The 53,860-nt window shown below is 71.0% G+C and carries 59 protein-coding genes, 1 tRNA gene and 1 riboswitch (1 of these 61 running past the window's edge); of the genes, 23 read left to right on the top strand and 37 right to left on the bottom strand.

The window, feature by feature from the left end; genetic code table 11:
• From O3X23_RS05585 to O3X23_RS05555, 7 genes are all read right to left on the bottom strand, one after another.
• A protein-coding gene (locus tag O3X23_RS05585) for an ABC transporter permease (RefSeq protein WP_269269994.1) crosses the window boundary here: on the bottom strand, positions 1-774 show its 5' portion. 24 nt of this gene lie to the left of the window's left edge; only the first 774 of its 798 coding nucleotides appear in the window; its start codon is at positions 772-774; its stop codon lies off the left edge, out of view.
• Positions 761-1,642, bottom strand: coding sequence for a 2-aminoethylphosphonate ABC transporter permease subunit (locus tag O3X23_RS05580; protein ID WP_269270098.1), 882 nt, complete (start codon positions 1,640-1,642; stop codon positions 761-763). Before O3X23_RS05580 ends, O3X23_RS05585 begins: the two co-directional genes overlap by 14 nt.
• Position 1,643: 1 nt before the next feature.
• Positions 1,644-2,774, bottom strand: coding sequence for an ABC transporter ATP-binding protein (locus O3X23_RS05575; RefSeq protein ID WP_269269993.1), 1,131 nt, complete (start codon positions 2,772-2,774; stop codon positions 1,644-1,646).
• Positions 2,771-3,484, bottom strand: coding sequence for a phosphonatase-like hydrolase (locus O3X23_RS05570; RefSeq protein ID WP_443047774.1), 714 nt, complete (start codon positions 3,482-3,484; stop codon positions 2,771-2,773). Before O3X23_RS05570 ends, O3X23_RS05575 begins: the two co-directional genes overlap by 4 nt.
• Positions 3,485-3,501: 17 nt before the next feature.
• The gene (locus O3X23_RS05565; RefSeq protein WP_269269990.1) at positions 3,502-4,620 is read right to left on the bottom strand and encodes a TIGR03364 family FAD-dependent oxidoreductase; all 1,119 of its coding nucleotides are present in this window, start codon (positions 4,618-4,620) and stop codon (positions 3,502-3,504) included.
• 138 nt (positions 4,621-4,758) lie between these two features.
• Entirely contained in the window at positions 4,759-5,505 is a 747-nt protein-coding gene (locus O3X23_RS05560; protein ID WP_269269989.1) for a GntR family transcriptional regulator, read from the bottom strand.
• Between the two features lie 33 nt (positions 5,506-5,538).
• Entirely contained in the window at positions 5,539-6,708 is a 1,170-nt protein-coding gene (locus O3X23_RS05555; protein WP_443047773.1) for an ROK family transcriptional regulator, read from the bottom strand.
• Here O3X23_RS05555 and O3X23_RS05550 point away from each other — a divergent pair.
• Both O3X23_RS05550 and O3X23_RS05545 read left to right on the top strand, forming a co-directional pair.
• On the top strand, positions 6,707-7,777 hold the full coding sequence (locus tag O3X23_RS05550; protein WP_269269987.1) for a Gfo/Idh/MocA family oxidoreductase: 1,071 nt from the start codon (positions 6,707-6,709) through the stop codon (positions 7,775-7,777). The two genes, O3X23_RS05555 and O3X23_RS05550, sit on opposite strands and share 2 nt — an antisense overlap.
• The gene (locus tag O3X23_RS05545) at positions 7,774-8,244 is read left to right on the top strand and encodes a heme-degrading domain-containing protein (protein ID WP_269269985.1); all 471 of its coding nucleotides are present in this window, start codon (positions 7,774-7,776) and stop codon (positions 8,242-8,244) included. Before O3X23_RS05550 ends, O3X23_RS05545 begins: the two co-directional genes overlap by 4 nt.
• 284 nt (positions 8,245-8,528) lie before the next feature.
• Here the strand turns inward: O3X23_RS05545 and O3X23_RS05540 are convergent, their stop codons facing one another.
• The 5 genes from O3X23_RS05540 to O3X23_RS05520 all read right to left on the bottom strand — a co-directional run bounded on the left by O3X23_RS05540 (position 8,529) and on the right by O3X23_RS05520 (position 12,872).
• Positions 8,529-9,383 carry a fumarylacetoacetate hydrolase family protein gene (locus tag O3X23_RS05540; protein ID WP_269269984.1) on the bottom strand — a complete coding sequence of 285 codons (855 nt, stop codon included), beginning with the start codon at positions 9,381-9,383 and terminating at the stop codon, positions 8,529-8,531.
• A gap of 84 nt (positions 9,384-9,467) precedes the next feature.
• Complete coding sequence (locus O3X23_RS05535) at positions 9,468-10,205, bottom strand: YidC/Oxa1 family membrane protein insertase (protein ID WP_269269983.1); 738 nt, start codon at positions 10,203-10,205, stop codon at positions 9,468-9,470.
• An 84-nt stretch (positions 10,206-10,289) separates the two neighbouring features.
• Positions 10,290-10,598 carry a DUF6412 domain-containing protein gene (locus O3X23_RS05530; protein ID WP_269269982.1) on the bottom strand — a complete coding sequence of 103 codons (309 nt, stop codon included), beginning with the start codon at positions 10,596-10,598 and terminating at the stop codon, positions 10,290-10,292.
• 75 nt (positions 10,599-10,673) lie between these two features.
• Positions 10,674-11,492 carry a class E sortase gene (locus tag O3X23_RS05525; RefSeq protein WP_269269981.1) on the bottom strand — a complete coding sequence of 273 codons (819 nt, stop codon included), beginning with the start codon at positions 11,490-11,492 and terminating at the stop codon, positions 10,674-10,676.
• Positions 11,493-11,516: 24 nt separating this feature from the next.
• Positions 11,517-12,872, bottom strand: a complete 1,356-nt coding sequence (locus O3X23_RS05520) for a DUF445 domain-containing protein (protein WP_269269980.1) — start codon at positions 12,870-12,872, stop codon at positions 11,517-11,519.
• Between the two features lie 140 nt (positions 12,873-13,012).
• Between O3X23_RS05520 and O3X23_RS05515 the strand changes: the two genes are divergently transcribed.
• Positions 13,013-14,155, top strand: a complete 1,143-nt coding sequence (locus tag O3X23_RS05515; RefSeq protein ID WP_269269979.1) for an aminotransferase class V-fold PLP-dependent enzyme — start codon at positions 13,013-13,015, stop codon at positions 14,153-14,155.
• Here O3X23_RS05515 and O3X23_RS05510 read toward each other — a convergent pair.
• From O3X23_RS05510 to O3X23_RS05500, 3 genes are all read right to left on the bottom strand, one after another.
• Positions 14,144-15,145: an ABC transporter ATP-binding protein gene (locus O3X23_RS05510; protein ID WP_269269978.1), complete on the bottom strand. Its 1,002-nt coding sequence runs from the start codon at positions 15,143-15,145 to the stop codon at positions 14,144-14,146. The two genes, O3X23_RS05515 and O3X23_RS05510, sit on opposite strands and share 12 nt — an antisense overlap.
• 11 nt (positions 15,146-15,156) lie before the next feature.
• Positions 15,157-15,921 (bottom strand): ABC transporter permease, encoded by a 765-nt coding sequence (locus O3X23_RS05505; protein WP_269270097.1) that lies wholly within the window; start codon positions 15,919-15,921, stop codon positions 15,157-15,159.
• A gap of 97 nt (positions 15,922-16,018) precedes the next feature.
• Positions 16,019-16,828, bottom strand: a complete 810-nt coding sequence (locus tag O3X23_RS05500) for an ABC transporter permease (protein WP_269269977.1) — start codon at positions 16,826-16,828, stop codon at positions 16,019-16,021.
• Positions 16,829-17,117: 289 nt separating this feature from the next.
• On the opposite strand from O3X23_RS05500, the gene O3X23_RS05495 reads away from it, so the two are divergent.
• Positions 17,118-19,394: a transglycosylase domain-containing protein gene (locus O3X23_RS05495; RefSeq protein WP_269269976.1), complete on the top strand. Its 2,277-nt coding sequence runs from the start codon at positions 17,118-17,120 to the stop codon at positions 19,392-19,394.
• A gap of 5 nt (positions 19,395-19,399) precedes the next feature.
• Here the strand turns inward: O3X23_RS05495 and O3X23_RS05490 are convergent, their stop codons facing one another.
• The 3 genes from O3X23_RS05490 to O3X23_RS05480 form a co-directional block, all read right to left on the bottom strand.
• The gene (locus O3X23_RS05490) at positions 19,400-19,720 is read right to left on the bottom strand and encodes a DMT family transporter (RefSeq protein ID WP_269269974.1); all 321 of its coding nucleotides are present in this window, start codon (positions 19,718-19,720) and stop codon (positions 19,400-19,402) included.
• A 32-nt stretch (positions 19,721-19,752) separates the two neighbouring features.
• Positions 19,753-19,819: riboswitch (guanidine-III (ykkC-III) riboswitch) on the bottom strand.
• The gene (locus O3X23_RS05485; RefSeq protein ID WP_250980180.1) at positions 19,820-20,122 is read right to left on the bottom strand and encodes a GroES family chaperonin; all 303 of its coding nucleotides are present in this window, start codon (positions 20,120-20,122) and stop codon (positions 19,820-19,822) included.
• Between the two features lie 49 nt (positions 20,123-20,171).
• Positions 20,172-20,495 (bottom strand): DUF3618 domain-containing protein, encoded by a 324-nt coding sequence (locus O3X23_RS05480; RefSeq protein ID WP_269269973.1) that lies wholly within the window; start codon positions 20,493-20,495, stop codon positions 20,172-20,174.
• Positions 20,496-20,627: 132 nt separating this feature from the next.
• On the opposite strand from O3X23_RS05480, the gene bcp reads away from it, so the two are divergent.
• From bcp to O3X23_RS05460, 4 genes are all read left to right on the top strand, one after another.
• Positions 20,628-21,095, top strand: coding sequence for a thioredoxin-dependent thiol peroxidase (gene bcp / locus O3X23_RS05475; protein ID WP_269269972.1), 468 nt, complete (start codon positions 20,628-20,630; stop codon positions 21,093-21,095).
• A 297-nt stretch (positions 21,096-21,392) separates the two neighbouring features.
• Positions 21,393-22,019: an HNH endonuclease signature motif containing protein gene (locus O3X23_RS05470; RefSeq protein WP_269269971.1), complete on the top strand. Its 627-nt coding sequence runs from the start codon at positions 21,393-21,395 to the stop codon at positions 22,017-22,019.
• Positions 22,016-22,852, top strand: coding sequence for an HNH endonuclease (locus O3X23_RS05465; RefSeq protein WP_269269970.1), 837 nt, complete (start codon positions 22,016-22,018; stop codon positions 22,850-22,852). The genes O3X23_RS05470 and O3X23_RS05465 overlap by 4 nt, the downstream gene beginning before the upstream one ends.
• 47 nt (positions 22,853-22,899) lie before the next feature.
• Positions 22,900-22,972, top strand: a tRNA-Leu gene (locus tag O3X23_RS05460).
• A gap of 64 nt (positions 22,973-23,036) precedes the next feature.
• Here O3X23_RS05460 and rdgB read toward each other — a convergent pair.
• The 4 genes from rdgB to O3X23_RS05440 all read right to left on the bottom strand — a co-directional run bounded on the left by rdgB (position 23,037) and on the right by O3X23_RS05440 (position 25,238).
• Entirely contained in the window at positions 23,037-23,639 is a 603-nt protein-coding gene (gene rdgB, locus O3X23_RS05455; protein ID WP_269269969.1) for an RdgB/HAM1 family non-canonical purine NTP pyrophosphatase, read from the bottom strand.
• A 35-nt stretch (positions 23,640-23,674) separates the two neighbouring features.
• Positions 23,675-24,064 carry a hypothetical protein gene (locus O3X23_RS05450; RefSeq protein ID WP_269269968.1) on the bottom strand — a complete coding sequence of 130 codons (390 nt, stop codon included), beginning with the start codon at positions 24,062-24,064 and terminating at the stop codon, positions 23,675-23,677.
• Positions 24,065-24,190: 126 nt separating this feature from the next.
• A complete protein-coding gene (gene rph, locus O3X23_RS05445) occupies positions 24,191-24,913 on the bottom strand; it encodes a ribonuclease PH (protein ID WP_269269967.1) in 723 nt (240 codons plus the stop codon).
• Positions 24,914-24,998: 85 nt separating this feature from the next.
• Positions 24,999-25,238 (bottom strand): glucose PTS transporter subunit EIIB, encoded by a 240-nt coding sequence (locus tag O3X23_RS05440; protein ID WP_138356607.1) that lies wholly within the window; start codon positions 25,236-25,238, stop codon positions 24,999-25,001.
• A 246-nt stretch (positions 25,239-25,484) separates the two neighbouring features.
• On the opposite strand from O3X23_RS05440, the gene O3X23_RS05435 reads away from it, so the two are divergent.
• From O3X23_RS05435 to O3X23_RS05425, 3 genes are all read left to right on the top strand, one after another.
• Positions 25,485-26,786, top strand: coding sequence for a PTS transporter subunit EIIC (locus O3X23_RS05435; RefSeq protein WP_269269966.1), 1,302 nt, complete (start codon positions 25,485-25,487; stop codon positions 26,784-26,786).
• 230 nt (positions 26,787-27,016) lie between these two features.
• Positions 27,017-28,267 carry a PTS transporter subunit EIIC gene (locus O3X23_RS05430; protein WP_269269965.1) on the top strand — a complete coding sequence of 417 codons (1,251 nt, stop codon included), beginning with the start codon at positions 27,017-27,019 and terminating at the stop codon, positions 28,265-28,267.
• 78 nt (positions 28,268-28,345) lie between these two features.
• Positions 28,346-28,894 (top strand): Uma2 family endonuclease, encoded by a 549-nt coding sequence (locus O3X23_RS05425; RefSeq protein ID WP_269270096.1) that lies wholly within the window; start codon positions 28,346-28,348, stop codon positions 28,892-28,894.
• Between the two features lie 34 nt (positions 28,895-28,928).
• Here O3X23_RS05425 and O3X23_RS05420 read toward each other — a convergent pair whose 3' ends face one another.
• Positions 28,929-29,681, bottom strand: a complete 753-nt coding sequence (locus O3X23_RS05420; RefSeq protein ID WP_269269964.1) for an MBL fold metallo-hydrolase — start codon at positions 29,679-29,681, stop codon at positions 28,929-28,931.
• A gap of 224 nt (positions 29,682-29,905) precedes the next feature.
• Between O3X23_RS05420 and O3X23_RS05415 the strand changes: the two genes are divergently transcribed.
• Positions 29,906-30,370: a type II toxin-antitoxin system PemK/MazF family toxin gene (locus O3X23_RS05415; RefSeq protein ID WP_269269963.1), complete on the top strand. Its 465-nt coding sequence runs from the start codon at positions 29,906-29,908 to the stop codon at positions 30,368-30,370.
• A 136-nt stretch (positions 30,371-30,506) separates the two neighbouring features.
• Here O3X23_RS05415 and O3X23_RS05410 read toward each other — a convergent pair whose 3' ends face one another.
• The 7 genes from O3X23_RS05410 to clpS all read right to left on the bottom strand — a co-directional run bounded on the left by O3X23_RS05410 (position 30,507) and on the right by clpS (position 35,130).
• On the bottom strand, positions 30,507-31,457 hold the full coding sequence (locus O3X23_RS05410; RefSeq protein ID WP_269269962.1) for a PLP-dependent cysteine synthase family protein: 951 nt from the start codon (positions 31,455-31,457) through the stop codon (positions 30,507-30,509).
• Entirely contained in the window at positions 31,457-31,753 is a 297-nt protein-coding gene (locus tag O3X23_RS05405) for a MoaD/ThiS family protein (RefSeq protein ID WP_269269961.1), read from the bottom strand. The genes O3X23_RS05410 and O3X23_RS05405 overlap by 1 nt, the downstream gene beginning before the upstream one ends.
• 91 nt (positions 31,754-31,844) lie before the next feature.
• Positions 31,845-31,949 carry a putative leader peptide gene (locus O3X23_RS43920; RefSeq protein WP_331283879.1) on the bottom strand — a complete coding sequence of 35 codons (105 nt, stop codon included), beginning with the start codon at positions 31,947-31,949 and terminating at the stop codon, positions 31,845-31,847.
• A 59-nt stretch (positions 31,950-32,008) separates the two neighbouring features.
• Positions 32,009-32,419, bottom strand: coding sequence for a M67 family metallopeptidase (locus O3X23_RS05400; protein WP_269269960.1), 411 nt, complete (start codon positions 32,417-32,419; stop codon positions 32,009-32,011).
• Positions 32,420-32,540: 121 nt separating this feature from the next.
• Entirely contained in the window at positions 32,541-34,019 is a 1,479-nt protein-coding gene (locus tag O3X23_RS05395) for an amino acid permease (RefSeq protein ID WP_269269959.1), read from the bottom strand.
• Between the two features lie 263 nt (positions 34,020-34,282).
• Positions 34,283-34,816 carry a DUF2017 domain-containing protein gene (locus O3X23_RS05390; RefSeq protein ID WP_269269958.1) on the bottom strand — a complete coding sequence of 178 codons (534 nt, stop codon included), beginning with the start codon at positions 34,814-34,816 and terminating at the stop codon, positions 34,283-34,285.
• Positions 34,816-35,130: an ATP-dependent Clp protease adapter ClpS gene (gene clpS / locus O3X23_RS05385; RefSeq protein ID WP_269269957.1), complete on the bottom strand. Its 315-nt coding sequence runs from the start codon at positions 35,128-35,130 to the stop codon at positions 34,816-34,818. The genes O3X23_RS05390 and clpS overlap by 1 nt, the downstream gene beginning before the upstream one ends.
• Positions 35,131-35,232: 102 nt before the next feature.
• On the opposite strand from clpS, the gene O3X23_RS05380 reads away from it, so the two are divergent.
• Together O3X23_RS05380 and O3X23_RS05375 are read left to right on the top strand one after the other, a co-directional pair.
• Positions 35,233-36,561 carry a nicotinate phosphoribosyltransferase gene (locus O3X23_RS05380; protein ID WP_269269956.1) on the top strand — a complete coding sequence of 443 codons (1,329 nt, stop codon included), beginning with the start codon at positions 35,233-35,235 and terminating at the stop codon, positions 36,559-36,561.
• Positions 36,562-36,690: 129 nt separating this feature from the next.
• The gene (locus tag O3X23_RS05375) at positions 36,691-37,281 is read left to right on the top strand and encodes an isochorismatase family protein (protein WP_269269955.1); all 591 of its coding nucleotides are present in this window, start codon (positions 36,691-36,693) and stop codon (positions 37,279-37,281) included.
• A gap of 60 nt (positions 37,282-37,341) precedes the next feature.
• Here the strand turns inward: O3X23_RS05375 and O3X23_RS05370 are convergent, their stop codons facing one another.
• Both O3X23_RS05370 and O3X23_RS05365 read right to left on the bottom strand, forming a co-directional pair.
• The gene (locus O3X23_RS05370) at positions 37,342-37,650 is read right to left on the bottom strand and encodes a hypothetical protein (RefSeq protein WP_269269954.1); all 309 of its coding nucleotides are present in this window, start codon (positions 37,648-37,650) and stop codon (positions 37,342-37,344) included.
• 68 nt (positions 37,651-37,718) lie between these two features.
• Positions 37,719-40,091, bottom strand: a complete 2,373-nt coding sequence (locus O3X23_RS05365; protein ID WP_443047772.1) for an immune inhibitor A domain-containing protein — start codon at positions 40,089-40,091, stop codon at positions 37,719-37,721.
• A gap of 352 nt (positions 40,092-40,443) precedes the next feature.
• Between O3X23_RS05365 and O3X23_RS05360 the strand changes: the two genes are divergently transcribed.
• Complete coding sequence (locus O3X23_RS05360; protein WP_269269953.1) at positions 40,444-40,734, top strand: hypothetical protein; 291 nt, start codon at positions 40,444-40,446, stop codon at positions 40,732-40,734.
• Positions 40,735-40,829: 95 nt separating this feature from the next.
• Here O3X23_RS05360 and O3X23_RS05355 read toward each other — a convergent pair whose 3' ends face one another.
• Both O3X23_RS05355 and O3X23_RS05350 read right to left on the bottom strand, forming a co-directional pair.
• Entirely contained in the window at positions 40,830-41,573 is a 744-nt protein-coding gene (locus O3X23_RS05355) for an RDD family protein (RefSeq protein ID WP_269269952.1), read from the bottom strand.
• Positions 41,574-41,708: 135 nt separating this feature from the next.
• Complete coding sequence (locus O3X23_RS05350) at positions 41,709-43,061, bottom strand: RDD family protein (RefSeq protein WP_269269951.1); 1,353 nt, start codon at positions 43,059-43,061, stop codon at positions 41,709-41,711.
• 268 nt (positions 43,062-43,329) lie between these two features.
• Here O3X23_RS05350 and O3X23_RS05345 point away from each other — a divergent pair, with 268 nt between their 5' ends.
• On the top strand, positions 43,330-43,803 hold the full coding sequence (locus O3X23_RS05345) for an SsgA family sporulation/cell division regulator (protein WP_269270094.1): 474 nt from the start codon (positions 43,330-43,332) through the stop codon (positions 43,801-43,803).
• A 102-nt stretch (positions 43,804-43,905) separates the two neighbouring features.
• Here O3X23_RS05345 and O3X23_RS05340 read toward each other — a convergent pair whose 3' ends face one another.
• Positions 43,906-45,273, bottom strand: a complete 1,368-nt coding sequence (locus O3X23_RS05340; RefSeq protein ID WP_269269950.1) for an FAD-binding oxidoreductase — start codon at positions 45,271-45,273, stop codon at positions 43,906-43,908.
• A gap of 79 nt (positions 45,274-45,352) precedes the next feature.
• Positions 45,353-46,498, bottom strand: coding sequence for a 4-hydroxyphenylpyruvate dioxygenase (gene hppD / locus O3X23_RS05335; RefSeq protein ID WP_269269949.1), 1,146 nt, complete (start codon positions 46,496-46,498; stop codon positions 45,353-45,355).
• Between the two features lie 123 nt (positions 46,499-46,621).
• On the opposite strand from hppD, the gene O3X23_RS05330 reads away from it, so the two are divergent.
• The 7 genes from O3X23_RS05330 to O3X23_RS05300 all read left to right on the top strand — a co-directional run bounded on the left by O3X23_RS05330 (position 46,622) and on the right by O3X23_RS05300 (position 53,011).
• Positions 46,622-47,095: an Lrp/AsnC family transcriptional regulator gene (locus O3X23_RS05330; RefSeq protein WP_269269948.1), complete on the top strand. Its 474-nt coding sequence runs from the start codon at positions 46,622-46,624 to the stop codon at positions 47,093-47,095.
• A 45-nt stretch (positions 47,096-47,140) separates the two neighbouring features.
• Positions 47,141-47,788 carry an ABC transporter permease gene (locus O3X23_RS05325; protein ID WP_269269947.1) on the top strand — a complete coding sequence of 216 codons (648 nt, stop codon included), beginning with the start codon at positions 47,141-47,143 and terminating at the stop codon, positions 47,786-47,788.
• The gene (locus O3X23_RS05320; RefSeq protein WP_269269945.1) at positions 47,781-49,070 is read left to right on the top strand and encodes a betaine/proline/choline family ABC transporter ATP-binding protein; all 1,290 of its coding nucleotides are present in this window, start codon (positions 47,781-47,783) and stop codon (positions 49,068-49,070) included. The genes O3X23_RS05325 and O3X23_RS05320 overlap by 8 nt, the downstream gene beginning before the upstream one ends.
• Complete coding sequence (locus O3X23_RS05315; protein WP_443047771.1) at positions 49,067-50,035, top strand: ABC transporter permease; 969 nt, start codon at positions 49,067-49,069, stop codon at positions 50,033-50,035. The genes O3X23_RS05320 and O3X23_RS05315 overlap by 4 nt, the downstream gene beginning before the upstream one ends.
• On the top strand, positions 50,032-51,027 hold the full coding sequence (locus O3X23_RS05310) for a glycine betaine ABC transporter substrate-binding protein (protein WP_269269944.1): 996 nt from the start codon (positions 50,032-50,034) through the stop codon (positions 51,025-51,027). The genes O3X23_RS05315 and O3X23_RS05310 overlap by 4 nt, the downstream gene beginning before the upstream one ends.
• A 71-nt stretch (positions 51,028-51,098) precedes the next feature.
• Positions 51,099-51,698, top strand: a complete 600-nt coding sequence (locus O3X23_RS05305) for a winged helix-turn-helix domain-containing protein (protein WP_269269943.1) — start codon at positions 51,099-51,101, stop codon at positions 51,696-51,698.
• Between the two features lie 32 nt (positions 51,699-51,730).
• The gene (locus O3X23_RS05300; RefSeq protein ID WP_269269942.1) at positions 51,731-53,011 is read left to right on the top strand and encodes an MFS transporter; all 1,281 of its coding nucleotides are present in this window, start codon (positions 51,731-51,733) and stop codon (positions 53,009-53,011) included.
• Between the two features lie 3 nt (positions 53,012-53,014).
• Here O3X23_RS05300 and O3X23_RS05295 read toward each other — a convergent pair whose 3' ends face one another.
• Positions 53,015-53,803, bottom strand: a complete 789-nt coding sequence (locus tag O3X23_RS05295) for a S16 family serine protease (protein WP_269269941.1) — start codon at positions 53,801-53,803, stop codon at positions 53,015-53,017.
• Positions 53,804-53,860: the final 57 nt, after the last annotated feature.

Here is a 53,860-nt window from a genome sequence, read left to right as displayed (position 1 = left end):
GATCCGGCTCACGCCGAGCAGGACGACGAGCGTCGTCACCATCAGCACCACGGCGAGGGCGGCTCCGGAGAAGAGCGAGCCCCGGTCGGTGGCGCCGAAGATCTTGACCGGCAGCGGGAGCCAGTCGGGCGGGTAGAGCATCATCGTGGCGCTCAGCTCACCCATGGACAGGGCGAAGCACAGGCCGGCGGCCGCCGTGAGGGACGGCAGCAGCAGCGGCACCTTCACCCGCCACAGCACATACGCGGGACGCGCGCCCAGGCTCGCCGCGCTCTGCTCGTAGGCGGGGTCGAGCCGGGCCACGGCCGCGCTGACGGACTGGTAGGCGAAGGCCGTGACCAGCACCGCATGGGCCAGGACGACGATGCCGCGGGTGCCGTTGAGCAGCAGCGGCGGCTTCGAGAACGCCACCAGCAGGGACAGCCCGACCACCACCGACGGCACCGCCACCGGCAGCATGAACAGCGCGTCCAGCAGCCTGCCCCAGCTGCCGCGCAGCGCGTCGGCGGCCAGCGCCGCCCAGCCGCCGACGGCCAGTGCGAGCACGCTCGCGGCGAACGCGGTGACCAGACTGGTGGTGAGCGCGTCCAGCGACTCGCCGCGGGTGATGTCCCGGTAGTGCGTGAGCGTCGGGCCGGAGGGCAGGGCCCCGCTCCAGTGCGTCGCGAAGGACGCGAGCGCGATCACCGCGAACGGCAGCGCGAACAGGGGCAGGAACAGGACGAGGAAGACGGCCCACACGGCCCGGCGGCCGCTGCGGCTATGCACCAGCACGACGGCCTCCGGCGGCTGTTGTGGCGACGACGACGCGGTACAGCCCGTAGAGAGCGACCGACAGGACGATGTTCACGACCGCGACGACACAGGCGCCGGTGTAGTCCGACTCCAGGATCGCCTTGCTGTAGACGAGTATCGGCAGCGTGGTGACGTCCTTCGCTCCGGTGAAGAGCACGATGCCGAACTCGTTCAGGCACATCACCAGCACGAGGCTGCCGCCCGCCGCGAGCGACGGCAGCGCCTCCGGCAGGATCACCTGCCTCACGATCCGCGGCGCCTTCGCGCCCAGCGAGGACGCGACCTCGATCTGCGCGGTGTCCACCTGCGAGAACGCGGCGAGCAGCGGACGCATCACGAACGGCGTGAAGTACGTGATCTCCGCGAGCAGCACGCCCCACGGCGTGTGCAGGAAGTCGACGGGGCCGCTTCCCGCGCCCGTCACGTCCGTCCACAGGCCGTTCGCCATGCCGGCCGTGCCGTAGACGAAGAGCAGCGCGAGGGTGATCAGGAAGGACGGGAAGGCGAGGAAGACGTCGATGAACCGGCTGAGCGCCTTGCCGCCGGGGAACGGTACGAAGGCGATCACCAGCGCCAGCGCGAAGCCCAGGACCAGGCAGCCGGCGGTGGAGCCGACCGCGATCCACACCGTCGTCCACAGTGCCTCGCGGAAGCCCGCCGAGGCGAACACCTCGCGGTATCCGGCCAGGTCGTGGCCGCCGCCCGCTTCCGGGGTGAACGACTGCTGGACGACGAGGGCGAGCGGGTAGAGGAACGTCAGCCCGAGGGCTGCTACCGGCGGCAGCGCCCAGAGCCGGCGGGTCGTGTGCTGCCGTCCGGCCCCCTCCCGCGCCGTCTCCATCGTCATGTCAGTCACGGGCCGGGCTCCCTACACCTGCGGGCAGCAGCACGGTGTCCTCGGCGTCGAAGGCGAGAGTGACTTCCATGCCGGCCTCGGGTGGCTTGCGGAGATCGCCCACGTCGGCCCGGAGCTCCTGTCCGTGGGAGGTGACCAGGAGGCGGTGGGTCGAACCCCGCCACTGCACGCCCGTCACCGTGCCGCGGAGCGTGTTGGCGCCGCTGGTGTCCGCCGCCGCCAGCCGCAGCGCGTGCGGGCGGACGCACATCGTGGCCTCGGCCCCGGTGACGGCGCCGTTCGGCAGCTCGGCGGCGCGCAGCACCGCGTCACCGAGGTGCAGCGCGCCCTCCTTCCCGACGCGGACCGGCAGCAGGTTCGCGCTGCCGACGAAGGAGGCGGTGAACTCGGTGCGCGGACGGCGGTAGAGGTCCTGCGGGGTGCCGCAGTCCTGGAGCCGCGCCCGGTCCATGACCGCGATGCGGTCGGCGAGGGTGAGCGCTTCGATCTGGTCGTGGGTGACGTACAGGATCGACACGTCGGGCAGTTCGCGGTGCAGCCGCGCCAGTTCGGCGAGCATGCCCGAGCGCAGCCGCGCGTCGAGCGCGGACAGCGGCTCGTCGAGCAGCAGGACGCCGGGGCGGACGGCGAGCGCGCGGGCGATCGCGACGCGCTGCTGCTGGCCGCCGGACAGCTCACGCGGATAGCGCCTGGCGTACTCGGCCATCCCCGTCATCTCCAGCGCCTCGGCGACCCGGCCGGGTATCGCGGCCCGTGGATGACGCTGCGCCCGGAGACCGAAGGCGACGTTCTGGTCGACGCGCAGGTGCGGGAAGAGGGCGTACTGCTGGACGACCATCCCGATGCCGCGCCGGTGCGGCGGCAGGCCGGTGACGTCCTGCCCGCCGATCAGCACCCGGCCGCCGGACGGCCGCACGAAGCCGGCGACCGCCCGCAGCGCGGTGGTCTTGCCGGAGCCGGACGGGCCGAGGAGGGCGAGGACCTCGCCCGGCTCGACGGTGAGGTCGAGCGCGTCGAGCACCGTCAGGTCCCCGTACCGGACGCTGACGTGGTCGAAGCGGATGCCACTGCGCACCGCGCGCGAGGTCCGGGCCTCCTCGGGCCCGCCCGGCTCCGTACTCATCGCCGCATCCCCGCCCCGGCGGTCGCGGCGAACCCCGCGAGTACGTCCGGGAGTTCCGCGACGGAGACCAGGACGTGGGTGGCGCCGGCCTCGCGCAGCGCGGCCTCGTCGTGTGCGCCGGTCAGCACGCCGGCGACCACGGACGCGCCGGAGCGGCGGCCGCAGAGCATGTCGTACGAGGTGTCGCCCGCCACGGCGATCTCCCGTACGTCGTCGGCGGCCCCGGTGCGCAGCAGCGCGGCGAGCACCAGGTCGGGGAACGGGCGCCCGCGCCCGGCGTCGGCCGGGCACAGGGTGAGGTCGGCGATGTCCCGCCAGCCGAGCGCGTCCAGGATGGCGTCCTGGGTGACGCGGGAGAAGCCGGTGGTCAGGACGACCGTGCGGCCCTCGCCCCGGAGCCTTCCGATCGTTTCGGCGGCGCCCGGCAGCGGCGCGCAGCGGCCGCCGTCGACCAGTTCGGCGTAGGCGGTCTCGAACGCCGCGTTGCCGCGCCGGGCGAGGTCCTCGTCGCCGAAGAGCGCCCGGAAGACGGTGATCTTCGACTCTCCCATCGTCGCCCGGACGTAGTCGAGCTTCCTGGCGTGGTCGTCACTGCCCGGCTCGACTCCGAGCTCCTCGGCCGCGCGGGAGAACGCCTGCTCCACGAGGCCGCCGTCGGCGACCGTGGTGCCGGCCATGTCCAGCACGACCAGTTCGATGCGGTCCGTCATGTTCGTCATCTCTCCTCTCACCAGCCCAACGCGTCGGCGGTCGTCTCACCGATCGCCGGGGAACAGGTCATGCCGCGCCCGCCGGGCCCGGTCACCAGCCACACCCCGTCCAGCACCTCCTGCCGGTGCACCACCCGGGAGGTGTCCACGCACTGCGCGTACACCCCGGCCCAGCGGCGCCTGATGCGCGGCAGCGGCCGGCCGAGCAGCTGTCCGGCCCGGGCGAGGAGGTGGTCGTACGGGTCCTCGACGACGTCGAAGCCGAACGCCTCGTCGTACTCGTGGGTGTCGCCGATGGTCAGTCCGCCGTCGAGGCGCTGGACCATCAGCAGTTGCATCCGGTGTGCGGCGGCGACCGGCGGCTGCGGCTGTCCGGAGCGCAGCGCGTCGAGCGCGGCGCCCTCGTAGGCCGGGTAGTAGCGGAAGCTGTCGGCGTCGGCGAGCGAGGTGGTCAGCGGTTCGCCGAGGGGGTCGGTCTGCGCCATCTGCAACCGCACCCGGCGGACCGGCAGTTCGGGGGCGAGCTCGCGCACCAGCCCGGACAGCCAGGCTCCGGTGGCCAGCACAACGCTGTCGCCCCGATGCGTCCGGCCGTGATCGTCGCGGACCGTGCCGGGCCCGACCTCGCGGACCTCGCGGCCGGGCAGGAACGTGTAGCGGCCGGTCGCCGCCAGGTGCTCGCGCAGTGCGGGGAGCGCCACCCGGGACTCGACGGCGGCGTCCCGTTCGCACAGCAGCGCGCCGGTGATGTCGCCGCGCAGCGCCGGGTTGTGCTCCCGGGCCGCAGCGGCGTCCAGCCACGTGAAGCCGCGCTCGGCGGCGTCCGGGCGGGCGATGACCTCGTCGACGACGGCCTTCTCGGCGTCGTTGCGGACCACGGTGAGCGAGCCGTTGGCGCGGAATCCGATGTCCGGCACCTCGGCGCCGATGTCCTGCCACAGCTCGCGGGCCCGCAGCGCGGTCTCCAGCTCCTCACCGGCCGACCGGCCACCGACCCACACCAGGCCGAAGTTGCGTACGGAGGCGCCGCGGGCCTCCCGCTCGCGCTCCAGGTGGACGACCTCGTGGCCGCGGTGGACGGCGTGCCAGGCGTGCATCGTGCCGAGCGCACCGGCGCCGACGATCAGGACTCTCATGGGGCCCAAAGGTGCTCGGGCATTCGGAAGTGCTCGTATCTCGTGCATGAACCGATGGTGAACAGCCCAGCAATGCTTGGACTAGACCCGTTACCATTTTGTGATCAAAATGCTCCGCGCGGCCGCCCGTGGAGCGTCCTACTGCTTCGACATCTGCGTGGTGAAACTGAACCGGTCGCCGCGGTAGAGCGAGCGCACCCGCTCGATCGGCGCTCCCCCGGCGTCCCGGCTCGTCCGGTGCAGCAACAGCATCGGCAGCGCGGGCGGCGTGCCGATCAGCAGGGCCTCACGCGGCGTCGCGAGCACCGTCTCGATCCGCTCGTCGGCCGATACCAGCTCCACGCCCACCCGGTCGCGCAGATAGGCGTAGAAGGACGAGTCGGGAGCGAAGTCCCTTTCCAGGTCCGGCAGTCGGGCCACCGACGAGTAGGTGCTCTCCAGGCCGACCCGCTCGTCGTCGGCGAGCAGCACCCGCTCCATGTGCCAGACCTCGTCGCCGTCCGAGACCCCCAGCTCCCGCGCCAGCACGGGGTCGGCCGCCAGCCGCTCCAGGGTGATCAGCGTGCGGCTCGGAACCCGGCCCTGCCGGCGGACGCCCTCGGTGTAGCTCGCCAGCGACAGCGGCTGCTCCAGCTTCGGTCCCGCCACGACCGTGCCCCGCCCCTTGCGCCGCACCCGGCCCTGGATCAGCAGCTCGCGCAACGCGAGGCGCACGGTCTCCCGCGCCACTTCGAACGTGGCCGCCAGCTCCCGCTCGGTCGGCAGCGACCCGCCCTCGCCGAGCTCGTCGAGCACGGCCTCCAGCCGGGTCTTCACGGCGTAGTACTTGGGCACCCGGCCGTGCTCGGGCACGCCGGACCGGATCGGGGCGCGGTGGTCTGTCACGGAGCCGATCCTCGCAGACCAGGGACGGTCCGGTCAGCCGAGCACGGCGCCGCCGAACACCGAGGCCAGCACGAGCAGCGCCGCGCCGTCGGCCACCACCCGCGTTCCGCCGGGGGCGACCGAGACCGGCACCGTGCGCCCCACGGAACGCCGGGTGCGCTCGGTCAGCACCGCCGCGACCTCCCGGCCGAACAGCGCCTCGTCGGCCAGGACCGTGCGCCCGCCGAGGACCACCCGGTCGATGTCGAGCAGCGAGACGAGGTTGGCGGCGCCGACGCCCAGCAGGTAGGCGGCGCCCGCCGTGTCACCCCGCTCGACCGCGGCCAGGCACATCGCCTCGATGCAACCGCGGTTGCCGCAGCCGCACACCGGGCCGTCCAACTGCACCACCTGGTGCCCGAACTCGCCCGCGCCGGTGCGCTCACCGCGGAAGATCCCGCCGTCCAGCACCAGCCCGGCGCCCAGCCCGGTCCCCAGGTGCAGATACGCGAACGAGCCGCCGTCCCTGCCGCCGGCGCCGTCCGCGTCACCACCCAGGACGGCGAGCGCCGCCGCGTTGGTGTCCTTGTCGACGACGACCCGCAGCCCGAGCCGCTCCTCCAGCGCCTCACGCAGCGGGAAGCCGTCCCAGTCCGGGAACCCGGTGACCCGGTGCAGGACGCCGGAGGCGTGGTCGAGCGGTCCGGGAGCCGCGACGCCGACGCCGAGGAGGCCGGGGCCGGCGTCCAGCGCGCGCACCTCGCGCGCCACCGCCTCCAGCACCTCCTCCGCGGGACGGCCCAGGCCGAGCCGGGACGTGCGGGCCCGCACCCGCTCGCCGGACAGGTCGGCGAGGACGACGGTCAGCTCGTCCCGGTCCAGGTGCACCCCGGCCGCGTACCGCGCCCGGCGCACCAGCCGCAGCTCGGTGCGCGGCTTGCCGCCGGTCGACGCCTGCCGGCCGGACTCCTCGGCGAGCCCCTCGGCCCGCAACCGCGCGGTGATCTTGCTGACCGCCTGCGGGGTGAGCCCGGTGCGCTCGGCGAGTTCCGGCCGGCTGATGCCGCCGGTCCCGTGCCGGGTGGCGGCCCGCAGCAGGTCGAGCACCAGAGCGGCGTTGTGGTGCCGCAGCGCGGGCAGATTCGCCCCTGAGATTCCCCTGTTCACCCCACCATTGTCGCCGGTGCTTGCTCTTTGGCAACACTGTTGCGAAAGTAGGTGCATGAGTAGTCCCGCCACCCCCCTCCGCGTCGGACTGGTCGGCTACGGCCTGGCCGGCTCCGTCTTCCACGCCCCCCTCATCACCGCCACCGACGGCCTGGTCCTCGACACGGTCGCCACGTCGAACCCCGAGCGCCGCGAGCAGGCCCGCGCCGAGCACCCCGACGTGCGGTTCGCCGACTCCCCCGAAGAGCTGTGGACGGGCGACCCCGTCGACCTCGTGGTGCTCGCCTCCCCCAACCGCACCCACGTGCCGCTCGCGACCGCCGCCCTGCGGGCCGGCGTGCCCGTCGTCGTCGACAAGCCGCTCGCCGGCACCGCCGCCGAGGCCTACGAGCTGGCCGCCCTCGCCAAGGACCGCGGGCTGCTGCTCTCCGTCTTCCAGAACCGCCGCTGGGACAACGACTTCCTCACCCTGCGCCGCCTCCTGGACGACGGCGGGCTCGGCACCGTGCAGCGCTTCGAGTCCCGCTTCGAGCGGTGGCGTCCGCAGCCCAAGGGCGGCTGGCGCGAGTCGGGTGACCCCGCCGAGATCGGCGGGCTCCTCTACGACCTCGGCAGCCACCTCGTCGACCAGGCCCTGACGCTCTTCGGCCCCGCCGTCCGCGTCTACGCCGAGTCCGACACGCGCCGCCCCGGCGCCCAGGTCGACGACGACACGTTCATCGCGATCACCCACGCCGGCGGCGTCCGCTCCCACCTGTGGGCCAGCGCCACCACCGCCCAGCTCGGCCCGCGCTTCCGCGTGCTCGGCAGCACCGCCGGCTACGTCAAGCACGGCCTCGACCCGCAGGAGGCCGACCTCCGCGACGGCCTGCGCCCGGGCCCCGCCGACTGGGGCACCGAGCCGGAGTCCGCCCGGGGCACCCTCGGCGCCGGCGACTCCGTCCACCCCGTCCCGACGCTGCCCGGCGACTACCCCGCGTACTACGCGGCCGTCGCCGCCGCCCTCCGCGACGGTACGGCCCCGCCGGTCACCGCGCTGGAGGCGGCCGCCGCCCTCGAAGTCCTGGAGGCGGCCCGCCGCTCCGCCCGCGAGGGCATCACCGTGGAAGTGGAGGCCCGCGCATGACCACCCCCAGCGACCTCGTCGCCGAACTCGAAGCACAGGAACACGACCTCGTCCTCGCCGGTTTCACCAACGACGACGCGTGGCGGCTGGGGTCGCTGCTGGTGGAGCTGGCGCGGTCGCGCAGCGCCCCGGTGACGATCGACATCCGTCGCGGGAGCCAGCAGCTCTTCCACTACGCGCTCGACGGCACCTCCCCGGACAACGACGCCTGGCTCGCCCGCAAGTCCCGCGTCGCGGAGCGCTACGGCGCGTCCTCCTACCTCGTGGGCGCCCGTTTCCGCGCCAAGGGCACCACCTTCGAGGAGTCCTCCCGTCTCGACCCCGACCTCTACGCCGCTCACGGCGGCGCGGTGCCGATCCGGGTGGCGGGCGTAGGAATCATCGGCACGGTGGCGGTCTCGGGCCTCCCCCAGTCGGAGGACCACGCACTGGTCGTCGAGGCGCTGGCCCGCATGGTGCGCGGGTAGCGCGGACCCCCGGGGCAGTGGCTCGAAATCGCCTCGGCCCAGGTCGTGAAGGCGGGGAAGCGTGACCGGTTCAGGAGTTCGACTCCGCACCACGGTGCGGGGGCCGAGCGTGATTCCCGTCAGATCACGTTCATCATCGGCGCGAAATCCACCTACAAGGCCGCGCCGGCCACCCTCCCCAACATCAGCACCTACTGCGCTGACTGCTTCTGACGTCCGGCGCCTCGCGGACGGCGCCGGACGGCGGCGGGCCCGGCGCGCCGCACGACGCGCCGGGCCGGGGGCTACGCGTCCGCCAGGACCTGCCGCTGGCGGCCCAGGCCGTCGATTTCCAGTTCGACCACGTCCCCCGCCCTCAGATACGGCTTCGGCTCCGGTTGGCCCATTGCCACGCCCGCCGGGGTGCCCGTGTTGATCACGTCGCCCGGGTACAGCGCCATGAACTGGCTGAGGTAGCGGACGACCTCGGCCACCGGGAAGATCTGGTCCGCGGTGGAACCGTTCTGCTTCGGTTCGCCGTTGACCCACAGGCGCAGGCCCAGTGCCTGCGGGTCCGGGATCTCGTCGGCGGTGACGAACCACGGGCCGATGGGGTTGAACGTCTCGCAGTTCTTGCCCTTGTCCCACTGGCCGCCGCGCTCGATCTGGAACTCGCGCTCCGAGACGTCGTGGGAGAGGGCGTAGCCCGCGACCGCGGCCAGCGCCTCCTCGTGGGACGCCGCGTACCGCAGCGGCCGGCCGATGACGATGGCGAGTTCGACCTCCCAGTCTGTCTTCACGCTGCCGCGCGGCACCAGGACGGTGTCGTCGGGCCCGACGACGGTGTCCGGTGCCTTCATGAAGACGATCGGCTCGGCCGGAACCGGCGCGCCCGTCTCCGCGGCGTGGTCGTGATAGTTGAGGCCGATGCAGACGATCTTGCCGATCCGGGCGAGCGGCGGGCCGACGCGCAGTCCGTCGTCCAGCCGGGGCAGGGATCCGTCCGCCGCGGCCGCGGCTATCCGGGCGAGCGCGGCATCGTCGGCGAGAAGTGCGCCGTCGATGTCGGGCACGGTGCCGGACAGGTCGCGCAGGATTCCGTCGCCGTCCAGCAGGGCCGGAGCTTCCGCTCCGGCGGGTCCGACACGCAGCAGTTTCACAGACGTACTCCTGTTGGGCGAGGGTGGTCATCCGATGTCTTGGCAGATCCTCCAATTACTCACGGCCGTCCCGCAAGCCCCCTTTCACGAAGTGGACTTCGCGGCATCCAGTGCCACATGGGGGGCGCGCTGCAGCCAGGCGCGTTCCGCCGCGCTCCACGCGGTGGTGGTGGCCAGATAGAGCCCGGCCGCCAGCGGAAGGTAGGCGGCGGTCAGGAGCGTGCCGAAGGAGAGCAGCGGAAGGATCTTCGCCATCGTGGCGGCGCCGGGAGCGGCACCGGGTGCCGCGGGTATCGCGGCGGCCGCACCCTCCGCCGTGGCCTTCCGCGCCCGCCGGTACGACCAGCCCGCGACGGCCGCGATCACCGCGAAGAGTCCGAGGAAGACGGTCCCGTGCGGCCCGGCGACCCCGCCGTCGGCGAGCGCGTCCGTCCAGCGGTCGCCGAGCGGGGCGCCGAAGAGGGTGTGGTCGAGGAGCTCGCCGCCCGAGGAGAAGACCCGGTACATCAGGAAGAAGACCGGCAGCTGGACGAGCATCGGGACGAAGCCGCCGAAGGGTGAGGCGCCCTCCTTCGCGTAGAGGTCGCCCAGCTCCTTCCGCAGCCGTTCCGGGTGCTTCTTGTGCTTGCGGTTCAGTTCCGCCACCCGCGGCGCCAGGGCGGCCGACGCCTTCTGGCCGCGGGCGGCGGCCCGCGCCAGCGGGTGCAGGGCCAGGCGGACGGCGACGGTGATCGCGACGATGGCCGCCGCGGTCGCGGAAGCGCCCGCCAGCGGGCTGAGCAGGGAGGCGATGGACATGACGAAATGGGCGAACACAGACATGGGGTGAGCCCTCCACGGGGTCTCGTCGAGCCGGAAGAAGTCGGCGTGACGAGCCGCGCGGGCACGGTGGGGGGAGCGGTGCGCCTACGCGGCCGTCGGGACGGGACGGCCGGGCGCTCGGGGGCGCGGGCGGCCCGAGGCATCGGGATCGCACTGGACGAGGAAGGCCGTACGGCGCTCCCGGTCCCGGATCGCCGTACGGATCCGGCCGGGCACCACCGGCCCGGCCCAGGCCGCGGTGACGACGAAGGCGCGGCACAGCAGCGCGGCGGCGACCGTGGTCGCGGCGGCCGCGGCGCTCGGCACCAGACCGGTCTGGGTCAGCAGGACCCCGGACAGGACGAGGAGCAGCGCGCCCACGCAGAGGCGGAACGCGGCGGTGTCGCGTCGCATGTGCTCGCCTCCTCCGTCGGTCCGGATTCCGATGGTAGACCAGCCCCAGGGGGTCGCGGTCGGTGCAGACACGGCCTAGCGCGCCTGGGCCGACTTCAGCCGTCCCCACACCACCAGCCGGTACTTGGAGGTGTATTCGGGAGTACAGGTGGTGAGCGTGATGTACGCGCCGGCGCCGGTCATGCGGGCGCCCGGGTGGACGGCGCTGAACGGCACCGGGGCGATCACGGATCCGTCGGAGGGGTACGTCTGCGGGACGGTCCTCTCCACGACGTAGACGAAACGGCCGGTGGCCGTCTCGACGGTCATGGTGTCGCCGGCCCGCAGCCGGTTGATGTAGCGGAACGGTTCTCCGTGGGTGTTGCGGTGCCCGGCGACGGCGAAGTTCCCGGTCTGGCCGGGCTGCGCGGTCTGCGGGTAGTGGCCGACGTAGCCGTGGTTGAGGATGGCGCCCTTACCGATGCCCTGGGCGACCGGGGCGGTCACCCCGATCGCGGGGATGCGGAGCACGGCGTAGGCCAGGTCGTCCCGTTCGGGTGCTGTCGGCTGCCGCTGAGGGGCCTTGGTCGACGCCTTGTCATCGGATGTATCCATCGTCGGGGCGTCGGTGGGCGCCTGCGCCGGGTCCGGATCGGCCGCCCGCGCGGGGGCCGCCTCCCACTGCCGCTCCAGCGCCGCGACCTCGCGCCGCGCGGACTCGTGCGCCCGCAGGTTCGTCCACCACAACTGGTGCGCCACCAGCAGCAGCACGACGACCCCGAACGTCACGCCGAGTTCGGCGGCGCCCCACAGCGCCCGCCCCAGCGGGGTCCGCCGGGAGCCGCCGCTGCGCAGCAGCCGCCCCCGGGCCTGGACGACGACCCGCGCGGGCCCTGATTTCTGACGCACCGTCATGCGGGTGACGATACGGCCGGTGGACTACCCCGTGAAGAGCTGCGACGCCGTGTAGATCGCGAGCCCCGCCAGCGCGCCCACCACCGTTCCGTTGATCCGGATGAACTGGAGGTCGCGCCCCACATGCGCCTCGATCTTGCGCGACGTCTGGTCGGCGTCCCAGCCGGCCACCGTCTCGGTGATCAGCGACGTGATCTCGTCCCGGTAGGTCGTCACCACATACGTGGCGGCGTCCTCCAGCCAGCCGTCCACCTTCGCCTGCAGGGCGGCGTCGGTCGCCATCCGGGCGCCCAGCGACAGCAGCGACGCCCGGGTCCGCAGCCGCAGCTCGCTGCGCTCGTCCTCGGCGGCGGCCACGACCATGCCGCGGACCGCGGTCCAGGCCGACTCGATCAGGTCCTGCACCTCGCCGCGCGCCAGCAGGTCCTTCTTCAGCCGCTCGACACGCTCCCGGGTGTCCGGATCGGACTGCAGCTCGACGGCGAAGTCCCCGAGGAACCGGTCGACCGCGCCGCGCGCCGGGTGGTCCGGCATGTCCCGCATCTCGGCGGTGAAGCGCACCAGCTCCTTGTAGACCCGCTCGCCGACCTTGCGGTCCACGAACCGGGGCGTCCACCCCGGCGCGCCGCCCTGCACCGCGTCCATCACCGAGTCGCCGTGCTCCACCAGCCACTCGTGCGCCCGCACACAGACCAGGTCGACCACCCGCCGGTGCCCGCCGTCCTCGACGACGCGCTCCAGCATCCTGCCGACGCCCGGCGCCACCTCCTGGCCCTCGGCGCGCCGGGTGATCGCCTCACCGACCACCGCCTGCACGTCGGAGTCCCGCAGCACCTTCAGCACACCGCGCAGCGCCGCCGCGGCCTGCTCCGTCACCTTGTCGGCGTGCTCGGGGTCCGCGAGCCAGCTGCCGAGCCGCGAGCCGATGCCGACGGCCCGCAGCCGGGTCCTGACGACATCCGCCGACAGGAAGTTCTCGCCGACGAAATCGCCCAGGCTGTGCCCCAGGGCGTCCTTCTTCGTCGGGATGATCGCGGTGTGCGGGATCGGCAGTCCCAGCGGGCGGCGGAACAGCGCCGTGACGGCGAACCAGTCCGCCATCGCACCCACCATGCCCGCCTCCGCGGCGGCGGCCACGTACCCCGCCCAGGAACCGGCGCCCTCCGAGTCCGCCCACTTCGCCAGGGCGTACACCACCGTCGCGGCCAGCAGCAGCCCGGTCGCGATCACCTTCATCCGGCGGACCCCACGGCGCCGGCCCTCGTCGGCGACCTCCGCGGCGCTCAGCGCCGCGCCCGGACCGCCCCGCGGACCTTCGGCACCACCGACCGGGCCGTCGCGCCGGCCGCCATCCGGATCGCTCACTACCGCTGCTTCCATCCGCTCCACCCGCGTATCGTCACCGCCACTGCCAACCTGGGAACGAACAACAGGTTCCCCGCGTCCCGGGAAGTCACGCCAGGAACGGCGGACGGCTGCCGACGCCGTCCCGGAACCCCCCAGCGAAGGAGCGAGCCGCGATGACAGCGCAGGACAGGACCGGAGGGCTGCCCGGCTACGCCGGACACTTCGAGGAGCCCGAGGGGTACCTGGACTTCGCGCGCTACGGCCCGCCGTCCCGCGACGTGCTGGACGCCACCGCGCAGGCCCTGGCCGACTCCGCGCGCGCCACCCACAGCACGGTGGACGACCTGATGCGCGCCGAGCCCCGGGCCCGGGAGGCCGCCGCCCGGCTGGCCGGGACCGACCCCGGCCACGTCGTGCTGCTGCCGAACACGTCCACCGGCCTGTTCCACGCCGCCTTCGGCATCACCGGAGGCACCGTCCTCGTTCCGTCGGGCGAGTTCCCCTCCAACCAGTACCCCTGGCGGCGCGCCGCGGAACTCGGCCGGGCCGCACCGCGCCCGCTGGAGCCCGACCAGCGGGGCCTGATCACCCCTGACACCGTCCGCGAAGCCCTGACCGGTCCCGGGGGCGACGACGTGGTGGCCGTCGCGCTGAGCGCCGTGGACTTCCGCACCGGCCAGCGCGCCGACCTCGCCGCGGTCCGCGAGGTGATCGGCGACCGGCTGCTCGTCGTCGACGCCATCCAGGGCTTCGGCATCGCCGACCTGCCCTGGCAGGCCGCGGACGTCGTCGTCACCGGCGGCCAGAAGTGGCTGCGGGCCGGCTGGGGCACCGGCTTCGCCGCCCTGTCCGACCGGGCGCTGGAACGGCTGGAGCCCACCCTCACCGGCTGGACCGGCGTCGAGGACGCGGGAGTCTTTGACGACCGCGAGCACCCGCCCGCCGCCGGCGCCCGGCGGTGGAGCATCACCAACCTGAGCCCCGTCACCGCGGCCGCCCTCGCCGCCGCCCTGGAACTGGTCGAACGGTCCGGGGTGCCCGCCATCGAGGAGCACATCACCACCCGGGTGGCCCAACTCATCGACACCGTTCTGGCCTGCGGCGGCGAGGTGCTCTCCCCCGTCGCCCCCGAGCAGCGCGCCGGCATCGTCTCCTTCCGCGTCCCCGGCACCGACCCGCGCCTCGTCGCCAAGGCGCTGCACGGATACGAGGTCACCCCCACCGTCCGCACGGACTCGCTGCGCCTGTCGGCGCACGCCTCGACGCCACTGGCCGCCGTCGATCGGGTGCACGCCGCCCTCAGCTCACTGCGCTGAACCCCTGGCCGGCTGCGCCGGCACCGTCGAGTACATCCGCGCGATGACGTCCTCGATCGCCGGCTCCCGCACCGCCAGGTCCACCAGCGGATAGCGCGCCGCCAGTTCGGCGACCAGCGGCGCGGCGCTGGCCGCCGCGGGGAACGCTAGCCACTGCCGCGGCCCCTCGACCTTCACGCACCGCGCGCCGGCCACCACCACCGCCGGCACCTCCCGTTCGAAGTCGACGACGAGCGTGCGCTCGCTCTCCCCCACCGCGTGCAGCCCGTCCAGACCGCCGTCGTACATCAGCCGCCCGTGGTCGATGACCATGACCCGCTCGCAGAGCTGCTCGATGTCGGTCAGATCGTGCGTGGTCAGCAGCACGGTCGTGCCCTGCTCGGTGTTGACCGTCCGCAGGAACTCCCGCACCTTCGCCTTGCTGACCACGTCGAGACCGATCGTCGGCTCGTCCAGGTACAGCACCTCCGGATCGTGCAGCAGCGCCGCCGCGATGTCGCCGCGCATCCGCTGCCCCAGCGACAACTGGCGCACCGGCACGTCCAGCAGCGGCCCGAGGTCGAGGAGGTCGACGCAGCGCGCGAGGTTCCTCGCGTACCGCCCGTCCCCGATCCGGTACATCCGCCGCACCAGCTGGTAGGAGTCCTTCAGCGGCAGATCCCACCACAGCGTGGTGCGCTGCCCGAAGACCACCCCGATCCGCCGCGCAAGCTTCGTCCGGTCCCGCGTCGGATCGATCCCCGCGACCCGCACCCGTCCCCCGCTCGGCATCAGGATCCCGGTCAGCATCTTGATGGTGGTGGACTTCCCGGCCCCGTTCGGCCCGATGTACCCGACCATCTCGCCGCGCGGCACCGAGAACGAGATTCCGTCGACCGCCCGCACCTGGTGCCGCTCACGACGCCACCGCCCGGCCTTCCGGCGCACGTCGAAGACCTTCTCCACCGCGTCGACCTGGATGTGCGCGTCGCCACCGTCCACTGTCCCCACCTTCCGTTCCCTCAGCTTCCCGTGCTCCGGTACGACCGCAGGCCCGTCCGCCACGCCAGACCGGCCACCGCGCAGCACACCACGGCCACCAGCGGCGACGCGAAGTCCAGCCACCCCGGCAGCGCCAGCGGATCGTCGCGGCCCAGAATGCGCAGCGCGGGCAGCCAGTTGACGAACGCCAGCGGCACGATGAAGGTGACGCCGCGCACCAGGTCCGTGGCGAAGATCGACGGCGGGTACTGCAGCAGCGTGTTCCCGCCGTACGTGAAGGAGTTCTGCACCTCGGAGGCGTCCCCCGCCCAGAACTGGAAGGCCGCCCCGGCCACGAACACCGCCCCGAAGATCGCACCCCCGCTGAGCAGCATCATCGGCATCATCGCCACCTTCAGCACGGTCCAGTCGATGTCCAGCCGGCTCAGCGACCAGCCCAGCACCAGCAAGCCCTGGGTGATGCGCCCCAGCCGCCGCAGCGCGAACCGGTCGGCGGCCACCTGCGCGAGTACCGGCACCGGGCGCAACAGCAGCGTGTCCAGCGTGCCGTCCCGTACCCGGCGCCCGAGCCGCTCCATGCTGCCCATCGTCAGATCGGCGAGCCCGAAGGCGGTACTGGTCGTCCCGTACAGGAACGCCACCTCGGGCAACGTGAACCCGCCCAACGTCGTGACGTGCGAGAACATCAGCAGAATCGTGGCGAAGTCCAGGCCGGTGGTCGCGAAGTTCCCGAGCGCGGTCATCAGGAACGACGCCCGGTACGCCATCGTGGAGCGCACCCACATCGCGACGATCAACCCGTACGCCCGCAGCCCGTCGACCAGCGGACGCTCTTCGGTGCGCTCTGCGGCGCGCTCCTCGGCGAACGCCAACGCCGCTCCCTCATCCACCCTGCACCACCACCTTCCTGGTCGCCACGGACTGCAGCGCCCGCCCCGCCCCCAGCAGCGCCAGCGCCCAGCCCGCCTGGAAGGCGAACACCCGCACCAGCCCGGTGCCGGTGTGCCGGCCGAGGAAGACATCGGCGGGAATCTGCTGCAGCGCCGCCCACGGCAGGGCCCGCGCCACCTCCCCCAGCCAGCCGGGGAACACCGTCAGCGGCAGCAGCGCGCCGGAGAAGAACATGCTCGCCAACCCGGCGATCTGGCTGACCCCGGCACCGTCGAGCAGCCAGAACGCGCTCAGTACGACGAGATAGCGCAACGCGAAGCTGACGACGACCCCCAGCGCCACCGACACCAGGAACAGCAGCCAGGTCAGCGGGGACGCCGGCAGCGTCAGATCGAAGGCGAGCGAGCCGATCAGCATCGGCACGACGCCCCGGCCCAGCAGATGGAAGGCCGCCCGGCCCAGGTCGGTGGCGAGCCACCACAACTGCAGGTCGGCGGGCCGGTACAGGTCGATCGCCACATCCCCGGTACGCACCCGCTCGATCAACTCGTCCTGGAATCCGCCGCCCATCATCGCCGTGGCCATCAGCAGCGCCTGGCCGATCCACACATACGTCAACGCCTGGGACCGGTCGTACCCGCCCAACCCGGGACGCGCGTCCCACAGCGCGATATAGGTGTAGGCGAGGATGAAACCGAAGACCGTGTTGGTGAAGACGCCCGCGGCCGTCGCCACCCGGTACGTCGCGAACCGCCGGAAGCCGCTCCATGCGACCGCCGCGTACAGCCGAAGGCCGCCCACCGCCCCACGTCCCCTCCGTCAGGGCCCGGACCGGGCCCGGACCCGCACCCGCCGTTCGCGCCAAAGCCGCCGAGCTTAATCGCCCATCGGGGGGAGGTGCCAATGGTTTTCCACCCGTTCGAGTGGCCCGGATCAGCCGTTCGGCCTGTCACAGCCCTGTCACGGGTGCGCGGCGTTGATCGCACAAGCACGGATGATGCGACAGTGTTCAACGGGGCGTACGTAACGATTGACCCAAGATGTTCCGTCGCGGACCAACCCCGGCGGCGGCGGAGGAGTCCTAACAGACATGAGCGACGAGCCGGAGCAGCAGAAAAGCAGTAACGCTTCGCCAGGCTGGGAGCCCCGACCGCCGGCCCTCAACCGCAGGGGACGGCCCAAGCGCACCGGCCTCGGCCGGCTCATCCCGACCTGGCGGATGGTGACCAGCACCGTCATCGTCGTCCTGCTCATCTGCGTCGGCGGGTTCTTCCTCGGCTACGCCCTGGTGCCGATCCCGAACCCCAACGCCGCCGCCACCGCCCAGAGCAACGTCTACTTCTACGCCGACGGCAAGACCGAACTGGCCCGCGACGGCGAGATCAACCGCGAGAACGTCACCCTCGCGCAGATCGCCAGGACCGCCCAGTACGCGGCACTCTCCGCCGAGGACCGCGGCTTTTACCACGAGTCCGCCGTCAGCCCGAAAGCGATGATCCGCGCCGCCTGGAACACCGTCACCGGCAAGGGCAAGCAGTCCGGCTCCACGATCACCCAGCAGTACGTGAAGAACTACTACCTCAACCAGGAGCAGACCGCACTCCGCAAGGTCAAGGAGTTCTTCATCGCGATCAAACTCGATCGCAACGAGACCAAGGACGAAATCCTCGAGGGGTATCTGAACACCAGCTACTTCGGCCGCAACTCGTACGGCATCCAGGCCGCCTCCCGGGCCTACTTCAGCAAGGACGCCGACCAGCTCACCACCGCCGAAGGCGCCTACCTCGCCACCCTCCTCAACGCCCCCAGCGAGTACGACGTCGTCGCCCACCCCCAGAACCGCGCCAAGGCCGAGGCCCGGTGGAACTACGTCCTCGACGGCATGGTGAAGGAAGGCTGGCTCGGCGCCGCCGAACGCGCCGTCACCAAATTCCCCACCCCCGGCAAGCCCAAGCCCGCCGCCAGCAAGTCCGGCCAGCGCGGCTACATCATCGAGGCCGTCAACGACTACCTCGACGACAACAACATCATCGACGCCGAAACCCTGCGCGCCGGCGGCTACCGGATCGTCACCACCATCCAGAAGCCCAAGGAGGACGCCTTCGTCGCCGCCACCAAGAAGAACGTCTACGACCAGCTCGGCACCACCAAGGCCGACAGCTACGTCCGCGCCGGCGGCGCCTCCATCGACCCCGCCACCGGCAAGGTCGTCGCCCTGTACGGCGGCATCGACTACACCAAGCAGTACGTCAACAACGCCACCCGCACCGACTACGCGGTCGGCTCGACGTTCAAGCCCTTCATCTTCGCCTCCGCCGTCCAGAACAACTCCCAGACCCAGGACGACCGCCCGATCACCCCGCGCACCATCTACAACGGCGACAACCGCCGCCCGGTGATCGGCCCCAACGGCCCGGTCGGCTACGCGCCGCCCAACGAGGACGGGCGCAGCTACGGCGACATCACCGTCACCAAGGCGATGGACAAGTCCGTCAACGCGGTCTACGCGCAGATGGCCCAGGACGTCGGGCCCTCCAAGGTCAACGAGACCGTGCGCGCCCTCGGCATGCCCGAGTCCGTGAAGCTGGAGAACGTGCCCTCCATGGCCCTCGGCGTCACCGAGGCCAGCCCCCTCCAGATGGCCCAGACCTACGCGACCCTCGCCAACCACGGCAAGTACATCCCGTACACCCTCGTCGAGAAGATCACCAAGGACAACGGCGACCTCAGCCTCCCCCACCGCGACAGCCGGCAGGCCGTCCCCCGCGAGGCGGCCGACACCACCACGTCCATCCTGCAGAGCGTCGTCGACGGCGGCACCGCCTCCGTCGCCCAGGAGTCCGGCCACACCTCCGCCGCCAAGACCGGCACCATCGACGAGGACCAGGCCGCCTGGTTCGCCGGCTACACGCCGAACCTCGCCACCGTCGTCGCCGTGATGGGCCAGGACCCCGACACCGGCGACCACAAGTCGCTCAACGGCGCCCTGGGAGTCGACCGCGTGAACGGCGGCGGCGCGCCCGGCGAAGTCTGGGCCTCCTACACCGAGGCCGCCCTCAGCGGCACCGAGGACATCGACTTCGACCTCGAACTGCAGGACGGCGCCGCCGCCCCGACCGAGGCCCCCACCACACCACCCACGTCAGCGACACCGTCCACCACCCCGCCCCAGACCCCGTCCAGCCCGCCCTCGCAGACGCCGTCCCAGACCCCGTCCCAGACGCCGTCCGAAACCCCGACGGAGACCCCCACCGACACCCCGCCCCCGACCAGCGGACCCCCGACCCTGCTGCCCAGCGGCGGAGCGGTCGGCGGAGCCGGCGACGGCGGCGGGGACGGCAGGGACGGCGGCCCCGACGGGGGCTGACGTTCCTAATGCCCCGACGTGGCCTTCAGGCCCACGACGGCCACCAGCAGCAGACAGATGAAGAAGATACGGGCGGCGGTCGCCGGCTCACCCAGCACCACCATGCCCAGGACCGCCGCCCCCGCAGCACCGATGCCCACCCACACGCCGTACGCCGTACCGATCGGCAGCGTCTTCGCGGCCTGCGACAACAGCATCATGCTCACCACGATGCCCGCACCCGTGAACACACTCGGCCACAGCCGCGTGAACCCCTCGGTGTACTTCATACCGATCGACCACGCGACCTCGACCAGACCCGCGACGCACAAAAGGACCCATGCCATGACGGCACCTCCATGGTTTCTTGCTTCCAGGGGGTGCGTCGTCTTTGCATGGGTCCCGGTACGGCGCGTCTCGTCGGGCTCCCTCCGACGATAGCAAACTTACAGATAGAGGCCCGTGGAGTCCTCCGAGCCCTGCAACCGCTCGGACGCGACCGCGTGCAGATCCCGCTCGCGCATCAGCACGTACGCGACACCCCGCACCTCGACCTCGGCCCGGTCCTCCGGGTCGTACAGCACCCGGTCCCCGACCTCCACCGTCCGCACGTTCTGGCCCACCGCGACCACCGCCGCCCACGCCAGCCGCCGGCCCACCGCGGCCGTCGCGGGAATGAGGATGCCGCCACCCGAGCGGCGCTCCCCCTCGGAACCTTCGGCCCGCACCAGCACCCGGTCATGCAGCATCCGGATCGGCAGCTTGTCGTGCTCATCCTTGGAACTCACGGCGACGACGTTACCGGCGACGCCGACGGACCGAGAGCCCGGCCACCACAGCGACCAACGCCACCGCGGCCACCGCCACCGGCACCACCCGACCCACCCGCAGCACACCCTCCTCGGACACGAAGTGCCCGCGGGCGTCACTCACCGCGCGATGCGCCGCCACATAAGCCTGGCCCACCGTCCGGTCGACCGCGGAGAAGGCCTTCGCCTTCACATCCCGCGCGACCGTGGTCGGGTGCACCCTTACCGCGATCTCGTCCAGCGTCGCGGCCAGATCCTGCCGCCTACGGGAGATCTCCGCTTCAATCTGAGCGGGAGTCCTGCCTTCCGACACCGCACTGCCTCCAACGCCTAGACCGGTACCGTGACGAACAGTCTGTCAGCCCGACGCGGACCGCGCCCCGTCGGCACCCCGTTTGCGTACCCGGGAGTACCCCGCGTGTACCCGCGTAAGGAGCCCTCACCCATGACCGAACGCCTCCAGCCCGGCGACACCGCCCCCGCCTTCACCCTTCCGGACGCCGACGGCAAGCCCGTCTCCCTCGCCGACCACGCCGGCCGCAAGGTCATCGTCTACTTCTACCCGGCCGCCCTCACCCCCGGCTGCACCAAGCAGGCGTGCGACTTCACCGACAACCTCGACCTGCTCGCGGCCGCCGGCTACGACGTGATCGGCGTCTCCCCCGACAAGCCCGAGAAGCTCGCCAAGTTCCGCGAGAAGGAGTCCCTGAAGGTCACCCTGGTGGGCGATCCGGACAAGAAGGTGCTCGAGGCCTACGCCGCCTTCGGCGAGAAGAAGCTCTACGGCAAGACCGTCACCGGCGTCATCCGCTCCACCGTGATCGTCGGCGCCGACGGCAAGGTCGAACACGCCTTCTACAACGTCAAGGCCACCGGCCACGTCGCCAAGCTCATCAAGGACCTGAAGGTCTGAGCAACCCCCGACGTCCGGAGTGGACCAAGGCCCCGAACCCCGGGGCCTTGGTACCACTCCCGCACGCAGCGCGCAGGAGCCCGCGGACCAGCACCGCCGCCCAGTCCCCCACCCCCCGCTTCCAACCCCCGGGCGCGGCCCGGGGCGTGACCGTCACCCGAATGCCTCGTTAGTACGTACGAGGCTGCGACAGGCAGCCGCACCCAGGGCTCTGCAGCCACCACCGGTGAGCGAGGGATTCCCCGGTAGCGGCTGCAAGGAATCCCCTCCCACCACCCGATCCGGAGGGGGATCCCCATGTCCGTCAGATACACCCACGCGCTCCTGGCCGAGGCCGCCCGCGAAACGACAAGCCTCGACGAAGCCGTCCGGTGGTGCGGAGGCGACCCGACGCCGGGCAGCCGGAGCTACCTCCGCACCAAAATGGCTCAGGCGGGCATCGACATCTCGCACTTCACCACCCGCCGGGTGCGGCACACCGAAGAGATCCTGCGCGAACTGGTCGCCTCCTCACGCAGCGTCGCCGAAGTCGTCCGCCGCCTCGGCATCAACCCGGTCGGCGGCAACCAGGCCCACATCGGCCGCCGCATCATCGCGCTCGGCCTCGACACCTCGCACTTCTCGGCACCCAGCGCGAGCCGCCCGAAACGGCCGACCGGAGACCGACTCGTCCTAGGAACACCGGCAGACGGCAGGATCTCCGGCGAACGGCTGCGCCGGGAACTATCACGCCGCGCGGTCCCGGAGATCTGCACGATGTGTGGCGTCGGCACCGAGTGGAACGGTAAGCCTCTCCGCCTCGAAGTCGACCACGTCGACGGCAGTTGGTGGGACAACCGCCCGGAGAACCTTCGGCTGCTCTGCCCCAACTGCCACGCCGTGACCGACACGTATCGCGGCCGCAAGCGCAGGGCCACGGCATGAGCGGGCACGTCAACTATCCCCGCGACCTGCTGGCCCGGACGGCGCCGATCTCCAGCAGCCTCGTCGATCTGCTGCGCAGGCTGAACGTGCCGCTGAGGAGCGGTCCGTACGGATACCTGCGCGACCGCCTACGGCACTACGGCATCGACACGTCGCACTTCACCGACGAACCACTTCCCGAGCGCGAGCGCCGCGCGTACCCGAGGGTTCTGCTCGAGGAGGCCGCTGCCTGTTGTCACAGCATCCGTGAGATGTTCGAGTTCATGGGCTACCCGCCGAACGACAGTCCGTACAGCCACATCAGGACGAAACTGGACCGCTTCGGAATCGACACCTCGCACTTCACCAGTGGGGTCAGGTATGGCGGAAAGTCCCTCCCGCTCGACCGGCTGGGGCCTGCGGTTGCGAAAGCTGTAAGCCTGGCCGGCGTTCTCCGCCATCTCGGGCTTCCCGACAACGGAGGAAATCGCGCACGCGTGAGGTCCGGCATCGCCGACTACCGTTTGTCGTGCAGGCACTTCACAGGTCAAGGGCACAACCGCGGGAAGGTATCACCGAAACGCCGGTCCGCAGCCGAGGTCCTGCGACACCTTGAGACGGGATCCGGGCGCACGAAGACCACCCTCCTGCGGCGCGCCCTCGACGAAGTCGGCGTGCCCCACCAGTGCGCTGCCTGCGGCGTCGGAGACACCTGGCAGGGCAAGCGGCTCGTGCTGGAGATCGACCACAGCAACGGCGACCGACTGGACAACCGGCCCAAGAACCTGCGCTACTTCTGTCCGTCCTGTCACAGCCAGACAGAGACGTTCGCACGTCCCAAAGCCCTTCGATAACCCCTCCCAGCTCCAGGACCCGAGCCAGTAGAGTGGGCGTCAGCCGCGCGCCTGTACTCCAACGGCAGAGAGGCTAGTCCTAGGAACTAGTGGTTGTCAGTTCGAATCTGACCAGGCGCACGAAGCAAAAAGGAGCCTCCAGCCTTCCTTTCGAAGGCTGGAGGCTCGTTGCCTCTGTGGCGGCTCAGCCGAGAAGTTCGGCGACCAGGGGCGCCAGGGCCCTGAACGCCACGCCGCGGTGGCTGATCGCGTTCTTCTCCGACGGAGTCAGTTCGGCGCAGGTGCGGGTGTCGCCGTCCGGCTGGAGGATCGGGTCGTAGCCGAAGCCGCCGGTGCCCGTGGGGGTGTGGCGGAGGGTGCCGGGGAGGCGGCCTTCCACTAGGCGTTCGGTGCCGTCCGGGAGGGCGAGGGCTGCCGCGCAGGCGAAGTGCGCGGCGCGGTGGGGGTCGGCGATGTCGGAGAGCTGGGCGAGGAGCAGGGCGAGGTTGGCGGCGTCGTCGCCGTGGGTGCCGGCCCAGCGGGCGGAGAAGATGCCGGGGGCGCCGCCGAGGACGTCGACGCAGAGGCCGGAGTCGTCGGCGACGGCGGGCAGGCCGGTGGCCCGGGCCAGGGTGTGGGCCTTGAGGAGGGCGTTCTCGGCGAAGGTGACGCCGGTTTCCCTGACGTCGGGGATCTCGGGGTAGGCGTCCGCGCCGACGAGGTCCACGGCGAGACCTGTGTCGGCGAGGATGGCGCGGAGTTCGGTGACTTTGTGGGCGTTTCGGGTCGCGAGGACGAGGCGCTGCATGGCGTCGATTATCGCGCGTCGTTCCGGTCGCCCGGTCAGCCCGGGGTGCAGACCTTGGTGAGTTCGCCTGCCGCGTCCGCGACCGGCGACACGTCGGGGGTGGTGCCCTTGTTGGCGGCCGTGCGGGCGTTCTGGACGGCGGTGTTGAGGTCGTTGACGGCCTTGGTGACGTCGGCGTTGTTGGTTTTGCTGCCGATGTCCTTGAGGTCGCGGGAGATCTGGTCGAGGGCGTTGACGGCGTCCTGCGGGCTGTTGCCGGCGTTGCTGACGGCGTTCTGCAGGTTCTGGACGTCGCCGGCGACCGCGGCGGCCACTTGGGCGCAGTCGAGTGCCTTGTCGATGGCGCTGCAGCCGGCGGCGGCCGGGAGCGTCAGGGCGGCGGCCGCGGCGAGTGCGGCGATGGTGAGGCGGCGGCGCGTGGCCATGGGTGGGTTCCTCCCCCGTGTGATCTCCGTATGAGATCTGTACCGGTAGACACGCGCCGTGCGCCGCCCCAGTTGCCTGGTTGAGCGAAAGTGACAGCTTTCACGCGGGCCTTGGTCGGCGTGCGCTCAGCCGAGTACGGCGAGTTGAGCGGCGGTCAGTTCCGCGCAGCCGCCGACGGCGAGGTCGAGGAGGGCGTTGAGTTCGGTGCGGTCGAAGGGGGCGCCTTCGGCGGTGCCCTGGACTTCGATGAAGCGGCCGTCGCCGGTGCAGACGACGTTCATGTCGGTCTCGGCCTTGACGTCTTCTTCGTAGGCGAGGTCGAGGAGGGGTACGCCGTCGACGATGCCGACGCTGACGGCGGCGACGGTGCCGGTGAGGGGTTTGGCGGTGGCGCGGATGAGCTTCTTCTGCTGCATGAAGGTGACGGCGTCGGCGAGGGCGACGTAGGCGCCGGTGATGGCGGCGGTGCGGGTGCCGCCGTCGGCCTGGAGGACGTCGCAGTCGAGGACGATGGTGTTCTCGCCGAGGGCTTTGTAGTCGATGACGGCGCGGAGCGAGCGTCCGATGAGGCGGGAGATCTCGTGGGTGCGGCCGCCGATCTTGCCGCGGACGGATTCGCGGTCGCCGCGGGTGTTGGTGGCGCGCGGGAGCATGGAGTATTCGGCGGTGACCCAGCCTTCGCCGCTGCCCTTGCGCCAGCGGGGTACGCCTTGGGTGGCGCTGGCGGTGCAGAGGACTTTGGTGTCGCCGAAGGAGACGAGGACCGAGCCCTCGGCGTGCTTGCTCCATCCGCGTTGGATGGTGACGGGGCGGAGCTGTTCGGGGGTGCGGCCATCGAATCGAGACATGGTCCCGAGCCTATCGACAAACCGCGGGGGCCCGTTCCGGTGTCGGAAGGGGCCCCCGCGGGTGGTGGTGCGCTGAGGGGTGGGCTCAGTTGTCCATCATGTCTTCGATGTCGGCGGCGATGGGGTCGGCGTCGGTGCCGATGACGACCTGGATCGCGGTGCCCATCTTGACGACGCCGTGGGCGCCGGCCTTCTTGAGGGCAGCCTCGTCGACGAGGCCGGGGTCCTTGACCTCGGTGCGGAGGCGGGTGATGCAGCCCTCGACCTCTTCGATGTTGTCGAGTCCGCCGAGTCCGGCGACGATCTGCTCAGCCTTGGTGGCCATTGCTCACTCCTGAGTGTCTCGGCCCGGCGGCCCGGTCCGGTTTCAAACGGTAACGCACGTTTGGCCCATCTTCGCGGGCAGGGTTCCGGTTTGTGGCGAAAGATAACGATCACTGGTGCCGTGCCCTCGGGGGCGTAGTGCCACCCACGTCGTAAATGGTCTACACCACTTTGGGCCAAGCGACAAACAGGAGACGCAACCGGGCGACACGATGCCGCCGGGGCGGCACCCACCAGGAGGCCACCGATGAGTTCGGAGAACGCCGCCGTCGGGCAGCGATCACAGAAGAAGTGGACCAGCACCTTCTTCCAGGGGCTGCAGAAGATGGGCCGCAGCCTGCAGCTGCCGATCGCCGTGCTCCCCGCGGCGGGCATTCTGAACCGGCTCGGCCAGCCGGATGTCTTCGGCGCGGACGGGCTGGGCTGGGACAACGTCGCCAAGGTCTTCGCCGGCGCGGGCGGCGCGCTGCTGGACGGTTCACTCGGCCTCCCGATGCTGTTCGCCGTGGGTGTGGCGATCGGCATGGCCAAGAAGGCGGACGGTTCGACCGCGCTGGCGGCGGTCGTGGGCTACCTCGTCTACTTCAGCGTGCTGCACCAGTTCCCGGTGGACTGCGGCGGCAACGCGAAGTTCTCCACCGGGGTCTGCCTGGAGGGTACGACGGTCACCGCGGCCGCCTTCCAGAACCCGGGTGTCTTCGGCGGCATCGTGATCGGCCTGGCGACGGCCTACCTGTGGATGCGCTATCACCGGACCAAGCTGGTCGACTGGCTCGGCTTCTTCAACGGCCGCCGGCTGGTCCCGATCATCATGTCGTTCGTGGCGATCGTCTTCGCGGTCATCTGCGTGTGGATCTGGCCGCCGATCGGCGACGCGCTCACCAGCTTCAGCCAGTGGATGGTGGACCTGGGCTCCGGTGGTTCGGGCATCTTCGGTGTCGCCAACCGCGCCCTGCTGACGATCGGTCTGCACCAGTTCCTGAACGTGTTCGTCTGGTTCCAGTTCGGCGACTTCACCAAGCCGGACGGCATGGTGGTGCACGGGGACATCCCCCGCTTCCTGGCGGGCGACCCGACCGCGGGCCAGTTCATGTCGGGCTTCTTCCCGATCATGATGTTCGCCCTGCCGGCCGCCGCGCTGGCCATGGCGCACTGCGCCAAGCCGCACCGCCGCAAGGAGATCACCGGCATGATGGTGTCGATCGGCCTGACGTCGCTGATCACCGGCATCACGGAGCCGATCGAGTACTCGTTCCTCTTCATCGCCCCCCTCCTGTTCGCGATCCATGCCCTGCTGACCGGCCTCTCCATGGCGGTCACCTGGGGGCTGGGCGTGCATGACGGCTTCAGCTTCTCGGCCGGCCTGATCGACTACGTCATCAACTGGGGACTGGCCACCAAGCCCTGGCTGATCATTCCGATCGGGGTCGCCTTCGCGATCGCGTACTACGCCCTCTTCCGATTCGTGATCACCAGATTCAACCTCCAGACGCCCGGCCGCGAGCCGGACGAAGTGGGGGACGAACTGGAAGCGGAGAACCTCAAGTAGCGCGGCATCCACCCGGAGATATCCGGGCAAAACGGCCCACCCCGAACGGCCCCCGAGTCCTTGGACTCGGGGGCCGTTCGTTTGTGGTCCAGACCACTGAAGAAGAATCGGAACTGGGGATTCCTTTATCCCGCCCCGACGTGTTAAAACTGGTCTACACCACTTAGTGGTATAGACCATAGCGGCGGGCCGTCCCCTCTTGAAGCGCCCGCCTCACCAGGAGGAATCTGATGAGTACGGCCACCGCTACGGCGGCCCCCGCGAAGAAGCGGGGCTCCGGTCTCTTTTCCGGTCTGCAGAAGGTCGGTCGCAGCCTCCAGCTGCCGATCGCCGTCCTGCCTGCCGCGGGCATCCTGCTCCGCCTCGGCCAGGACGATGTGTTCGGCGACAAGGGCCTCGGCTGGCACAAGGTCGCGGCCGTCTTCGCGACCGCCGGCGGCGCGGTGTTCGACAACCTGCCGATGCTGTTCTGTATCGGTGTGGCGATCGGCTTCGCCAAGAAGGCCGACGGCTCGACCGCGCTCGCCGCACTGGTCGGCTTCCTGGTCTACAGCAACGTCCTGAAGGCGTTCCCGGTCACCGAGGCCGTCCTCAAGGCGGGCAAGGACGACCCGGCGGTCTACAACAACCCCGGCGTCCTCGGCGGCATCATCATGGGTCTGCTCGCCGCGGTCCTGTGGCAGCGCTACCACCGCAAGCAGCTGGTCGACTGGCTCGGCTTCTTCAACGGCCGCCGCCTGGTCCCGATCATCATGGCCTTCGTCGGCACGCTCGTCGGTGTCATATTCGGCCTCGGCTGGGAGCCGGTCGGCAAGGTCATCAGCGACTTCGGTGTGTGGATGACCGGTCTGGGCGCCGTCGGCGCCGGTCTGTTCGGCCTCATCAACCGCGCGCTGATCCCGGTCGGCATGCACCAGTTCGTGAACTCGGTCTCCTGGTTCCAGCTCGGTGACTTCAAGAACTCCGCAGGCGAGGTCGTGCACGGCGACCTGACCCGCTTCTTCGCCGGTGACCCCACCGCCGGACAGTTCATGTCGGGCTTCTTCCCGATCATGATGTTCGGCCTGCCGGCCGCCGCCATCGCCATCGCGCACTGCGCCCGCCCCGAGCGCCGCAAGGCCGTCATGGGCATGATGATCTCGCTCGCGCTGACCTCGTTCGTCACCGGCATCACCGAGCCGATCGAGTTCTCGTTCATGTTCATCGCCCCGGTGCTCTACGCGATCCACGCCGTGCTGACCGCCGTCTCGATGGCCGTCACCTGGGCGCTGGGCGTGCACGCCGGCTTCACCTTCTCGGCGGGCTTCATCGACTACGCGCTGAACTGGAACCTCTCCACCAAGCCGTGGCTGATCATCCCGATCGGGCTCTGCTTCGCGGTGATCTACTACGTGGTCTTCCGCTTCGCGATCACCAAGTTCAACCTCACCACCCCGGGCCGCGAGCCCGAGGAGGAGATCGAGGACCTCACCAAGGCGTAAGCCCGGTGACCCCCGCCCACTGAGCGGGCACAGCACGACGCGAGGCCCCCGGAACCGTACGGTTCCGGGGGCCTCGCGCTGTTATCGCATGCCTACGCCGACGTCGATCCGGAAGCGGCTCTGAGATTCGCCATCCAGCACGTCAAGGGTGACCGCGTCCAGATCGTCGAGGGAGTGATCGAGCCCGTGTCTCCGACCTGGGACCATGAGGCCGCCGCTGACAGCATCCGCGAGCAGATCGGCCCGGTGGTGCGCCGGCTGGAATGTGTCTCCGGATCGGGCAACCTGGATCTGCCGGGCAGCAGCAACTGGTACGTACCCGATGTGGCGGTGGTTCCGCGGGCGCTGGCCAAGGGGGCCGGGGCGCTGCTGCCGGATCAGACGCTGCTGGTGGTCGAGGTGACGTCGGAGTCCGACGCGGACACCGACCGCACGGTCAAGCGGCGCCGCTACGCCGAGTACGGCGCGCCCCTGTACCTGTGGGTGGACCGACAGGACCGGACGTGCACGCTGTACTCGCAGCGGTCCCGGCTCGGGTACACGCACGCGGAGGGCCCGCACCCGTTCGGCCTGGCGGTCCTGCTTCCGCACCCGTTCGACCTGGAACTGGACACGTCCGTCTTCTGAGTCCGGACCGGGCGGCCGGAGGTCGCCTGCCGGCTCAGAGCTCGTAGACCGCGCCTGAGGTGGCGAGTTCTACGGGGCCGTCGAAGACGGCGCGGGCGTCGGTGAGGTTGCGGGCGGGGTCGGTCCAGGGCGGGATGTGGGTGAGGACGAGGCGCCCGGCGCCGGCGCGGTCGGCGTGTTCGCCGGCCTGGCGGCCGTTGAGGTGCAATTCGGGGATGTCTTCCTTGCCGTGGGTGAAGGATGCCTCGCACAGGAAGAGGTCGGTGCCCGCGGCGAGCCCGAGCAGGGCGTCGCAGGGGCCGGTGTCGCCGGAGTACGTCAGGGTGCGGCCGTTGTGCTCGATGCGGAAGCCGAACGCCTCGACGGGGTGGCTGACCCGGTCGGTGGTGATGGTGAAGGGGCCGAGGGTGAAGCTGCCGGGTTCCAGGGTGCGGAAGTCGAAGACCTCGCTCATGCACTTCTCGTCGGGCATGTCGCCGTAGGCGGTGGAGAGGCGGCGTTCGGTGCCTTCCGGTCCGTAGACGGGGATGGCGTCGGCGGGGCCGCCGTCGTGGCGGTAGTAACGGGCCACGAAGTAGCCGCACATGTCGATGCAGTGGTCGGCGTGCAGATGGCTGAGCAGGACCGCGTCCAGGTCGTAGAGGCCGCAGTGGCGCTGGAGTTCGCCCAGGGCTCCGTTGCCCATGTCGAGCAGCAGCCGGAAGCCGTCGGCCTCGACGAGGTAGCTCGAGCAGGCCGATTCCGCGGACGGGAACGACCCCGAGCAGCCGACGACGGTGAGCTTCATGCCGTGAAACCTCCGTGGGCGCGCCACAGATCGCCCCCATACCGGTTGGAGTGGGGGGTTAGGCGGGTGCGGTCCGCCACGTGTTGACGAGAGTAAGGCGCGGGGCGGGCCGACGCGCCTCCTCAGCGCCCCGTTGTGGGCGGAATCACCAGTACGAGGGGCGGCCGGTACGGTCGGTTCCGAATGAGGATCTTCTTCGACAGTTTTCGACCGTGGGAGCCCATATGGACATGACCTGGTGGTTGGTGGCGGCCGCGGCCGTGGTCGTACTGGCCGGTTTCGCGGTGTGGAGGCGGTCGGCGGCGCGGCGCCGGCCGGGTGGTCCGGCGCGTCCGCCGCGCGCGGCGGATCGTCCGGCGCCCCGGCGTGGCGGGAAGGGGGCGCCCGCGGCGGGGGAGATCTGGTGGGCGAACGTGCCGTTCGAGGACGGGTCCGGGGCGAAGGACCGGCCGTGCCTGGTGCTGTCGGTGCGGGGGCGCACGGTGCGCGTCGCGAAGATCACCAGCAAGTACCACGAGGAGCTGCCGGGGGTGATCGCCCTGCCGCCGGGGACCGTGGGCGACGCGCAGGGCAGGACGAGCTACCTGGAGACCGACGAGCTGCGGGAGGTGCGTTCCGCGGCGTTCCGCCGCCGGGCGGGTGTCCTGGACGCCGCACTGTGGCAGCAGGTCCGGCGGATGGTGCGCTGAGGGCGACCGACCGCTCGGACGCGCCGACCGCGGCGGGCCGCCCGGGTGCGCTCGGCTCGGCGGGCTGCCGTGGTGCGCGGGCCGCGGTCGGTCCCGGCGGTGTGCGGGCCGGCACACCGCCGTCCTGCGAGGGCGGTCAGGCCCAGAGCTGGCCGTGCAGCTGCTCGACCGCGGCCTCGGTGGTGGGGGCGGTGTAGATGCCGGTGGAGAGGTACTTCCAGCCGCCGTCGGCGACGACGAAGACGATGTCGGCGCGCTCCCCCGCCTTGTGGGCCTTGGCGGCGACGCCGAGCGCGGCGTGCAGGGCGGCTCCGGTGGAGACGCCCGCGAAGATGCCCTCCTGCTGCAGGAGCTCGCGGGTGCGGCGGACGGCGTCCGCGGATCCGACGGAGAAGCGGGTGGTGAGGACCGTCGCGTCGTACAGCTCGGGGACGAAGCCCTCGTCGAGGTTGCGCAGGCCGTAGACGATGTCGTCGTAGCGCGGTTCGGCGGCGACGATGCCGACGCCGGGGACCTTCTCGCGCAGGTAGCGGCCGACGCCCATGAGGGTGCCGGTGGTGCCCAGGCCCGCGACGAAGTGGGTGATGGTGGGGAGGTCCGCGAGGATCTCCGGGCCGGTGGTCGCGTAGTGGGCGCCCGCGTTGGCGGGGTTGCCGTACTGGTAGAGCATCACCCAGTCGGGGTGTTCGGCGGAGATCTCCTTGGCCATGCGTACGGCGGTGTTGGAGCCGCCGGCGGCCGGTGAGGAGATGATCTCGGCGCCCCACATCGCGAGCAGTTCACGCCGCTCCGAGGAGGTGTTCTCGGGCATGACGCAGACGATGCGGTAGCCCTTGAGGCGCGCGGCCATGGCCAGCGAGATGCCGGTGTTGCCCGAGGTCGGCTCCAGGATGGTGCAGCCGGGGGTGAGCCGGCCGTCCGCCTCGGCCTGCTCGATCATGTGGAGCGCGGGGCGGTCCTTGACCGAGCCGGTGGGGTTGCGGTCCTCCAGCTTGGCCCAGACGCTGACGGCGTCGGACGGGGACAGGCGCGGGAGGCGGACGAGCGGGGTGTTGCCCACCGCGGCCAGCGGGCTGTCGTAGCGCATCAGGAGCCGTGCGCTGCGGGAGTCGAGCCGCCGGCGACGGCCGGGAGGATCGTGACGCTGTCACCGTCGGCGACCGCGGTGCTGATGCCGTCGAGGAAGCGGACGTCCTCGTCGTTGAGGTAGACGTTGACGAAGCGGCGCAGGCCGCCGTCGACGACGATGCGCTCGCGGATCCCCTTGTGGCGGCTCTCGAGGTCCGAGAAGAGCTCGTCGAGTGTGCTGCCCGAACCGTCGACGGCCTTGGCGCCGTCGGTGTAGGTGCGGAGGATGGTCGGAATGCGGACCTCGATGGCCATGGATGGGCTCCGTTACATGCGGCGTCGGGCGGGGGGACGTGCGGGCGGGGCTGTGCGGCGTGCCGGGAGCGACGGTAGCTCCGGGAAGTGGTCAGGCGCGCGGACAGGCGGCGCTGGCGACGCGGCAGAGGTCGACGTGCAGCCGCGCGACGAGCAGCATGCCCGGCGGGTTGTTCTTCACGTCGTGGGAAACCATGGGCTCATCGTATCGATTCCCGGGGGACGTCCGAGACAGTCGTCCCACGATTCGGACGGTCAGGCCCCTGAGGCCACTACTTGCACGTCTTCTTCGGTCACGACCCCGTCCACGATGCGGAACGAGCGGAACTGGAACTCCTCCGCGGTTGAGACGAGGACGTAGTGGGCGCCGGGCTCGTTCGCGTAGGTGATGTCGGTGCGGGACGGGTACGCCTCGGTGGCGGTGTGCGAGTGGTAGACGATCACCGGTTCCTCGTCGCGGTCGTCCAGGTCGCGGTAGAGCTTGAGCAGGTCGGTGGAGTCGAACTCGTAGAACGTGGGTGAGCGGGCCGCGTTCAGCATGGGGATGAAGCGCTCGGGGCGGCCGCTGCCCTCGGGCCCCGCGACGATGCCGCACGCCTCGTCGGGGTGGTCGGCGCGGGCGTGGGCGACGATCGCGTCGTGGATCTCCTGCGTGATGGTCAGCATGCCGAAAAGTTAACAGGGGGCCGCGGCTTCCTGCGCGCGCGTACGCGCGCGCAGACGAAGGCCCGCCCCAGGGGTGCGGGGGCGGGCCTTCGCGGTACGGGACGGCTTGTGCGCGCGGCGCTCAGCCCGCGGCGTCGACCAGCGCGGGCTCCGGTGCGACGTGCGGCTTGGGGGCGAACGCCTCCGGGTTCCTCCGCTTGAGCCAGGCGTACCCGATGCCGAGGATCGCGAACCACACCGGAGCGCTGTAGAGCGAAATCCGCGCGTCCTTGTCGATGCCGATCAGGACCATCACGCCGGCCAGGAAGATCAGGGCGATCCAGCTGGTGTACGGGGCGCCCGGCGCCTTGAACCAGGCTTCGGCGGCGCGGCCGGCCTTGACCGCCGCGCGGTAGCGCAGGTGGGAGATGAGGATCATCGCCCAGGTCCAGACGCCGGCGACGGTGGCGAAGGCCGTGATGTAGGTGAAGGCGCCGTCCGGGTCGACGTAGTTGATCCACACGCCGATGCCCATCAGGGCGACGGAGATGAGGATGCCGGTGGCCGGGGTCTGGCGGGAGTTGAGCTTGGCGAAGGCCCTGGGTCCCTGGCCGTTGACGGCCAGGTCGCGCAGCATGCGGCCGGTGGAGTACATGCCGGAGTTGCAGGACGACAGGGCCGCGGTGAGGACCACGAAGTTCACGATGGCCGCGCCGAACGGGATGCCGATCTTGGCGAAGGCGGCCACGAACGGGCTGACGCCGGGCTGGAACTCGGTCCAGGAGACGACGCCGAGGATCACGATGAGCGCGCCGACGTAGAACACGCCGATCCGCCAGGGCAGCGTGTTGATGGCCTTGGGGAGCGTCTCGCGGGGGTTCTCGGCCTCGCCCGCGGTGACGCCGACGAGTTCGACGGCGAGGTAGGCGAACATCACGATCTGCAGCGTCATGAGGGACTTGCCGACGCCGTTGGGGAAGACCCCGCCGTTACCCCACAGGTGGCTGAGCGAGGCGGTGTCGCCCGCTGCGGAGAACCCGATGGTCAGGACGCCGATGCCGATGAGGATCATGCCGATGATCGCGGTGACCTTGATCATCGAGAACCAGAACTCGACCTCGCCGAAGACCTTCACCGAGATGAGGTTGACGCCGAAGAGCACCAGCAGGAAGACCAGGGCGGAGATCCACTGCGGGATGTCCTTCCACCAGTAGGTGATGTACACCGAGGCGGCGGTGACCTCGGCCATGCCGGTCACCACCCACATCAGCCAGTACGTCCAGCCGGTGACGAACCCCCAGAAGGGGCCCAGGAATTCGCGGGCGTAGTCGGCGAAGGAGCCGGAGACGGGGCGGTAGGTGAGCAGTTCGCCCAGGGCCCGCATGATGAAGAAGATGATGACGCCCGCGATGGCGTACATCATGATCAGGCTCGGACCCGCCTGATGGATGGCCTTGCCGGCGCCCAGGAAGAGGCCGGTGCCGATGGCACCGCCGATGGCGATCATCTGGATCTGCCGGCTGCCGAGCCCTCGCTGGTAGCCCTCTTCCGTGACGGGCGCGGCGGCCGCGTCGGCGGCGGCGACTTCGGCCGCGTTGTGGCCGGTGTGTTCCGTCGGCATGTGGTGGTGCGCCTTTCTCCATATCCCCCCGGACAGTGGAGCTGCGAGCCGGCGATCGGCCGGCTCAGCGCCTGGCGGAACAGGGATGGCGTCCCGGCCAGTGGTCGGAATTAGTACCACGGGCTGAGACGCCATCGAGGGAGGCGAGTGTGACGCGGCGCACAGGGAAAACACCCCGAAGGTGAAGTGAAGCCGCATATCGGATGATCACGGTGACATGATCGTTATCCGGATTTGAGCGTCCGCTGAGCGAGTACTGGACGTCAGAGCGTCTCGATCAGCGTCTCCTGCAGACCGCCGAGCCACAGGTAGGCCATCACCATCGGCTTGAGCGGATCGTCGTCCGGCAGCCGGTAGAGCTCGGTGTCCTCGTCGGTGACCTCCAGCCGGGAGCCGATGGTCAGCCGCAGGTCGTTGAGGGCGCCGAGCCAGCGGCGGGTGTCCTCGGGCGTGAGCAGCAGTTCCGGGTCGGCGGCGTCGAGGGAGCGGACGAGGGCCAGCGCGTCCTCGCGCTTGCGGGCGCGCAGGTCGTTCTCGGTGAAGCGGCGGAACTCCGAGGACTGGGCGGTGTCCTCGTAGGCGTCCGGGAAGAGCCTGGCCAGCGCCGGGTCGGACGGGGGCTTGCTCGGGCCGTCGGCGGGGAACAGCGCGGCCAGCGGGTCGTCGGAGACCGGCTCCTCCCCCGGGCCGATCATCTCCAGGAGCTGCACGGCGAGACTGCGCAGGATGGACTTCTCGACGGCGTCGAGGGCGATGACGGCGCCGCCGCCCGGGGCGGCTGCGAAGTAGCCGGCCATCAGCGGTCCTGCTGCAGGGTCGCCCACAGGCCGTAGCCGTGCATCGCCTGCACGTCGCGTTCCATCTCTTCGCGGCTGCCGCTGGAGACGGCGGCGCGCCCCTTGTGGTGGACGTCCTTCATGAGTTTGACGGCCTTGTCCTTGGAGTACCCGAAGTAGGCCTGAAAGACGTACGTCACGTAGCTCATGAGATTGACGGGATCGTTGTGCACCAGGGTCACCCAGGGGACGTCCGGTTCCAGCACCCCGAAGGGCGCATCGGTCGTCTCGGGCCGTTCGATCTCTACGGGGGCGACCCCCAGGGTGGCACTCATCACTCCTCCAATGCTGCCGCCATTGCGGGGCTTCGCACAAATGGACGCGGCCGGGGAGAGAAATCGTCACTCTGACGCATAGTCGGGGTACCATCCCGTTCCATGAGCGCTGCAGATCTGGGGCTGCCGGTGGCTGTACCTTCCACCGCGCTGTTCACCGACCGGTACGAGTTGACGATGTTGCAGGCCGCGCTGCGCAGTGGGGCGGCGCACCGGCACTCGGTGTTCGAGGCCTTCACCCGCCGGCTGCCGGAGGGGCGCCGCTACGGCGTCGTCTGCGGCACCGGCCGGGTGCTGGACGCGGTGGAGAACTTCCGCTTCGACGCCGACGTGCTGGACTTCCTCGCCCGCGAGAACGTGGTCGACGAGCCGACCCTGGAGTGGCTGGCCGGGTACCGCTTCACCGGCGACATCTGGGGTTATCCCGAGGGCGAGGTGTACTTCCCCGGCTCGCCGATCCTGCGGGTGGAGGGCAGTTTCGCCGAGGCGGTGATCCTGGAGACGGTGATCCTGTCGATCCTCAACCACGACTCCGCGATCGCGGCGGCCGCGTCCCGGATGGCGGTGGCGGCCGGCGGCCGGCCGCTGATGGAGATGGGCGCGCGGCGGGCGCACGAACTGGCGGCGGTCGCCGCCTCCCGCGCCGCGTACGTGGGCGGCTTCCTGTCCTCCTCGAACCTGGCGGCGGGTTTCCGCTACGGCCTGCCGACGATCGGCACCGCCGCGCACGCCTTCACCCTGCTGCACGACAGCGAGCGGGACGCCTTCGTCGCGCAGGTCGACTCGCTGGGCCGGGGCACGACGCTGCTGGTGGACACCTACGACCTGATGACGGCGGTCCGTACCGCCGTCGAGGTCGCCGGGCCCGAACTGGGCGCGGTCCGCATCGACTCCGGCGACCTGCTGCTGCTCGCCCACCGGGTGCGGCAGCAGTTGGACGACCTCGGCGCCAAGGACACCCGGATCGTGGTGACCTCGGATCTCGACGAGTACGCCATCGCCTCGCTGGCGGCGGCGCCGGTGGACGCGTACGGGGTCGGCACCTCGCTGGTGACCGGCAGCGGTCACCCGACCTGCTCGATGGTCTACAAGCTGGTCTCGCGGGCCTCGTCGAACGAGCCGGACGCGCCGATGGTGGCCGTGGCCAAGAAGTCGATGGGCGCCAAGAGCAGCGTCGGCGGCCGCAAGTGGGCGGCGCGGCGGCTGGACGAGGACGGGGTCGCGGAGGCCGAGGTGGTCGGCACCGGGCCCGTGCCGCCGGAGTTGGCGGACCGGCAGCTGCTGGTCCCGCTGGTGCGCGGCGGGGAGATCATCGGCCGTGAGCCGCTGGAGGCGGCCCGCACCCGGCACATCGAGGCGCGCGCGGGACTGCCGCTGTCCGCCTCGCAGCTCTCCCGCGGTGAACCGGTGATCCCCACCGAGCAGGTGTGACGTGAAGGCCGTGGGGGGCGGCCGGCGGGGCTCCGTGCCGCGACTGTCGCGGAACGGGGCCCGATTCCCTACGCTCGACGCGTGCCGCCTGTCCCCCCACGGCGGTCAGCCGACCGAAGAGGACAGCGAATGCACCGCGCACTGATCGTCGTGGACGTCCAGAACGATTTCTGCGAGGGCGGCAGCCTCGCGGTCGCCGGCGGCTCGGACGTGGCCGCCGCGATCACCGATCTCGTCGGGCAGGCCACCGCCTGCTACCGGCATGTGGTGGCCACCCGTGACCACCACGTCGATCCGGGGGACCACTTCTCCGACCGTCCGGACTTCGTGCGGTCCTGGCCGGTGCACTGCGTGGCGGGCACCGAGGGCGTCGGCTTCCATCCGAACTTCGCGCCGGTGGTCGCCTCCGGCGCCGTGGACGCGGTCTTCGACAAGGGCGCCTACTCGGCCGCCTACAGCGGCTTCGAGGGTGTGGACGAGAACGGCAGGGGGCTCGCCGAGTGGCTGCGGGCGCGCGCGGTCACCGAGGTCGACGTGGTCGGCATCGCCACCGACCACTGCGTGCGCGCCACGGCGCTGGACGCGGCACGGGAGGGCTTCGTCACCCACGTGCTGCTCGACCTGACGGCGGGGGTCGCCCCGGCGACCACGGAGAGCGCGCTGGCGGAGCTGCTGGCCGCGGGTGTCCGGCTGACGGGGAAGCCGGCCGTCGGGGCCTGAACGGCGCAGGCGGCCCCTGGACGGGCCGCGCGCCCGCGGACGCCCCGGGGGGCGCTCCGCTCACCCCGCGCGGCGGTGCGTGGCACGGAAGGGGTGCCAGAGCTCTTCCGAGCCGGACGCGGAGTGTCGCCAGACGAGGCCGTCCGGATGGTGCAGGACGGCGGTCACCTCGTCGGGCGTCGGCGGTTCGGTGTTGCCGTTGAGCCGGGCCGCCCGGAAGCCGAGGTTCCGGAGCCGGGTGAGGGCGCGCTGGCGGTTCTGGGCGTGCACGATGACGCGGACGCTGTCCTCCGCGCCGCCCGGGTGGGGCAGCTTGAGAGCGACGACGACGTTGCCGTTGGGAAGCTTGGTGAATCCACCGACTGCCATGCCCACATAATCCGGTGATCGGCCCCCGCCCACCAGAGGGCGTGGGCCGAACACCAGGTTAACGCAGGTCAGCGACCTGCGGGACTGACGGCAACGATCGTGTTCTGTCCGTTCGGGGAGTCGAACAGGATCGAAATGCGGGTGTTCGTGTTCGGCACCTGGACACTCCCGTACGGGTTGGTGTCGTACCAGTAGGTACCGTGACGGTCGTCGAAGACCGGGACGCCCGGCTTGGACTTGATCGTCGTCGCGACGCCGTTCTTGTGCGCGGTGAGGGCGTCGGTCGGGTACCAGCCGAAGGTGGAGTCCGCGGACTGGATCTTGTTGCGGAACAGCGCGCCGTCCGCCCAGGCGTCGGGCTTGGCGTGGGCGTCGATCGGCAGGATCTGGCCGTGGCCGGGGTGCTCGCCGACGTTGTTGTCCAGCTGCGAGGTGTCCCAGAGCCAGATCAGCAGGCCGTTCTGGTACGCGTAGTGCTCGACCTTCTTCGGGGCGGCGGCGCCGAACCCGAAGTTGTAAGGACCGGTCTTCAGGACCTTGTCGTAGCTGACGTACTGGCGGTTCTCCGCGATGTAGTACTGCGGGTACGACTTGGTGAAGGACGCCTCGGAGCGGCTGAAGCCGTTCGCGGTCCAGCCGTTGTCGTCACCCTCGGCACCGTCGGTGAAGACGGCGGAGCCGTCGGCGGTGATCTTCAGCTCGTCGGCCGCGAAGCCCTTCTGGGCGACCCCACCGTCGGTGCGGTAGCGGAAGCGCAGCTCGATCTGCTGGCCGGCGAAGGAGTCCAGCGGGTAGTTCATGTCCTTGTAGCCACCCGTGGTGCCGGTCACGGCCGGACGGCCGCTGCCGTTGCGGGTGATCGGCTGGCCGTCGACGGTGCCGTCGATCGGGGCCCAGTTGACGCCGCCGTTGGTGGACACCTCGGTGTAGACGTAGTCGTAGCCCTCCTCGGTGTCGTACCAGCCCTTGAACGACAGGGCGGCGGACGTCTTGCCGGTGAGGTCGACGTGGCGCGTCAGGGTGTTGCGCAGGTCGTTGCCGGCCCCGCTCCACCACTGCTTGGTGCCCGCGAAGGGCGTGGTGATCGCCGTGGTGACGCTCTTCGACGGCAGCGTCACGACCAGGGCCTGCGCGTCCTTGGTGTTGTACTCCGCCAGGCCGAGCTTGTGGGTCGAGAGCTTGGCGGCCTTGGCGGTGTCGTACTTCAGCCAGCCGAGCTGCATCTTGTCCCAGGCGTCCATGTCACCGGGCAGCGAGCCGATGTCGGTGGTGCCGTTGGAGAGCCAGGAGCCGGACGACATCAGCGACCAGAAAGCGGTGCCGTTCTCGCCGATGTACGTGGTGTCGTACAGGTCGGGCAGGCCGAGGTCGTGGCCGTACTCGTGGGCGTAGACACCCAGGCCGCCGTTCTCCGGCTGCATCGTGTAGTCGCCGACCCAGATGCCGGTGTCGCCGATCGGGGTGCCGCCGAGCTGGTTGCCGGCCGGGCCGCTGAAGCCCTCGTCACCCTGGAAGGCGTAACCGCGGTGGGCCCACAGCGCGTCGGTGCCCTGGGCACCGCCGCCCGCGGACTCGTCCTCGCCCGCGTGCACGATCTGGAAGTGGTCGATGTAACCGTCGGGCTCGTTGAAGTTGCCGTCGTGGTCGAAGTCGTACCGGTCCCACTGGTCGTACTGCGCCAGGTCCGTCTTGATCTGCGCGGCCGTGCGGCCCTTGGCCTTCTGGTCCGCGGCCCACTGCGCGGTACCGTCGCGGACCAGGTCCTCGACAGTGGCGCAGTTGGTGGCGCCGCACTTGTTGTTGCCGTAGCGGGCCTCGTTGTAGTCGACCTTGACCCAGTCCGAGACCTCGCCGTCGACCGAGTAGCGGCCGGAGGACTGCTTCTCGTAGTACTTCGCCACCGACTCCTTCTTGGCGTCGTGGGAGAAGTAGAGGTCCTGGAAGGACTGCGCGTTGTAGTCCTTCTGCCAGGCCGTGCTGTTGTCGGTGGAGCGGTCGGGCTCCGCTATCTGGTTGTGCAGCGGACCGACGGTGCCGCCGTACTGCGGGTCGACCTTGTCGCCGAACTCCGCGAGGATCACGAAGATCTTGTCGGTCTTCTCGCGGCTCAGCTCGACGTATTTGCCCGCGCTGAGCTTGGCGACCTTGGAGCGGCCGCTGTCCTTGACCGCGAGGTCCCCGGCGATCACCTTCTGCAGGGCGTCCTGCCGGCGTACCGCCTGCTCGCGCGCGAGCGGGCCCAGACGGTCGTCGTCGACCTTGGCCTTGGTGGCGGACGCCGTCTTGCCGGTCGGCGCCTGCATCGGATCGTGGCTGGCCTGCGCGTCGTTGCCGGCCGCGGGAGCGGCTGCGGCCAAGGTCGCGGGCATGGCCATCGCCCCGAGTGCGACGAGCGCCACCGCGAGGGTGGCGGGTCTGATGGTGCCTCGAAGATTCTTCAAGTTGTCTTGACCTCCCCTTGGGAGATGCCATTGCATCTAAGAGCCGGAAGAAAAGACAGGTCTTGACTTGCTCATGGCAGCGCAGTACGTTCACCGGCTTCCGAGGTCCGGATAACGGACGCCAACCCTGGTAGAACGTCTGCGTGTTGAGACGGATGGGCCGGGGCGAGATTCCATGCGCCCCCCTGTGCTCCCCCACCGTGGGTTAGGTCACGCTTACCGCCCGTTCCCATCGGGCATGCCGATCCGTAGAGTCAATTGCCGGCGCCCCCCGAGTGAAGCTCTCGACCGGCTTTCCACCGCCCCTTCCGACGCTGCGACTTAACCGACGTATTCGAGGACGGATCCCGCCATGCCGCGTCCTACCCCCGCGCAACTCGCATACGGTTCCGCAACCGTTGTCCTGTCCACTCTCGCGATGCTCCTGCTGTCCGAGGCCCGTTCCGGCATCAGTGTCGTCATCATCGCGGTGGCCGGGCTGCTGCTCGGGGTTCTGGTCGCGGTGACGACCACGATCCCGCTGACTGCCCGCGCCAAGGCCCGCAGCCGTACGGGAGTCCGCACCGCGCACGTGCCGATCCCCCGCCCACGGGTGCACAGCTCCGGAGAGTCCCGCGTCAGCGAGCACTCGCTGCGCCGTTGAACCGCGGGCGGCGGCCCCGGAGCGATCGCTCCGGGGCCGCCGTCGTGTGCGCGGGCCCGGACCGCCGGGTGGACGGGGACGGCCGGGATCGGCCGTCATGCCGAGACGACCACGGTTTTCGCCGCCTTGTCGTGCAGACCCTGCCGGTACGGCTTGTCGAGCAGCAGCAGGATCCCGATGAGCACGATCCACAGGCACGGGCAGCAGAACAGCGTCGGCAGCCAGAACACGCAGGCTCGCATCAGCGCGGCCTGCGACGTGGGGACGCCGCCGTTGTCGAGCATGGCGATGCGTACGCCCATCCACTTCTTGCCCAGCGTCTGACCCGTCGCCTTGGTCATCCACCACTCGTAGCCGATGTAGAGAATCGCGGCCACCACGGACCCCAGCACCGAACGGCCGTAGTTGAAGTCGTCCGTGTCGGTCTGGAAGGTACCGAACGCCCAGTCGAGCAGGGCGACCGGGATCGAGACGAGGATGAAGTCGATGATCCGCGCCAGCAGCCGCTTGCCGGTGCCGCCGAGCGGCGGCATGCCCGCCAGTGGATCGGGCGCACCGCCGCCGTAGGAGCCGCCGCCGTACGGGTCGCCGCCGCCGTAGGGCGGGGGCGCGCCGCCGGGCGGGGTGCCCCCGGGCGGCGGCGGGTTGCCTCCGGGCGGCGGGTCGCCGTAGGGGTTGCCGCCGCCGTACGGGTCGCCGCCGGCACCGCCCTGCGGGGGCGGCGGATACGGCGGCGGCTGTCGGTCGTGCGGAGAGCCGCCGGGCGCGCCGGGGCCATTGCTGTCCTGCGGGGGTTTGGCGAAGGGATCGTCACCGGATCCGGGCGTCGGCTGGCTCATGAACCGAGTGAAACCCGCAGAAAGCGGACGCGCCTTCCGGCAAGATCCGTTCGGGGTACCCCGAACGGATCGGCACCGCCGCCCGCCTCCGCCGTTCGTCCGCCGGGCCCGACCGCCGGACGCTCCTGCCGGGCGTTACTGCCGGGCGACGAACGTACGGGCCGCCTTGTCGTGCCAGCACTGCCGCCACGGACGGTCGACCATGCACCACACCAGGCCCACGACGCCGATGACGAGCGCGTCGAGGACCGTGTGCGTCAGCCAGCGGCGCAGCGAGGGGCCGAAGCCGGGGGCGAGCTGCGACTCGATGTCGACCACGCGCAGCCCGAACAGCTTCTTGCCCAGCGTCCGGCCCCACTTGGCGGTGGGCAGCACCTCGTACAGCAGCCCGGCGACGAGGCCGACGCCGAGCACGATGGCCAGCTGGACGCCGGTGGTGCCGTCGATCAGCCAGACGGTGACGGTCTCGCCGGTCAGCCGCGCCTCGTCCACCTTGTCCCGCAGGTGCTGGTACGCGGCCTTGCCGAGCGGCACCGCCGCCGCGCCGGTGACCCCCAGGACGACGAGCGTGTCGAGCAGCCGCGCGGCCAGGCGCCTGCCGAGTCCGGCCGGGCGGCCCTGCTCCTGCACCATCGACGCGAACGGGTCGTTCACGGGCGGCCGCCACGGCACCACGCCGGCCGGCTCCCCCTGCTGCGCCGGCAGCGCGACGACACCGCCGCCGGGCGTGCCGGGGCCGGTGCCGGAACCCGCACCGCTGGGGCCCTGCCGGGCGAGGTCGTGCACCTGCTGCGCCCAGGGCGCGGCCTGGGCGAGGGGCGCGGAACTCACGCGCCGCCCTTCCGTGCCCTGGCCGGCGCCGGGTTGCGACTGCTGCGGAGCCTGCTGTTGCTGCGGCGACTGCTGCTGGGGCGTCGACGGCTGCGGCTGCCGCGGTGTCTGCGGCTCGGGCCGGCGCGGCTGGGTGTTCCACGGGGTCCCGGCGGCGGGGGTGCCGGCGGCCGGAATGCTGGTGGCCGGCGGGTGGGCAGCCGGGGCCGACGTGCCGCGCGCGGCGGGCAGGTTGGCGGCCGGGGCGGCCCGCTCCGGCTCCGGGGCGGCGCCCCAGGTGGTGCGGGGCGGTTCGACGGCCGGGGTCGCCGACCAGACGGGGGCGGCGGCCGCGCCGCGCCCGCCGGACTCCGGCTCCGGGGCCCGCACCGGGTCCTCGTCGAAGAACATGACCCCGGACTCCTCGACCGCGGGCACGCCCGAACCCCCGCCGGAGTGCCGCGCGGGGGCCGCCGGGCCGGGCGCTCCGCGGCCGCCGGCGTCCTGCTCGGACGGCGTCGTGAGCTCCTCGCCGGGTCGCGGGGCGGGGCGGCTGGTCCCCGGCACCCAGGAGGCGCCGTTCCAGTAGCGGATGTAGCCGGGGATCGACGGATCCGGGTAGTACCCCGGGACAGGGGAACCGGAGGAACCGGAGGAGCCAGTGGCGGGTGAGTCCATGGTTCGTGAGGTCCGTATCTATTCGGCCAGGGGAGTGCAGTGACCACATCTACCAGACGGGCGGTCCCATCGGAGCCGCGGTACCGCCCACCACACACCCTTACCGGGTGGAAGGGACCCGCGCGTGGCCTTCCGTCATTTTCACCGCGATTGCCAGAAGTCGCGTAATGGTTGGGGTTGTATGCGCTCTCTCCTGGTGCGGGCCCCGCGCAGCACCCGCTGCGCAACACCGCAAGGGGCCGCCCGCCAAGGAAAGGACGACGACCCGATGCAGACCGTGGTGGAACGCGAACTCGAACTGAACCTGGTGCTGTCACCGGAGCGCAGCATTCCGGTACCCGCCAGGCTGGCCTATCGCACAGATGACCCCTTTGCCGTGCACATCACCTTCCACGTCGGCTCGGACGCCCCGGTGAACTGGACGTTCGCTCGCGAACTGCTGGTGGAAGGGGTGTTCCGGCCGTGCGGGCACGGGGACGTGCGCATCTGGCCGACCAAGGTCAACGGGCGCAGCGTGATCTGCATGGCGCTGAGCTCCCCGGACGGCAACGCGCTGCTGGAGGCGTCGTCCTCGCCGGTGGCGTCCTGGCTGGAGCGCACGCTGCGCGCCGTGCCGCCGGGGACGGAGCACGAGCAGCTCGGCATGGACGACGGGCTGAACGAGCTGCTGGCCCCGACGACCCGGGACGAGCTGTGGCTGCGCGATCCATGGACGGTGACGGACGAGTCGCCGGAAGGGTGAGGGCGCGGGGGAACGCGCCGGTTCGGAGCGGCCGGAACCGCGGGAACAGCCGGAGCCGCCGCAACGGCCGGGAAGTCGGAGGAGCCGGAGGAGCCGGACGCGTCAGAAGAGCTTGCCCGGGTTCAGCAGGCCGAGCGGGTCGAAGACCTGCCGTACGCCGCGCTGCAACTCCACTCCCACCGGGCCGAGTTCGCGGGCCAGCCACTCCTTCTTCAGCAGGCCGACGCCGTGCTCACCGGTGATCGTCCCACCGAGGGACAGGCCCAGCGCCATGATCTCGTCGAAGGATTCCCGGGCGCGTGCCGATTCGTCCGCGTCCGCTCCGTCGAAGCAGACGATGGGGTGGGTGTTCCCGTCACCCGCGTGCGCGCACATACCGATCGTGAGCTCGTACTTCCGCGCGATGGCGGCGACGCCCTCGATCATCGGGGCGAGCCGCGTGCGCGGCACGCACACGTCGTCGATCATCGTCGCCGTGCCGACCCGCTCCAGCGCGACGAGCGCCAGCCGGCGGGCCTGCAGCAGCATCTCGGACTCGGCGGCGTCCTCCGCCGGGACGACCTGGGTGGCGCCCGCGGCCGTGCACAGCTCACCGACCGCCGCGAGATCCGCTGCGGGGTCGGGCGTGTCGAACGCGGCCAGCAGCAGCGCCTCGGTGGTCTCCGGCAGCCCCATCTGCGCCAGGTCGTTGACCGCCCGGATGGTCGTGGCGTCCATCAGTTCCAGCAGTGAGGGCGCGTGGCCGCGCTCCATGATCGCGCAGACGGCGGCGCACGCTGCCGCCGCGGACGGGAACTCCGCCGCGAGGACGAGCTGCGTCGGCGGCGCGGGCCGCAGCGCGAGCACCGCGCGCACGACGATGCCCAGCGTGCCCTCGGCCCCGACGAAGAGCCGGGTCAGGTCGTAGCCCGCGACACCCTTGGCGGTGCGCCGGCCCGTGTTCAGCAGCCGTCCGTCGGCCAGCACGACCTCCAGCCCGAGGACGTACTCGGCGGTGACGCCGTACTTCACGCAGCACAGCCCGCCGGCTCCGGTGCCGATGTTGCCGCCGATGGTGCACTGCTCCCAGCTCGACGGGTCGGGCGGGTAGTACAGGCCCCGCTCGGCGACCGCCCGCGACAGCACGGCGTTGACGACACCGGGTTCGACGACGGCGATCCGGTCGACGGGGTCGATCTCCAGGATCCGGTCCATCTTGACCAGCGACAGCACGATGCAGCCGTCCGACGCGTTCGCCGCACCCGACAGCCCGGTGCGGGCGCCCTGCGGGACGACCGGTACCCGCAGCGCGGTCGCGGTGCGCATCACGTGCTGCACCTGCTCGACGGTGCGGGGCAGCACCACCACCGCCGGGGTGCCCGCCTCGGAGAAGCTCGCCATGTCGTGGGCGTAGGAGGCGGTGACGTCCGGGTCCGTGAGGACCGCCTCCGCCGGCAGTCCCTCGTGCAGTCGTTCGATCAGTTCGCGCATGGTTCCAGACTGGCATCCGGGCCGTGGCCGGGGAAGCTCTGCCGCACCCCGCCACGGCCCACCGTCGCCGTCCGGTCGCTCAGAGGTTGCCGCGCAGCTCCTGCTCGCGCTCGATGGCCTCGAACAGCGCCTTGAAGTTGCCCTTGCCGAAGCCCAGGGAGCCGTGCCGCTCGATCATCTCGAAGAAGACGGTCGGCCGGTCCTGGACGGGCTTGGTGAAGATCTGCAGCAGGTAGCCGTCCTCGTCGCGGTCGACGAGGATCTTCAGCTCGCGCAGGGTCTCCACGGGGACGCGGGTCTCGCCGGCCCACTCGCCGAGGGTGTCGTAGTACGAGTCCGGGGTGTTCAGGAACTCGACGCCGGCGGCGCGCATGGCGCGCACGGTGGCGACGATGTCGTTGGTGGCGAGGGCGATGTGCTGGACGCCGGGGCCGCCGTAGAACTCCAGGTACTCGTCGATCTGGGACTTCTTCTTGGCGATGGCCGGCTCGTTGAGCGGGAACTTCACCTTGCGGGTGCCGTCGGCGACGACCTTGGACATGAGCGCGGAGTACTCGGTGGCGATGTCGTCGCCGACGAACTCCTTCATGTTGGTGAAGCCCATGACGCGGTTGTAGAAGGCGACCCACTCGTTCATCTTGCCGAGCTCGACGTTGCCGACGCAGTGGTCGATGGCCTGGAAGCGGCGGGCGCCCGGCTCGACGATCGGGTCGGCGGCGGCGTAGCCCGGCAGGTACGGGCCGGTGTAGCGGGAGCGGTCGACGAGGGTGTGGCGGGTCTGGCCGTAGGTGGCGATCGCGGCGAGGACGACGGTGCCGTGCTCGTCCGTCAGCTCGTGCGGCTCCTCCAGGCCGGTGGCGCCGTGCTCGACGGCGTAGGCGTAGGCGGCGCGGGCGTCCGGGACCTCGATGGCGAGGTCGATGACGCCGTCGCCGTGCTCGGCGACGTGCGCCTCGAGGAACTTGCCGCGCTCGGTGGCGGTCCTGACGACCGAGGTGAAGACGAAGCGGGCGCCGCCCGACTCCAGCACGTACGACGCGGTCTCGCGGCTGCCGTTCTCCGGGCCGGAGTAGGCGGTGCGCGTCATGCCGAAGGCGGTCGAGTAGTAGTGCGCGGCCTGCTTGGCGTTGCCGACGGCGAAGACCACGGCGTCCATCCCCTTCACCGGGAACAGGTCCTTCTGCCGGGCTTCGGGGGTCTGCTGCGTCTCAGTCGTCTCAGTCATGTCAAAAGCGTCGCCCTACGGACCAGAGTGCGCAACAGTTGGCGATTTCACTGGACAACAAGCACAGTGAATCGCGGGAACCACGGGTCAATCTGTGCAGTCTGACCACCGGAGGTGGACGTCATGGGGATCGACGGGCTGGACGGGCAGCTGATCAAGCTGCTCGCCGATGAGCCGAGGATCGGGATGCTGGAGGCGTCCAGACGGCTGGGTGTGGCGCGCGGGACGGCGCAGGCCCGGCTGGACCGGCTGCGGGCCAATGGGGTGATCCGGGGGTTCGGCCCCCAGGTGGACCCGGCCGCCCTCGGCTACCCCGTGACGGCTTTCGCGACGCTGGAGATCAAGCAGGGCCAAGGCGTGGACGTCCGCGCCCACTTGGCGAGCGTGCCGGAGGTGCTGGAACTGCACACCACGACCGGCCAGGGCGACATGTTCTGCCGGCTGGTGGCCCGCTCGAACGCCGATCTTCAACGGGTGATCGACCGGGTTGTCGGCTTTGATGGCATTGTGCGGGCCTCCACGGCGATCGTCATGGAGAATCCGGTGCCACTCCGGATCATCCCGCTGGTCGAACAGGCCGCGGAGGACCGCCCGTGACATGACGGACGGCACCCGCGGACGCGAGCGGGAGGGAGCCGGCCGGTGAGTTTCTGGAGCTATCTCGGGAGCCGGCACCAGCAGCTGCTGACCGACGCCTTCCAGCACGCCAGCGCCGTCTTCCAGTGCATGGTGCTGGCCACCGTCATCGGCGTCGCGCTCGGCGTCCTGACCTACCGCAGCGAATGGGCCGGCAACCTGGCCGTCACCGCGACCTCGACCATCCTCACCATCCCGTCGCTGGCGCTGATCGGCCTGCTGATCCCGGTGCTGGGCCTCGGCGTCCCGCCGACCGTCACCGCGCTGACGCTGTACGGCCTGCTGCCGATCGTGCGCAACGCCATCGTCGGGCTGCGCGGCGTCGACCCGACGCTGGTGGACGCGGCCAAGGGCATCGGGATGTCCCGGTTCACCCGGCTGGCCAGGGTGGAGCTGCCGCTCGCCTGGCCCCCGATCCTGACCGGCATCCGCGTCTCCACGCAGATGCTGATGGGCATCGCGGCCATCGCCGCGTACGCCTCGGGACCCGGGCTCGGCAACGAGATCTTCCGCGGCATCGCGTCACTGGGCAGCGCCAACGCCCTCAACCAAGTGCTCGCGGGCACACTCGGCATCGTCATCCTGGCGCTGCTCTTCGACGCCGCGTACATCGTCGTGGGCCGTCTGACCATCCCGAGGGGGATCCGTGTCTGAACCGTCCGACCGGTCGTCGACCGCCCCCGCCTCGGTCGCGGGCGCCACCATCCAGCTGGAGAACCTCACCAAGCGCTACCCCGGCAGCGCGGAACCGGCGGTGGACAGCGTCAGCATGGAGATCAAGGCGGGCGAGACCGTCGTGTTCGTCGGCCCGTCCGGCTGCGGCAAGTCGACGACCCTGAAGATGATCAACCGGCTGATCGAGCCGAGCTCGGGACGGATCCGGATCGGCGACGAGGACGTCACCGACATGGACCCGGTCAAACTGCGCCGCAAGATCGGCTACGCGATCCAGTCCTCCGGGCTCTTCCCGCACATGACGGTCGCCGAGAACGTGGCGCTGGTCCCCAAGATGGTCGGCTGGTCGAAGTCCCGGGTGAAGGACCGCGTCGAGGAGATGCTGGACCTGGTGGGCCTGGACCCGCGCGAGTTCCACGGCCGCTACCCGCGCCAGCTGTCCGGCGGACAGCAGCAGCGGGTCGGGGTCGCGCGCGCCCTGGCGGCCGATCCGCCGGTGCTGCTGATGGACGAGCCGTTCGGCGCCGTCGACCCGATCACCCGCGACCACCTGCAGGACGAGCTGATCCGGCTGCAGCACGAGCTGCACAAGACGATCGTCTTCGTCACCCACGACTTCGACGAGGCCATCAAGCTGGGCGACCGCATCGCGGTGCTGCGCGAGCACTCGCACATCGCCCAGTTCGACACCCCCGAGGCGATCCTCACCAATCCCACGGACGACTTCGTCTCCGGCTTCGTCGGCGCGGGCGCGGCCCTCAAGCGGCTGAACCTGACCCGGGTGCGGGACGTGGAGATCGCCGAGTTCGCCACCGTGACCGTCGACGACCCGCTGCAGTCCGTCTTCGACCGGCTGCGCGACACCACCACCAACGAGCTGCTGCTGCTGGACAAGCGCGGCCGCCCGTACAAGTGGCTGCGGCGCGGCGACCTGATGCGCGCCAAGGGCTCCCTGGCGCGGGCCGGCACCCTCGTGCACGACACGGTGACGCGGGACGCGACGCTGCGCGACGCGCTGGAGGCGGTGCTCACCGACAGCGGCGGCCGGGTCGCGGTGACCGGCCGGCGTGGCGAGTTCATCGGCGTGGTGGACATGGAGACGCTGATGAACTCCGTCCACGAGATGCTGGAGGCCGACCGGCTCACCGCCATCGAGCACCAGCACGAGCTGGAGGAGCTGCGCGGCCGGCAGACGCGGAAGGAGCAGGAGGGCGCGGGAGCCTCCCGTGTCCCGGAGGGGCCGACGGAGGCGGACGCGTGAGCGCGCGCCGCCCGGAGCGCCGCCCGGAGCGCCACTCGGAGCGCCGCTCGGAGCGCCGCTCGGAGCGCCACTCGGAGCGCCGCTCGGAGCGCCGCTCGGAGCGCCCTTCGGGCGAGCACGAGGTGCGCGGTCTCGCCTTCCGTGACGACCCGGAGGCGGCCGGGGACGACGGGGTGACCAACGTCGTCGGGACGCGTACCGGGCAGCATGCGCACGAGGGGCCCGGGAGCCGGCTGCGCTGGCCCAAGCTGGTGGTCACACCGCTCCTGTTGGCCGCCGCGCTGGGCGCCACCTACCTGTGGATCACCAACGCCGACCTCGACTCGATCGCGCACAACGCGCTGGCCGGCGACACCGTCCAGCTGCGCTTCTGGCAGAGTGTCAAGCTCACCGCGATCTCCACCTTCTGGGTGCTGATCATCGCCATCCCGCTCGGCACGGCGCTGACCCGCCGCAAGCTGCGCAGGGCCACCCCGTTCGTCACCGCGCTGGCCAACATCGGCCAGGCGACGCCGGCGATCGGGCTGCTGGCGCTGCTCGTCATCTGGCTGGGCATCGGCCCGCGCACCGCGATCATCGGCATGGTCGCCTACGCCGTGCTGCCGGTGCTGTCCAACACCATGGCGGGGCTGCGGAGCATCGACCCGACCCTCGTCGAGTCGGCGCGCGGCATCGGGATGTCGGCGGTCGGCGTCCTGGCCAAGGTGGAACTGCCGCTCGCCGTACCGCTGATCCTGGCCGGGGTGCGCACCGCGCTGGTCCTCAACGTCGGCACGTCCACGCTGGCCACCTTCGGCGGGGGCGGCGGGCTCGGCGACCTGATCACCACGGGTATCCAGACCCAGCGGATGCCGGTGCTGGTGCTCGGCTCCATCCTGACGGTGCTCCTCGCGCTGGCCGTGGACTGGCTCGCGTCCGTCGCGGAACAGCTGATGCGGCCGCGCGGCCTGGAGGTGGGGTCATGAGGTACGCACGCACCCGGTTCGCACGCACCCTGGCGACGGCGGGCTGCGGGCTGCTCGTCGCGACGGCCGTGCTCAGCGGCTGCGGCCTCAAGAGCGGCAGTCCGCTGGTGGACGACGTGGTCCCGGGCTCCATCGGCAAGGGCCTGCCCCTCGAAGGCGCCTCGCTCATCGTCACCTCGAAGAACTTCAGCGAGCAGATCATCCTCGGCTCGATGATCGGCCTGGCCTTCAAGGCGGCCGGCGCGGAGGTGCTGGACCGCACCAACATCCAGGGGTCGATCGGTGCCCGCGAGGCCATCAAGTCCGGTCAGGCGGACGCGATGTACGAGTACACCGGCACCGCCTGGATCACCTACCTCGGCCACGACGAACCGATCACCGACCCGCTGGCGCAGTGGCGGGCGGTGCGGGACGAGGACGCCAGGAACGGCATCGTCTGGCTGCCGCCGTCCTCCCTCGACAACACCTACACCCTCGCCATCAACCAGGCGAACAACGCCAAGTACCACCTCAAGACGCTCTCCGACGTGGCGGCCCTCTCGAACTCCGACCCCTCGGCGGTGACGCTGTGCGTGGAGAACGAGTTCGCCTCGCGCGACGACGGGCTGCCCGGCATGCAGAAGGCGTACGGGATGCACATCCCCGCCTCCAACATCCAGAAGATGGACGCCGGAATCGTCTACACCCAGGTGGCCAAGGGCACCTGCCTGCTCGGCGAGGCCTTCACCACCGACGGGCGCATCAAGGCCATGGACCTGGACACGATGGCCGACAACAAGCACTTCTTCCCGAACTACAACGCCGCCCCCGTCATCAACGGCAAGACCTTCGACCGCTATCCGGCCATCGCCGCCCTGCTGGACCCCATCAGCAAGCGCCTGACGACGCAGATCGCCCAGCAGCTGAACGCCCGGGTGGACGTGGACGGCCAGGACCCCCACGACGTGGCGAAGGACTGGCTGATCGCGGAGGGCTTCATCAAGAAGGGCTGAAGGCCGCCCGTCCCCCCTGCGGCTCATGCAAAGACTCCCTTGCAAAGAAAGCATTGCAATGGAGTCTTTGCATGCCTACGCTGCAGGGCATGACCGAAGTCCCGCCCGATGTCAGGCGACTTGACCCGCGCGCGCTGCGCGGACTCGCGCACCCGCTCCGTATGCGACTGCTCTCCGTGCTCCGATCGCACGGGCCGGCCACCGCCTCCGGGCTGGCGGACCGGCTCGGCGAATCCAGCGGCGCCACCAGCTACCACCTGCGGCAGCTCGCCGCGTACGGCTTCGTCGAGGACGATCCCGGACGCGGCACGGCGCGCGAGCGGTGGTGGAAGTCCGTGCACCGGGGCAGCCAGCTGGACAGCATCGGTGAGTTCCTGCAGCACCCGGACCCCGCGGTGCGCGGCGCCATGGGCGTCTTCATGCACGAGGCGTCGACCCAGCACGCGCAGCAGCTGGACACCTGGCTCGGCACGATGCACGAGTGGCCCGAGAAGTGGCAGCTCGCCTGGGACATGAGCGACTTCGCGATGCGCCTGACCCCTGAGCTCGCCGAGGAGCTCACCGCCCAGGTGCACACGTTGATCGAGAGCTACCGGCAGAAGGCCGTCACCGAGGAGGAAACCTCCTCGGTCCGGATCCACCTGCATGTCTTCCCGCACGAAACCGACTGACACCGACCGACACCAGCCACGGGGGCTCGCGTATGACCGTCGAAGCCGGGATAACCGGCGCCACTCAGGCGCCGTCCGCACCGGACCGCCGCCCGTTGGCGGTACTGCTCGCCGCCAACGTGGTCTCGGTCACCGGCAATTCGTTCACCATCGTCGGCGTCCCCTGGTTCGTGCTGGAGACCACCGGCAGCCCGGCCAGGGCCGGAATCGTGGCGTTCGCCGCGACGGTCCCGGTCGTGGTGGCCGCACTGCTCGGCGGTCCGCTGATCGACCGGCTGGGCCAGCGGCTCAGCAGTGTGGTGTCCGACGCGGTGTGCGCGGTGGCGATCGGCGCCATTCCGCTGCTGCACCTCACGATCGGGCTCGCCTTCTGGGAGCTGCTGGTGCTCGTCGCGGTCTCCGGGCTGTTCCACGCGCCCGGCGAGACGGCACGGGAGGTGCTGACACCGGCGCTGGCGGAGCGGGCCGGGATGACGCTGCCGCGGGCGATGAGCGCGTACGAGAGCGCTTCGCGCGGCGCCAGGATGCTGGGGGCGCCGCTGGCGGGCCTGCTGATCGCGGCGGTCGGCCCGGCGGACGTCCTGCTGCTGGACGCGGCGACCTTCGCCGTCTCCGCGCTGCTGATCGGAGCCTGCGCCAGGGTGCCGGGACCGGAACGGCCGATGGCCGGGCGGCCCACGCTGCGCGGTTACCGCGCCGAGCTGCGGGAGGGCTTCGCGTATCTGCGCCACGCCCGGCTGCTCTTCGCGGTCGTCGTGATGGTGATGGTGACCAACGCGCTGGACCAGGCGTGGTTCGCGGTGCTGCTGCCGGTGCACGCCCGGGAGCACCTCGGCGGCTCCGTGCCGGTCGGTGTGGTGGCCGGTGCGTTCGCCGGGGCCGCGCTCGCCGGCTCGCTGGTCTTCGGTCTGGTCGGGCACCGGTTGCCGCAACGCGCTCTGTTCATCGGGGCGTTCATCGTCTGCGGCTTTCCGCGCACGGCGGTGGCCGCGTTCTTCCCGGGCCTGTCCCCGCTGGTGGTCACCTCGGTGGTCTGCGGGCTGGCGGCCGGGGTGCTCAACCCGATCGTGGGCACGGTGCTGATCCGGCAGATCCCCGAGCGGCTGCGCAACCGCGTCTTCGGCGCGGTGACCTCCGGGGTGCTGGTCGCCGTACCGATGGGCGGCCTGCTCAGCGGTTACGTCGTCCAGTTCGGGGGGCTGCGCGCGGGGCTGCTCGCCGTCAGCGCCCTGTATCTGGTGACCACGCTGAGCCCGCTGGTGCTGCCCGCCTTCCGCCGCTGGGACGACACACCGGCGGACAACGGCGCGTAGCGCTCAGCAGCTGGGGACCTTGCCGCCCGTGTTGATCGCGGACAGGGCCGCCAGGGCACTGTCCAGGTCGGTGACCGGGACCAGGCGGAGGCCGGAGGGGAGTTCCGCCTGGGCGTCGGAGCACTCGCCCTTGGGGACCAGGAAGACGGTGGCGCCGTCGCGCTTGGCCGCCTGTTCCTTCAGGGGGACGCCGCCGACCGCGCCGACCTTGCCGTCGGCGGTGATGGTCCCGGTGCCGGCGACGGTGCGGCCGCCGGTGAGGTCACCGCCGCGGCCGTTGCCGTCGATCTTGTCGATGATGCCGAGGCTGAACATCAGTCCGGCGCTCGGGCCGCCCACGTCCGCGAGGTGCAGTTCGACCTTGACCTTCGAGGGCGACAGCCCGAGGTGCTTGAGGGCCGCGCCGGTGGCCGCGTTCTGCGAGTCGGTCATCTCCTGCGCGTTGTGCTGCTCGATCTCCTGGACCGAGCCGCCGCTGGGGTAGACCGCGCCGCGCGGCATCGCCGCCTGGTCGGTCGCGAACCAGGCGTCGAGCACCTCGGAGAGGTGGATCGACGCATTCGGCTGGGTCGCGGCGATCGTGGTCATCCGCAGCTGCCCGCTGGTGGTCCGGGTCGGGGTGCCGGTGATGGTGATCACCTGACGGCCCTTGTCCGCGCCGAGCACGTCCGCCGTCATCCCCGGAACCACGATCGACACCGGGAGCGGCGCGAACGCCGCGACGGCCAGCAGCGCTGCCACCAGCGTCGCGCAAAGGGCAAGGACTCGGGCACGGCGGGAGACTGCGGGCATGCAGAGAATGTAGTCCACGGGCGTGGGGGGGGGGGGCGCCCCCCCGCCCCCCCCCCC

Origin of the sequence: Streptomyces sp. H39-S7 (assembly GCF_027158205.1) — a bacterium.
Classification (GTDB): domain Bacteria; phylum Actinomycetota; class Actinomycetes; order Streptomycetales; family Streptomycetaceae; genus Actinacidiphila.
This window is presented reverse-complemented; position numbering and strand designations above follow the sequence as displayed.

Excerpts from the sequence above, each read along its gene's own strand:
- O3X23_RS05580 (WP_269270098.1), bottom strand. The coding sequence starts at position 1,642 with ATGACGATGGAGACGGCGCGGGAGGGGGCCGGACGGCAGCACACGACC.
- O3X23_RS05575 (WP_269269993.1), bottom strand. The coding sequence starts at position 2,774 with ATGAGTACGGAGCCGGGCGGGCCCGAGGAGGCCCGGACCTCGCGCGCG.
- O3X23_RS05570 (WP_443047774.1), bottom strand. The coding sequence starts at position 3,484 with ATGACGGACCGCATCGAACTGGTCGTGCTGGACATGGCCGGCACCACG.
- O3X23_RS05565 (WP_269269990.1), bottom strand. The coding sequence starts at position 4,620 with ATGAGAGTCCTGATCGTCGGCGCCGGTGCGCTCGGCACGATGCACGCC.
- O3X23_RS05550 (WP_269269987.1), top strand. The coding sequence starts at position 6,707 with ATGAGTAGTCCCGCCACCCCCCTCCGCGTCGGACTGGTCGGCTACGGC.
- O3X23_RS05555 (WP_443047773.1), bottom strand. The coding sequence starts at position 6,708 with ATGCACCTACTTTCGCAACAGTGTTGCCAAAGAGCAAGCACCGGCGAC.
- O3X23_RS05545 (WP_269269985.1), top strand. The coding sequence starts at position 7,774 with ATGACCACCCCCAGCGACCTCGTCGCCGAACTCGAAGCACAGGAACAC.
- O3X23_RS05535 (WP_269269983.1), bottom strand. The coding sequence starts at position 10,205 with ATGTCTGTGTTCGCCCATTTCGTCATGTCCATCGCCTCCCTGCTCAGC.
- O3X23_RS05530 (WP_269269982.1), bottom strand. The coding sequence starts at position 10,598 with ATGCGACGCGACACCGCCGCGTTCCGCCTCTGCGTGGGCGCGCTGCTC.
- O3X23_RS05525 (WP_269269981.1), bottom strand. The coding sequence starts at position 11,492 with ATGACGGTGCGTCAGAAATCAGGGCCCGCGCGGGTCGTCGTCCAGGCC.
- O3X23_RS05520 (WP_269269980.1), bottom strand. The coding sequence starts at position 12,872 with ATGGAAGCAGCGGTAGTGAGCGATCCGGATGGCGGCCGGCGCGACGGC.
- O3X23_RS05515 (WP_269269979.1), top strand. The coding sequence starts at position 13,013 with ATGACAGCGCAGGACAGGACCGGAGGGCTGCCCGGCTACGCCGGACAC.
- O3X23_RS05505 (WP_269270097.1), bottom strand. The coding sequence starts at position 15,921 with ATGTGGGTGCGCTCCACGATGGCGTACCGGGCGTCGTTCCTGATGACC.
- O3X23_RS05495 (WP_269269976.1), top strand. The coding sequence starts at position 17,118 with ATGAGCGACGAGCCGGAGCAGCAGAAAAGCAGTAACGCTTCGCCAGGC.
- O3X23_RS05490 (WP_269269974.1), bottom strand. The coding sequence starts at position 19,720 with ATGGCATGGGTCCTTTTGTGCGTCGCGGGTCTGGTCGAGGTCGCGTGG.
- O3X23_RS05485 (WP_250980180.1), bottom strand. The coding sequence starts at position 20,122 with ATGCTGCATGACCGGGTGCTGGTGCGGGCCGAAGGTTCCGAGGGGGAG.
- bcp (WP_269269972.1), top strand. The coding sequence starts at position 20,628 with ATGACCGAACGCCTCCAGCCCGGCGACACCGCCCCCGCCTTCACCCTT.
- O3X23_RS05470 (WP_269269971.1), top strand. The coding sequence starts at position 21,393 with ATGTCCGTCAGATACACCCACGCGCTCCTGGCCGAGGCCGCCCGCGAA.
- O3X23_RS05465 (WP_269269970.1), top strand. The coding sequence starts at position 22,016 with ATGAGCGGGCACGTCAACTATCCCCGCGACCTGCTGGCCCGGACGGCG.
- rdgB (WP_269269969.1), bottom strand. The coding sequence starts at position 23,639 with ATGCAGCGCCTCGTCCTCGCGACCCGAAACGCCCACAAAGTCACCGAA.
- O3X23_RS05450 (WP_269269968.1), bottom strand. The coding sequence starts at position 24,064 with ATGGCCACGCGCCGCCGCCTCACCATCGCCGCACTCGCCGCGGCCGCC.
- rph (WP_269269967.1), bottom strand. The coding sequence starts at position 24,913 with ATGTCTCGATTCGATGGCCGCACCCCCGAACAGCTCCGCCCCGTCACC.
- O3X23_RS05440 (WP_138356607.1), bottom strand. The coding sequence starts at position 25,238 with ATGGCCACCAAGGCTGAGCAGATCGTCGCCGGACTCGGCGGACTCGAC.
- O3X23_RS05435 (WP_269269966.1), top strand. The coding sequence starts at position 25,485 with ATGAGTTCGGAGAACGCCGCCGTCGGGCAGCGATCACAGAAGAAGTGG.
- O3X23_RS05430 (WP_269269965.1), top strand. The coding sequence starts at position 27,017 with ATGAGTACGGCCACCGCTACGGCGGCCCCCGCGAAGAAGCGGGGCTCC.
- O3X23_RS05420 (WP_269269964.1), bottom strand. The coding sequence starts at position 29,681 with ATGAAGCTCACCGTCGTCGGCTGCTCGGGGTCGTTCCCGTCCGCGGAA.
- O3X23_RS05415 (WP_269269963.1), top strand. The coding sequence starts at position 29,906 with ATGGACATGACCTGGTGGTTGGTGGCGGCCGCGGCCGTGGTCGTACTG.
- O3X23_RS05410 (WP_269269962.1), bottom strand. The coding sequence starts at position 31,457 with ATGCGCTACGACAGCCCGCTGGCCGCGGTGGGCAACACCCCGCTCGTC.
- O3X23_RS05405 (WP_269269961.1), bottom strand. The coding sequence starts at position 31,753 with ATGGCCATCGAGGTCCGCATTCCGACCATCCTCCGCACCTACACCGAC.
- O3X23_RS43920 (WP_331283879.1), bottom strand. The coding sequence starts at position 31,949 with ATGGTTTCCCACGACGTGAAGAACAACCCGCCGGGCATGCTGCTCGTC.
- O3X23_RS05400 (WP_269269960.1), bottom strand. The coding sequence starts at position 32,419 with ATGCTGACCATCACGCAGGAGATCCACGACGCGATCGTCGCCCACGCC.
- O3X23_RS05395 (WP_269269959.1), bottom strand. The coding sequence starts at position 34,019 with ATGCCGACGGAACACACCGGCCACAACGCGGCCGAAGTCGCCGCCGCC.
- O3X23_RS05390 (WP_269269958.1), bottom strand. The coding sequence starts at position 34,816 with ATGGCCGGCTACTTCGCAGCCGCCCCGGGCGGCGGCGCCGTCATCGCC.
- clpS (WP_269269957.1), bottom strand. The coding sequence starts at position 35,130 with ATGAGTGCCACCCTGGGGGTCGCCCCCGTAGAGATCGAACGGCCCGAG.
- O3X23_RS05380 (WP_269269956.1), top strand. The coding sequence starts at position 35,233 with ATGAGCGCTGCAGATCTGGGGCTGCCGGTGGCTGTACCTTCCACCGCG.
- O3X23_RS05375 (WP_269269955.1), top strand. The coding sequence starts at position 36,691 with ATGCACCGCGCACTGATCGTCGTGGACGTCCAGAACGATTTCTGCGAG.
- O3X23_RS05370 (WP_269269954.1), bottom strand. The coding sequence starts at position 37,650 with ATGGCAGTCGGTGGATTCACCAAGCTTCCCAACGGCAACGTCGTCGTC.
- O3X23_RS05360 (WP_269269953.1), top strand. The coding sequence starts at position 40,444 with ATGCCGCGTCCTACCCCCGCGCAACTCGCATACGGTTCCGCAACCGTT.
- O3X23_RS05355 (WP_269269952.1), bottom strand. The coding sequence starts at position 41,573 with ATGAGCCAGCCGACGCCCGGATCCGGTGACGATCCCTTCGCCAAACCC.
- O3X23_RS05350 (WP_269269951.1), bottom strand. The coding sequence starts at position 43,061 with ATGGACTCACCCGCCACTGGCTCCTCCGGTTCCTCCGGTTCCCCTGTC.
- O3X23_RS05345 (WP_269270094.1), top strand. The coding sequence starts at position 43,330 with ATGCAGACCGTGGTGGAACGCGAACTCGAACTGAACCTGGTGCTGTCA.
- O3X23_RS05340 (WP_269269950.1), bottom strand. The coding sequence starts at position 45,273 with ATGCGCGAACTGATCGAACGACTGCACGAGGGACTGCCGGCGGAGGCG.
- hppD (WP_269269949.1), bottom strand. The coding sequence starts at position 46,498 with ATGACTGAGACGACTGAGACGCAGCAGACCCCCGAAGCCCGGCAGAAG.
- O3X23_RS05330 (WP_269269948.1), top strand. The coding sequence starts at position 46,622 with ATGGGGATCGACGGGCTGGACGGGCAGCTGATCAAGCTGCTCGCCGAT.
- O3X23_RS05310 (WP_269269944.1), top strand. The coding sequence starts at position 50,032 with ATGAGGTACGCACGCACCCGGTTCGCACGCACCCTGGCGACGGCGGGC.
- O3X23_RS05305 (WP_269269943.1), top strand. The coding sequence starts at position 51,099 with ATGCCTACGCTGCAGGGCATGACCGAAGTCCCGCCCGATGTCAGGCGA.
- O3X23_RS05300 (WP_269269942.1), top strand. The coding sequence starts at position 51,731 with ATGACCGTCGAAGCCGGGATAACCGGCGCCACTCAGGCGCCGTCCGCA.
- O3X23_RS05295 (WP_269269941.1), bottom strand. The coding sequence starts at position 53,803 with ATGCCCGCAGTCTCCCGCCGTGCCCGAGTCCTTGCCCTTTGCGCGACG.